This is a genomic window from Allobosea spartocytisi (genome assembly GCF_014764685.1).
GTDB classification, from domain to species: Bacteria; Pseudomonadota; Alphaproteobacteria; order Rhizobiales; family Beijerinckiaceae; genus Allobosea; species Allobosea spartocytisi.
Genome location: NZ_JACXWY010000006.1, coordinates 54,067 through 110,460, shown reverse-complemented (window position 1 = coordinate 110,460; position 56,394 = coordinate 54,067). Strand labels below are relative to the sequence as shown.

Below are 56,394 nucleotides of genomic sequence, written 5' to 3'. Positions count from 1 at the left end.
TTCACGCCAGCCGGGCGACCGGCGGTCGAGATATGCCTCTAGCAGGCGAGCCCCGTCAGGATCCCGCGCCAGGCAATCGCGCATCAGAGCGCCGAGATCCGCCTGGCTCAGGCTGTCGAGATCGCGCCCGGCATAAGCTCCGCTCTTGACCCGGCCCCGCATCGCGCCGCTGTCGTGATCGAGTTCCATCGCAAGCAGGACCGACTGCACCTGCGAGGTCGCGCCCGGCGCCGGTCCGGCGCGATCGGCCCAGGGAAAGCGGATGCCGCCCGGCCCGGTGGCGCTCCAGCCGAGCAGCCAGGCGCCGATGCCACCGAGAAAGACGGCCATGTCCAGCCGTCCGCGCACCATCAGCAGGGCAGCGACACCCAGCGCAGCGACCCCGCCCACGGTCTTGGCAAGCTTGGCGACGATCTTCGGATTGGCGCCGGCGAACAATTTCACCAGCCACCAGACGAGAATGAGAACGGCGACGCCGTAGAGCAGGCTCACCCGCGCCCTCCTTCCATCGCCGCGATCAATCCCTTGACCGCCGGGCTCGCGCCGGCGAGCCGCAGCATCGCCTCGCGCCCGCCCGCGGCATAGGCCGCCGCGCCGCGCAGGAGCTCCAGCAGCGAGGCCGGAGCATTGACGTCGAAGCGCGCATGGGCGCCGCCGGTCAGCCTCGCGATGCCGGCGAAGGCACGGCTCGCCGCCGGCTCGGAACCCTCCTGGAACACGAAGCCACGGATACCGCGCAGGCCGAGCTCGCCGGCCAGCGCCGCGAGCGCATCGGCATCCTCCTCCATCGCATCGCCGACGAAGACGAAGGCCCGGATCGGCACGCTGCGCGCCTCGTCGCGCACATGCCTCAGCACGCGCGCGATCTGCGTCTGCCCACCCTCGCAGGCGATGCGGCCCATCAATCCCTTCAGCCGCTCGGGCTCGCCGACCCAGCCGGACGCCCGGCACTCGCCGAGCCCGCGGAAATAGACGAGCTGGACAGCGAGGCCGCCGCTCTCGGCCGCCACCTCGAACATCCGGCCCTGCAACGAACAGGCGAGATCCCAGCTCGGCTGCCGGCTCATCGTCGCGTCGAGCGCGAAGACGAGGCGGCCCGCCGTTCCCGCCGCGAGCGGCGCCAGACGCTGCGCCGCGCCGAGAAAACGGTCGATCTCGCCCGGCTGCGACCGGCTGGCCGCCGCCGTCCCGGCGGCCTTGCCAACGGCAAGGTCATTCTTCTCGCTCATGACGCGACGGGGACCTTTCTGAATCACTTCCCATCCTGATATTGGCCACAGCGGCCGCATTTGCTACCCGTCCGCCAAACGGAGGACGCGAGAGTGGCTGGGATCACGGTTTTCGAGACGGTCGCCGCGATGCGGGAAGCCGTCGCCGGCTGGCATGCGGCAGGCGAAAAGGTCGCTCTGGTTCCCACCATGGGCGCCCTGCACGAGGGCCATATCGCCCTGGTGAGCGAAGGCCAGCGCCATGCGAAACGGGTCATCGTCTCGATCTTCGTCAACCCGACGCAGTTCGCCCCGCACGAGGACTTCAAGAAATATCCGCGCACCTTCGACGACGATTGCGCCAAGCTCGTCGCCGCCGGGGCCGATGCGGTGTTTTTCCCCTCGGTCGAGGAGATGTATCCGGCCGGCTTCGCGACCCGCGTCCTGCTGCTCGGCCCCGCCGCGGTCGGGCTGGAGGATCGCTTCCGGCCGACGCATTTCGAAGGCGTGGCAACGGTCTGCTGCAAGCTCTTCACCCAGTCGCGCGCCGACTGCGCCGTCTTCGGCGAGAAGGACTACCAGCAGCTCAAGGTCGTCACCCGCATGGCTGGAGATCTCGACCTCGGCATCCAGATCGTGCCGCTGGCGACGATCCGCGAGGCGGACGGCCTCGCCATGTCCTCGCGCAACCGCTACCTCTCGGCCGAGCATCGCGCGCTGGCCCCCACGCTTCATCGCGTCATGCAGGAACTCGCCGCGCGCATCCGCAACGACGATCCGCTCTTCCAGGCGGTGACGGAGGCGCAGAACGCGATCATCACCGCCGGCTTCGAGCTCGACTATCTGGAAGCCCGCCATGCCGAGACGCTGGCGCCGGTCACCGCGCGCACGGACGGCCCCATCCGTCTGATCCTGGCCGCCCGCATTGGCGGCACGCGGCTGATCGACAATATCGCGGTGTAGGCGCTCGCAGCGATCTGCGCCGGCCGGCTCGTTCGCCTTTGCCGCGTCTGCACCGTTTCCTGATGAACTGCGGCCCGTCTCGCATCGGGCGAAGCCGCATGCCTGCGACAGTGCCAAAGCGCGTCGGCCAATTTATCTTGATGATCAAGATAAATTGAAGTAAGCCCGCTCCGAACGCCCTTGGCAAGCGGGCGCAGGACGGGGCAACGGCGGTGGAGCTGATCATCGGAATGGCGATCCTCGCCGCCGCCACGGGGATCGGCGGCGGGCTATACGAGTTCATCGTGATCGATCCGGCCTGGCCGAACCGGCCGTCCCTGGTCCAGCCGAAGCATGGCGGAGTATCCCGCAAGCGCTTCTGGATCCCGCAGCATATCGTCTTCGAGTTTCTGCTCGTTGCGGCGCTGGTCGCGACCTGGACGGCATCCGGCGTTCGGCAGTGGCTGCTGGTCGCCGTCGCGACCCATGCGGCGATGCGCATCTGGTCAGCATTCGACTTCATCCCGAAGGCCCTCGCCTTCGAGCGAGCCGAGGCTGACAGCGTCGCGCCCGAAGCGGCCCGGCGCTGGACCAGGCGCAGCCGCTTCAGAATGCTGCTCGATCTCGCGACGCTGGCCGCCTTGCTCGCCGCATTCCGGGCAGCCGCCCAGAGCGCTGGCCTCTGATCGCCATGTCCGATCGCGACAACGACGCACTCCTGCGCCAGCTTGGCCTCGCCGTGAGGCGGATGGGCGCGCAGGGCGTGCTCAGCAGCGCCGCCATGGCGAGGCGTTTCGGGCTGCATCCGACCGATCTGGAGGTTCTCGACCTCATCTTCCTGCGCGAGACCGTCACGGCCGGCGAGCTCGCCACGGCCACCGGCCTGACCTCGGGCTCGGTGACGGCGCTGGTCGACCGGCTGGCGGCGCGCGGTTACGTCACCCGCCGCCGGGACGAGACCGATCGGAGGCGCATGCTGATCAGCGTCGTGCGGGCCGCGACGGCGCCGATCGAAGCAGCCTTTGAGCCGCGCCGGGTCGCCATGCACGCGCTCTGGTCGAGCTACGACGATGAGACGCTGCGCGCCGTGACCGACTTCCTGACCCGGAGTACAGAGCTGCTCGTCCGCTACACCGAGGACGTTGCCGCGCCGGCTGAAACCGGAACGATCCGTGGAGCGGCCGAGCCGGGCTGAGGCGCGGCACGACCCGCCCTCACTCTACAGCAGCCCGAGCCCCGCCAGCTCCCGCCGCAATTCCTCCGGCATCTCGCCGAGATCGCCGCCATACTCGGAGAGGTCGCGCGGCGCGTCCTTCGCCTGCAGATAGCGCCAGCCCTGGAAGGGCCGGAACGGGCGCGGCTCGACCGGCACCACCACCGGCTCCATGACCAGATGACAGCGCCCGATGCCCTCGCCATCGGTGAAGGGGCGGATGTCGGTGAGACGCTGGCGCGCCGAGATCTGTCCCTTGATCACCCAGTAGAGCGAGCCGCCGTCGAGGATCTCCTCGATCTTCTTGGGGACCATGCGGGTGGTGTGCAACTGCTCAAGCGGCTCGCCGCGGGCACGCCGCTGCGCCTGGCGTTCGGCGATCCAATCCTCAAGATCGCTGATCGATTCGGCGCCGACGCAGAGCTTGAGCAGATGAAGGGACATGGCCGGTAAAATAGGCTCCTCCGCGCCGCCGGGCCAGCCTCCCGCATGCTTCTCCACAGACGCTCCTCAACGGCCATGCGCGAGCACGTTGACCAGCCGCCCGAAGGGATCGCGCAGGAAAAAGCGCCGCACGCCCCAGGGTTCCTCAACCGGCCCATATTCGATCGGGAGGCCCGCGGCCCGAACCTTTCGCAAGACCGCCTCGAGATCGTCGACCTCGATCGAAAGATCGGGTACTGGCGTGCCCGAGCCGCCTTCGCTGGCAAAGCCGAGCTGCGGCCCGGCGGGGTCTCCCTCCGCCGCATAGGTCTGGATCCAGCCGTGATCCATGACGGGGTGCATGTCGAAAATGCTGCCGTAGAAGGGCTTCGCGAGGCCCGGTTCGGCCGTTAGCATATTCGCCACGATACGCTTCACCGTCATTTTCCCCTCCCGCAACTGGCTACGGACGTTTCATCATGCGCGGACTTGCAGGCAAGGCCATCCTCGTCACCGGCTCCTCGACCGGTATCGGCTATGCGATGGCGGAACGCCTCGTCACGGAGGGCGCGAAGGTCCTCATCCACGGTCGCGACAAGGCGGAGGTCGATGCTGCCGTGGCGCAGCTCGGCGACGCTACGAGCGGCACGACGGGCGATCTGGCCGAACCCGAAACCGCGCAAGCCATCGTCGACGCCACGATCGCCGCCTTCGGCCGCATCGACGGGCTGGTGAACAATGCCGGCATCTATCCGCGCGGCATCCTCGGCGAGACCACCGCCGCCTTCTTCGACCATATGTTCGCGATCAACACCCGCGCGCCGCTGCTCTGCGCCGAGGCCGCGATCCGCGCCTTCCGCGCCCAGAAATCGCCGGGCGCCATCGTCACGGTCGGCTCGATCAACGCCTATTGCGGCCTGTCCAACCTCACCGTCTATTCGATGTCGAAGGGCGCGCTGATGACGATGACGCGCAATCTCGGCAACACGCTCGGCCCCGAGCGCATCCGCGCCAACCAGCTCAATGTCGGCTGGACCTTCACCGCCAATGAGGACGCCACCCAGCAGCGCGAGGGGCGCAAGCCCGGCTGGCAGAACCATCTCTCGCTGCGCGAGGCGCCGACCGGCCGTATCATGCAGCCGGAGGAGATCGCCGCCCACACCGCCTTCTGGCTGTCGGAGGACAGCGCGCCGGTTTCCGGCCAGATCTACGAGGCCGAGCAGTACCCGATGATCGGCCGCGGATGAACGACACATCTCCCTCGCCCATTCTTGCGCCCTTCGAGCCCTGGCTGATGCAATGGCGGCTGGTCCCGGACGGCGAGCCGATCAGGACCCACGCCAGCCGCCTGCTGCCGGTCCGGCAGGATGGCGCACCGGCGATGCTGAAGCTGCCTGAGGTGGAGGATGAGCGCCTCGGCTATCGCCCGCTCCAATACTGGGACGGCGATGGTGCCGCCCGCCTGCTCGCACACGCCGACGAAGGCGCTGCCATGCTGATCGAGCGCGCCACTGGCCGGCGCTCGCTCTCCGCCATGGCCCGCAACGGCGAGGACGACGCCGCGACGGCGATCCTCTGCGACGCCGTCGCGGCGCTGCAGAAGCCACGCGGCCCTTTCCCTATCGGGCTGATCCCGCTCGAAATCTGGTTCAAGGACCTGTTCCCGATGGCGGCCGAGCGCGGCGGCTTGCTGGCGCGATCGGCCGCTATCGCGAGCGAATTGCTGCCGGCTCAGCAGGACATCCTCCCGCTCCATGCCGATTGCCACCACGACAACGTCCTCGATTTCGAAGAGCGCGGCTGGCTCGCCATCGATCCGAAGGGCGTCATCGGCGACCGCGCCTTCGAATACACGATCCTGTTCTGCGATCCCGATCTCGGCGATCCCGAACCGCCGGTCGCGATCCTGCCCGGCCGTTTCGAGCACCGTCTGGAAATCGTGCTGGCGAAATCGGGGCTGGAGCGGCGCCGGCTGCTGCGCTGGATCGTCGCCTGGTGCGGGCTCTCGGCCGCCTGGTTCATGGGCGACGACGATCCGCTGGCGGAGGTCAATCTGACGATACTGCGAAAGGCAGCAGCAGCGCTCGGCGAATAGCGCGCCGTCATGCTCGCCCTTGTGGCGAGCATCCACGTCTTGAACACCGCATGGCATCGACTAAGACGTGGATGGTCGGGACAAGCCCGACCATGACGCGCTGAATCGAAACCTCAGCGATCGCCCGCAAGCGACTCCACCGCCTCGACTATTCTCCGATCACCACCACCTTCGCGCCCTCGGCCACCTGCGCCCCCGGCTCGCCGACGACCTCGCTCACCGTGCCGTCGCGCGGAGCGGTCAGCACATGCTCCATCTTCATCGCCTCGACGATGGCAAGGCGCTGACCCTTCACCACCGCCTCGCCCGGCGCCACGAAGAGCGCGACGAGCTTGCCATGCATCGGCGCCTTGACCACGCCGCCGGAACCGGCAGCCGCATCGAGATCGACCGTAAAGGGATCGAACAGCGAAACGGCCGTCTGCCGGCCGCGATGCAGCGCGTACCAGACGCCGCCCTCGCCCTCGGCCAGCGAGACCTCGTGCTCGCCCTCGCCGATCTCATGGCCCGGCAGGCTGACGCGGGCATCCTCGCCCCGCCACTCGATGCGCGCGTCGACGCGCTCGCCATCGACCGTGAGCGGCAGGCCAAGCGGCTGGCGCGGCATCAGCGAGAAGGCATCCGTCACCAGCCAGGGCGAGCGCGCCTCGCCCTCGGCCCGGCCGGCCGCCTCGACGATACCGGCGACCTGCCGCTCCTCCTCGAGCTGCAGGGCGACGGCCGCGACCGCCGCGGCATCGAGCGGCTGCGGCTCGGCGCCGAGCGCCTGGATGTTGCGGTCGATGAAGCCGGTATCGAACGGCCCCTTCCGGAACCCCTCCGCCTCCGTCAGCTTCTTCAGGAAGGCGAGATTGCTGCGCGGACCGGCGACGACCGTCTCGCCCAGCGCCGCGCCCAACCGGTCGAGCGCCTCGTCGCGCGTCGCGCCATGGGCGATGACCTTGGCGATCATCGGGTCGTAGAACGGCGTCACCGTATCGCCGGCCTCGACGCCGGTATCGATGCGGATGCCTTCGCCATGCGGAAAGCTCAGCGCCCAGAGCTTGCCGGTGGAGGGCAGGAAGCCCTTCTCCGGATCCTCGGCATAGAGCCGCGCCTCGACGGCATGGCCCTTCGCCTCGACGTCGTCCTGCGTGAAGCCGAGCGGCTCGCCGGCCGCGACCTTGAGCTGCAATTCGACGAGATCGAGCCCGGTGATCGCCTCCGTCACCGGATGCTCGACCTGGAGGCGCGTATTCATCTCCATGAAATAGAAGCGGTCGGCCTGCAGGCCCTCGCGCCCATCGGCGATGAACTCGACCGTCCCGGCCCCGACATAGCCGACGGCCCTGGCGGCTTCCGTCGCGGCCTTGCCCATGGCGGCGCGCACCTCCGGTGTCATGCCGGGCGCCGGTGCTTCCTCGATCACCTTCTGATGACGCCGCTGCAAGGAGCAGTCGCGTTCATAGAGATGGACGACATTGCCGTGGCTGTCGCCGAAGACCTGGATTTCGACATGGCGCGGCGAGAGAACGTATTTCTCGACCAGCACGCGGGCGTCACCGAAGGCGCTTGCGCCCTCGCGCTGGGCACTGGTCAGCGCGTCGTCGAAATCCTCGGGCCGGTCGACCTTCTTCATGCCCTTGCCGCCGCCGCCGGCGACCGCCTTGATGAGCACGGGATAGCCGATGCGCCGCGCCTCCCCACGGAGGAAATCGGCGCCTTGCTCGGCGCCGTGATAGCCCGGCACCACCGGCACAGCGGCCTTCTCGACCAGAGCCTTGGCGGCGTCCTTCAGCCCCATCGCCCGGATCGCCGAGGCCGGCGGCCCGACGAAGACGATGCCCGCCGCGGCGCAGGCATCGGCGAATTCGGCATTCTCGGAGAGGAAACCGTAGCCCGGATGGATGCAGACCGCGCCCGCCGCCTTTGCCACGGCTAGAATCTTCGCGGCGTCGAGATAGCTCTCTCGGGCCGGCGCGGGGCCGATATGATAGGCTTCGTCGGCCATCTGCACGAAAAGCGCCTCGGCATCGGCATCCGAATAGACGGCGATGGTGCGCAGGCCCAGCCGCTTCGCGGTGCGGATGACGCGGCAGGCGATCTCGCCGCGATTGGCGATCAGGATCGAGGGCAGCTTGGCAGCGATCGTCATGGAAGCGTCCTCGGCAACATCCTTGAAAGGCTTTTCGCCTTTATAGCCCGCCTGCCCCATCTGTCTGCGCCTTGTTGCGCAAACCGGTTTGGGCCGCTTCCGAATCCGCGCTCCGCCGCAACGAGCGCCAGATCGCCCATGTCGCCTGGAAGCAGATCCCGGCGACGACAAGGTCGAACAGATATTCCGGCCAGCGCACCACCGGCAGGGCACGGGCGGCGAGCCCGACCAGAGCGAAACCCGTGGTCGAGATCGCATCGTTGCGGCTCGACAGCCAGGTTGCCTTGATCACCGGATTATCCTCGCGGCGGAAGCGCCAGAGCACGGCAATCACGAGGAGCGCGATCACGATGGCGCTCACCGCGGCGAAGCCGAGCGTCCAGATCTCGATAGGCCTGGGATTCAGAATCTTGTCGTGGAGGTCGTAGAGCGTGTGCAGCCCGGCGACGGCCATCACCGCGCCGATCGCAATCGCAGCCAGCCGTTCGGCCCGGTCGTCGCGACCGAAGACGATGGCGGCGATGCCGTAGAGCGCGACGTCATAGACCCAATCGACGCCGTCCTTGAAAAGCTGGGCATTGCCGATGGCATGCGCCCAGGCGACCGTCGCCGCCGCCTGGACGAAGATGCCGAGCGCGATGCCCCAGATGGTGAGGGTGTAGGCGCGGGCGATGGCGGGATCGGGAGCCGCAGTTCCGCCTCCCTCGCCATGGGCGGGCCTCTCCAGACCATCCATGTCTTGCGCCCCAGCGACCATCCTCACCTCGTCATCCCGGACAAGCCGCGCCAGCGGCGCCGATCCGGGATCCATGCCGGAACGCGAACCGATCAGGTTCAGGCATGGATCCCGGGTCTACGCTTCGCTCCGCCCGGGATGACAAGCAAGCGGGACGGCCAACGGGAAGGAACGCCTCACCCCCGCCCGACGAGCGGGGCCTTGGTCGCCATCACCGTGACGAAGAGGATGTTGGCGTCGAGCGGCAGCCCGGCCATGTGCAGCACGGTGCTCGCGACATGCGCGACATCCATCACCGGCTCGACCTTGATCGAGCCGTCGGCCTGCGGCACGCCGGTCGTCATCTTCTGCGCCATGTCGGTCAGCGCATTGCCAATATCGACCTGGCCGACGGCGATGTCGTATTTGCGCCCGTCGAGCGAGGCGGTCTTGGTCAGGCCCGAGATCGCATGCTTCGTCGCGGTATAAGCCGCCGAATTCGGCCGCGGCACCTGCGCCGAGATCGAGCCGTTATTGATGATGCGACCACCGCGCGGCTCCTGTGCCTTCATCGCCTTGAAAGCGGCCTGCGTGCACAGGAACGGACCGGTCAGGTTGGTGTCGACCACCTTCTGCCAATCCTCCAGCGAAAGGTCCTCCAGCAGCACGCCGCCCGGCGCATTGACGCCGGCATTGTTGAACAGCACGTCGACCCGGCCGAAAGCCGCCTTTGTCCTGGCGAACAGGTTCTCGACCGAGGCCTTGTCGGTGACATCGGTCGGCACGGCGAGGCCCCGGCCCTTGTCGACGCCGGAGAGCGCGATCGTCTCCTCCAGCGCATCCGCCCGGCGCCCGGCCAGAACGGTGCGGTAGCCATCCTTCAGGAAGGCGATGGCGACGGCCCGCCCCACGCCCGAGCCGGCACCGGTGATGATCGCGACCTTGTCGTGCTGAGCCATGCGTTTCCTCGCGCTTTTGGGAATTCAATCGTTTCGCTCCCAAAGCATAAGCGTAGGCGCGCGACAAGGAAGAACGGCCGGCGCAACCCTTGCCGGCGCCGGCCGGGGATCGCGCGCCTCAGGCGACGCCGTAGCGCTTGAACCAGGCGAGCGCCCGCGCCCAGCCATCCTCGGCCTGCGCCTTGCGATAGCTCGGCCGGTAATCGGCGTGGAAACCATGCGGCGTGTCCGGGAAGATCACGATCTCCACGGTCTTGCCGGCGGCCTTCGCAGCATCCCGCTGCTTCTCGACATCCGCGACCGGAATGCCCGTATCCGCCCCGCCATAGAGCCCGAGAACGGGCGCCTTGAGATCGCCGACGACATCGGCCGCCGTCTTCGGCTGGATGTCGGTGCGGCTGCCCCCGAGCGGCCCGTACCAGGCGACGGCGGCCTTCACCTGCGGGTTATGCGCGGCATAAAGCCAGACGGCCCGCCCGCCCCGGCAGAAGCCGGTGACGCCGAGCCGCGCCGCATCGCCCTTCGAATCGGCCGCAGCCCATTTCGCGCTGGCGTCGAGATCGGAGAGCACGGTCGCGTCCGGCGCCTTCGAGATCACGTCGCGCACGATCGCCTGCACATCGGTCATCTTCGAGAGGTCGCCGAGCCGGGCATAGAGCTCCGGCGCCACGGCGCAGTAGCCGAGCTTGGCGAAGCGCCGGCAAATGTCCTTGATGTATTCGTGGACCCCGAAGATCTCCTCGATGACGAGGACGATCGGGAACGGCCCCGCCCCGTCCGGCATGGCGCGATAGCCAGGCAGGTCGCCATCCGCGGTCGGGATCTTCACCTCGCCGGCGACGAGGCCCTTGCTGTCGGTGGTGATGGTCTGGCCGTGGACGACGGTGGTGGCGAGGGTGAAGCCGCTGATCAACCCGGTCATGACGAAGCCGCGACGGGAGAACGGCTCCCTGACCAGCCCGTCCAGTTGCTCGAGCGTGCTTTCTGCTGCGGTCTGCGCCGGCGCCGTCATGTGCATCTCCCGTTGCTGTGGCGGGAGCCTGCCGCGACGCGGGACGGCTTGCCAAGAGGCGTCAGCACGGCTGCGGTCACAGTGGCGTGAGGAAAGCCGCCCTCACATCCGGAACACACCGAATCTCGTCTCGGGAATCTCGGCGTTGAGCGTCGCCGAGAAGGCCAGCGCCAGCACCCGGCGCGTCTCCGAGGGCAGGATGATGCCGTCATCCCAGAGCCGCGCCGTGGCAAAATAGGGCGAGCCTTCTTCCTCGTAATTGCTGCGGATCGGCGCCTTGAAGGCCTCCTCCTCCGCCGCCGACCAACTCTTGCCCTCGGCTTCGATATTGTCGCGGCGCACGGTGGCCAGCACGCTCGCAGCCTGCTCGCCGCCCATCACCGAAATCCGCGAATTCGGCCAGGTGAAGAGGAAGCGCGGCGAATAGGCCCGCCCGCACATGCCGTAGTTGCCGGCGCCGAAGGAGCCGCCGACCAGCACAGTGACCTTCGGCACGCGCGCCGAGGCCACCGCCGTGACGAGCTTCGCGCCGTCCTTGGCGATGCCGCGCGTCTCGACATCGCGCCCGACCATGAAGCCGGTGATGTTCTGCAGGAAGAGCAGTGGGATCCGCCGCTGGCAGCACAGTTCGATGAAATGCGCGCCCTTCAGCGCGCTTTCCGAGAACAGGATGCCGTTATTGGCGATGATTCCGACCGGGATGCCGTGGATGCGGGCGAAGCCCGTCACCAAGGTCGTACCGTAGAGTTTCTTGAACTCGTCGAATTCCGAGCCGTCGACCAGCCGCGCGATCACCTCGCGGATATCGTATTGCTTCTTGAGATCGGTGGGCACGACGGCTTCGAGCTCGGCCGGGTCGTAGAGCGGCTCGACCGGCTCGGCGATGTCGATATCCGGCCGCTTCACGCTGTTGAGGTTGCCGGCGATGCGCCGGGCGATGGCGAGCGCATGGGTGTCGTCGCCGGCATAGTGATCGGCGACGCCCGAGAGCCTTGCATGGACATCGGCGCCGCCGAGATCCTCGGCCGAGACGACCTCGCCGGTCGCGGCCTTCACCAGCGGCGGACCGCCCAGGAAAATAGTGCCCTGTTTCCTGACGATGATCGTCTCGTCCGACATGGCCGGCACATAGGCGCCGCCGGCGGTGCAGGAACCCATCACCACCGCGACCTGCGGGATACCTTCGGCCGAAAGCGTCGCCTGATTGTAGAAGATGCGACCAAAATGCTCGCGATCCGGAAAGACCTCGGTCTGGTGCGGCAGGTTCGCGCCGCCGGAGTCGACGAGATAGATGCAGGGCAAGCGATTCTCGCGCGCGATCTCCTGGGCGCGCAGATGCTTCTTGACCGTCAGCGGATAGTAGGTGCCGCCTTTGATCGTCGCGTCGTTGCAGACGATCATGCATTCGCGGCCGGCGACACGCCCGATTCCCGCGATCATGCCGGCGGCATGGACATCGCCCTCATACATGCCGAAGGCGGCGAGCGAACCGATCTCGAGAAAGGGCGAACCCGGATCGGTCAGCCGCAGCACGCGTTCGCGAGGCAGCAGCTTGCCGCGCGCCGTGTGGCGCTCGCGGGACCGTGCATTGCCGCCGAGCGCGGCGGTAGCGCGGCGCTCCTGCAATTCGTCGCGCAGCCCGGCCCAGGCTTCGGCATTCGCCCGCGTCTCGGCCGCATTCAGGTCGACCTTGCTTTCGATGACCGGCACGGGCGCGCTCCTTGAGACTTCAGCCTTCTCGGGAGCGTTATGGCGCGGCGCCGGGCAAACGCCAACCGGCGCGGACGCACGGACGCGACCATGCAAATCCGCGCCGAAGGATGATCTTACTCGCTGGCCTTGTTGATCGACCCGGTTACGCTGGGCGCCGCGACCGCGCCGATGGCTCCGCCCGCCACGGCGCCGATCGGTCCGCCGACAAGCGCGCCCGCCCCCGCTCCCGCGGCCGCGCCGGCGATGCGCTGGTCGGTGGTGTTGCAGGCCGCGAGCAGCGTCGCAAGGCAGCTTGCGAGAAGAATGGCTCGCATAATTCGTCCCCTTTTGCTCGAGGCATCAGGCCGAAAAGCGAAATCCGCCTGTCTCAGCAGCCCGATGCATCACCGAAAGCCGGGCCGCCAACGCGCCCATGCAGGCGCATCGCGGCCAGGCTCTGACCGGGCCGAGCATGGGTTTGCATGGCTAACGAAAGGTAAATCAGGCCGAGACGGTTGGGCCGAAGACCCGCTCGAAGGCTTCGCGCAGCACCGAATCGGCCTCCGGCATCGTCACCGGCAAGCCGAGATCGACCAGCGAGGTCACGCCGTGTCGGCTGACGCCGCAAGGCACGATGCCGTCGAAATGGGAGAGATCGGGATCGACATTGAACGAGATGCCGTGGAACGAGACCCAGCGGCGCACGCGGATGCCGATGGCGGCGATCTTGTCCTCGACACCCTCGCCCCGTTCCGGCCGGCGCACCCAGACGCCGACGCGATCCTCGCGCCGTTCGCCACGAATGTTGACATCGTCGAGCGCGCCGATCAGCCAGCCCTCCAGCGCAGCGACGAAGCGGCGCAGATCCGGCTGGCGACGCTTCAGGTCGAGCATGACATAGGCCACGCGCTGGCCGGGGCCGTGATAGGTGAACTGCCCGCCCCGCCCCGAGCGGAACACCGGGAATCGCTCCGGCGCGATCAGGTCCTCGTCGCGCGCCGAGGTGCCGGCGGTGTAAAGCGGTGGATGCTCGACCAACCAGACGCGCTCGCGCGCCTGCCCGTCGGCGATCAGCGCCGCGCGCGCCTCCATCTCGGCGACCGCCTCGTCATAGCCCGTCAGCCCTTCGGCCACGACCCATTCCACCGGCTCGGCGCCCGCTTCCGGCAGAAAGGAAACCGCCAGCGCATCCCGCATATTCACCATGGCTTAACCATGTTCCGTCCAAAGTTTACGGGCCGGTTTCTGCCGGCTGACCATGACCGAGCCTCTTGCGCCCAAAAGCCGCCGGCAGGCAAGTTTCGCTGGTCCAATTCTGAAGTAGGGTTCCGGAGGCAGGACTTGAAGACCGATCTCGATCTCGTTCCTGTCGAGCTTACCGTCGTGCTGGGGCAGACCCAGATGCCGATCTACAAGCTGCTGCGACTCGGCCGCGGCGCGATCATCGAGCTCAACGCCAGCGAGATGGACGAGGTCCAGATTCTCGCCAACAACCACCCCTTCGCCAAGGGAATCGTCGTGGTCAGCGGCGCGCGCATCTCCGTCGAGATCACCCAGATGCTGAAGCGCCCCACCGTCTACACACTCCAGAGCGTCGCCGAGGCGGCCTGAACCCTCTTTTTTCAGGAAAATGCGGCGCGCGTCGCTTTTCCACAGCGACGCTCTTGTGGCGGCGGATTCGATTTGCTAGATCGGCGCCGCTCCCTGGTTGCACCGCCCGCAACTGGAACAGAGCTGCGGTCGTGGCGGAACTGGTAGACGCACTACCTTGAGGTGGTAGCGGGGAGACCCGTGGAGGTTCGAGTCCTCTCGACCGCACCAAATTCGGACGATAAGTCCAGCGAACGGCGACCCTCTCGGGTCGCCGTTCGCATTTCCGGCCTCATGCTCGATTCGTCCCAGGCTGACAGGCGTCAGAACTTTGGTAACGTAAATCGGTTATCAACGTGTCTCGTCTGATCCCCGAGAATACCGCTCCCCGCATGTCACGCATCCGCATCCTGCCTCTTCTGGCTGCCGCCGCCGTTGCGGTCCTTGGCGGCTGCGTGGCGCTCGACACCGCCGGTGACCGGCGCCCGCATGCCGGCGTCGTCGAGGCGCACAGCTACCCGATCCACGGCATCGACGTGTCGCGCTGGCAGGGTGACATCGACTGGGCGGCGGTGCGCGCCTCCGGCATCCGCTTCGTCTACATGAAGGCGACGGAGGGCGGCGACCACATCGACCCGGCCTTCCAGCGCAACTGGGACGGCGCGCGGCGCGCCGGCATCGCCCGCGGCGCCTATCATTTCGTCTATTGGTGCCGCCCGGCCCATGAGCAGGCGCTCTGGTTCAAGCAACAGATCCCGAACGATCCCGACGCCTTGCCGCCGGTGCTCGACGTCGAATGGAACGGCCATTCCAAGACCTGCCCGCAGAAGGTCAGCCGCGAGCTAGCGCTGGAGAAGATCCAGCTGATGCTCACCGAGCTGGAGCAGCTCACCGGCAAGAAGCCGGTGATCTACACCGACATCACCTTCCACAAGGAGGTGCTGGAAGGCCAGTTCAACGACTACCCCTACTGGATCCGCTCGACGGCAGCGAAGCCCGAGACCCGTTACCAGAACCGTCCCTGGGCGATCTGGCAGTTCACCACCACGGCCAAGGTCCCGGGCATTCGCGGCGATGTCGACCGCAACGCCTTCTTTGGCAACGAAGGGCAGTTCATCGGCTGGCTGCAGGGCGAATACGACATCGCCACCCGCCGCTGGGAGAAGCGCAAGCCCGTGCCGCCGCAGCCGAGTCCCGGGCCGGATCATCCCGCGGCGCCAACCCCGATGCCCGTGGCGCCCGGCCCGTTCTCTCCCGCTCCCGCCCCGCTTCCGAACGAGGCCCCGGAGGACGTGCCGATGGCGCGCATTCCTGGCGGCGTGCCGCCGATGGCCTCGGCCTTCCAGCCTCTGGGCGACCAGAGCATTTCGGACTGAGGCTGCTGGACGCCGTCAGAGGCGCACCGTCATTCCGGCTTGCCCCATGATGACGTGCCTTTTCCCCAAAAAAACGGCGTACAGCAGCCCTGCCCCGCCGCGCGAATCCCGCCGGTTAACCAAAGCTGAAAAACATCCTGCGATTGCCGGGCAATTCTAACCGCCGCTTAACCACGCTCTCCGCATCTGGACCTGTGATGCAGGAGAAACACATGCCGGCGCGCAAGCTGACCCACGGCAGGATCTATCTCGGAGCCTTCGCCTTTCTGACGGCCCTCACCTGTCTGGCCGAGCCCGTCTTCGCGCTCTATCCGAAGAAGGGCGACAGCGCACCGCATCACGGCGTGCGCGATGCCCGGCGCAAGGTCATCCAGGGCATCGACGTCTCGCGCTGGCAGGGCGAGATCGACTGGGAGAAGGTCAAGGGCGCCGGCACGCGCTTCGCCTTCATCAAGGCGACGGAAGGCGGCGACCATCTCGACCCCAATTTCCGCCGTAACTGGGCCGAGGCGAAGAAGCACGGTGTCCCGCGCAGCGCCTATCACTTCGTCTGGTGGTGTCGCCCGGCCGCCGAACAGGTGCGCTGGATCAAGAAGCACATTCCGCGCGACCCCGACGCATTGCCCCCGGTGCTCGACGTCGAATGGCAGAACGGCTCGCAATGCGCCCGCAGGGTCTCGCGCGAGGATGCGCTCGCGAAGATCGAGATCATGCTCAAGGGGCTGCGCGAGCACACCGGCAAGAAGCCGATCATCTACACCGACATCAATTTCCACGAGGACGTGCTCGAAGGCGCGTTCAACGACCATCCCTACTGGCTGCGCTCGACCGCCGCGCCGCTGGCGAAGCGCTATGCCCGCGACCGCTGGGAATTCTGGCAGTTCACCACCACCGGCCGCGTGCCCGGCATCGCCGGCGATGTCGACCGCAACGCCTTCTTCGGCAGCGAGCGCGAATTCGAGGCCTGGCGGCAGGGGCGCTTCGACATCGGCCTGCGCAAATGGCATGGCGGCGAGCCGAAGGTCGCGGCACGCATGCCGCCTCCGACGCCGGCAGGCCTGCGCGCGCCCAGGGCGGCTGGCGGCGCCACGCTGAAATTCGCCCCGCCCGGCCGCATTCCCTCGCGCACGGCGGATAGCCGCGACGTCGGCACGACGGGTTCGGTCCGGCGCAATTGAAGCAGGCGGCGCCGGCTGTCACGTTCCTGTCACATCGGCGGAGCCCTGTGCCGCGCGCACAAGCCCTGCCCGTGATCGAGACGAACGACGATGCCGACCGATCTGCAATCCCAAACCGGCGTCATCTGGGCTTATCGCTTCGATACCGAGGGCCGGCCCAGCCTGATCGCGCGCGACACCCTGCCCGACCTCGCCCCGGATGAAGGCTTCGTCTGGCTGCATCTCGACCTCGTGCATACCCGCGCACAAAGCTGGATCGGCGAGCAGGAGCTGCCGGACGCGGCGCAGGAAACCCTCCTCTCGCAGGAAACGCATCAGCGGCTCGACCATTCGGCCCAGCTTGCCTGGGGCGTCTCGCATGACCTCATCCGCAGCATCGCCGACAAGTCGGACAGCGTCGGTGCGCTGCGCTGGGTCATCGGCGACAGCTTCCTGCTCACCGGCCGGCGCGAGGCGCTGCACTCGATCCGGATGACGGCGGAGGCGCTGAATCGCGGCGAGCCGGCGGAGAGCCCGAGCGCGCTTTTCGAGCAGATCATCGAATACATCATCGACGACATCACCGACAGCGTCGTGCGCCTCGTCGATGAAACCGACAGCGTCGAGGACCAGATCCTGCTGGACCGGCTGCATGACGGGCCGCAGCGGGTCGGTGCGATCCGCCGCACCGCCGTGCGGCTGCACCGGCAGCTCAGTGGCCTCCATGTCTTGTTCCGGCGCTTCGCCGAGACGCAATCCGGCCGCAGCGCCCCCGATGCCGTCAAGGCGACCGCAGCGCGCCTGCTGCAACGGGTCGACACGCTGCATCACGACGTCCAGTCGGTGCAGGATCGCGCCCGCCTGCTGCAGGACGAGATCGCTGCCCGCTCGGCCAACCGCACCAACCGGCAGCTCTACGTCTTGTCGATCCTGACCGCGCTCTTCCTGCCGGCGACCTTCATCACCGGCCTGTTCGGCATCAATGTGAAGGGGCTGCCCTGGGTCGAGTCCGAGGCCGGCGCAATCTATGTGTCGCTGGCCTGCATGCTCGCCGCGCTGCTGACGCTCATCCTGCTACGTCGCCGCGGCGTGATCGGCGACTGAGCCGCGCTGCCGCGCAAAGGCTTCACATGGCGGCTGGTCGCGTATTCACCTCGACAGTGACATGCGACAACGTCGGCAGGTCGGCAAGCAGCGCCTTGTAGGCCGAGGGTGATTTCGGCTGGCCGGTCACGACCGAGACGATGGCGCTGCGATGCCCGGGCCCGACCTGCCAGAGATGCAGGTCGGCGACCTCCGCGCCCTCGGCGGCGAGCCGCTCGCCGATGCGCTTCGCCAGCGCCTCGTCCGGCACCGTATCGAGCAGCACGGCTCCCGAACGGCGCAGCAGCCCGACGGACCAATGCGCGATCACGCCGGCGCCGACGATCCCGATCAGCGGATCGAGCCAGACCCAGCCATAATACCGCCCGCCGAGCAGCGCCGCGATCGCCAGGACAGAGGTGAAGGCATCCGCGATGACATGCATGTAGGCCGCGCGAAGATTGGTATCGGCGCCATGGCCGCCATGGGAATGATGGCCGTGGTGGTGATCGTCGTGATCATGGTGGTGGTGCCCGTGGCCGTGATGCCCGGTGTCGCCATGGTGATGGTCGTGCCCGTCCCTGAGCAGCCAGGCGCTTGCCAGATTGACCGCGAGCCCAAGCGCCGCGATCGCGGTCGCCTGGGTGAAATCGATCGCAACCGGCGCGTAGAGCCGCAGCGCCGATTCCCCGGCGACCGCGAGCGCGATGAACATCAGCAGCAGGGCGCTGGCGAAGGCGGCGAGATCGCCGAGCTTGCCCGTTCCAAAGCTGAAGCGGCGGTCATGCGCATGCTGCCGCGCGAAGCGATAGGCGAAGGCGGCGATGCCGAGCGCCGCCGCATGGGTCGACATGTGCCAGCCATCGGCGACGAGGGCCATCGAGCCGAAGACCGTACCGGCAACGATTTCAGCAACCATCATCACGGTCGTCAGGCCGACGACGAACCAGGTGCGCCGCTCGTGGCGCTCATGCTCGCTGCCAAGGAAGACGTGCTGGTGCTGGGCGGGAAAGCTGTTCGCGGCCGACATCGGTTCGCTCCGGACGGTCAGAGATATTTGGTGAGGGCCTTGAGCTCATCGAGCGACTTGCGCGCCTCAGGCGTCGCGACCTGAGCGTGGTCGAACAGGTGATGCTCGATATGATCGAAGATCAGCAGTGACTTGACCTTCTCCAGCGCCTTCTCGACCGCCTGGAGCTGCTGCACCACGTCGGGAACCGCCCTGCCCGCCTCGACCATCCCCACGACCGTGCCGAGATGGCCCTGCGCGCGGCGCAGGCGGTTGATGATGTCGGGATCCATGGCGTGGCTCATGGCCCATATCCTATCCCCCTGGATAGGATATGCAATAGCGAAGCCTCCACCGGCGATGGGCTGGGGCGGATGAGGGGTCGCACGCAGCCGGCACGGCATCACGCCAAACCGCGTCGGGCGCGGCTGCGCACTGACGCCCCGCGTCGGTCCGGCTATAACGACGGCAAGGGAGCCTCGCTCCCCACGACCCGCCGGGAGGTTCCGCCATGCTTGCCAACGCGCCGCGCCCCTTCAATTTTGACCTCGGCGAGACCGCCGATGCGATCCGCGACACGGTCCACGCCTTTGCGCAGGAGAAGATCGCACCGCGCGCCGAGGAGATCGACAGGACCAACCAGTTCCCGCGCGATCTATGGCCGGAAATGGGCGCGCTCGGCCTGCACGGCATGACGGTCGATGAGGAGCATGGCGGCTCAGGCCTCGGCTATCTCGAGCACTGCATCGCGGTCGAGGAAGTCAGCCGCGCCTCGGCCTCGGTCGGCCTCTCCTACGGCGCCCACTCGAATCTCTGCGTCAACCAGATCAGCCGCAACGGCAACGAGGCGCAGAAGCGGAAATATCTGCCGAAGCTGATCTCCGGCGAACATGTCGGCGCGCTCGCCATGTCGGAGCCCGGCTCTGGCTCGGACGTCGTCTCGATGCGCACTCGCGCCGACAGGAAGGGCGACGCTTATGTCCTCAACGGCAACAAGATGTGGATCACCAACGGCCCGATCGCCGAGACGCTGGTCGTCTACGCCAAGACCGATCCGGAAGCCGGCCCGCGCGGCATCACCGCCTTCCTGATCGAGAAGGGCATGAAGGGTTTCTCGACCCACCAGAAGCTCGACAAGCTCGGCATGCGCGGCTCCGACACCTGCGAGCTCGTCTTCCAGGATTGCGAGGTGCCCGAAGAAAACGTGCTGGGCCAGGTCGGGCGCGGCGTCAACGTGCTGATGTCCGGCCTCGACTACGAGCGCGTCGTGCTGGCCGCCGGCCCGCTCGGCATCATGCAGGCGGCGCTCGACGTGGTCATGCCCTATGTCCATGAGCGCAAGCAGTTCGGCCAGTCGATCGGCGAGTTCCAGCTTGTCCAGGGCAAGGTCGCCGACATGTATGTCGCGCTGAATTCCTGCCGCGCCTATGTCTATGCCGTGGCCAAGGCCTGCGACCGCGGCGAGACCACCCGCGAGGACGCCGCCGGCGCCATTCTGCTCGCGGCCGAGAAGGCGACGCAGGTCGCGCTCGACGCGATCCAGCTCCTCGGCGGCAATGGCTACATCAACGACTACCCGACCGGCCGCCTGCTGCGCGACGCCAAGCTCTACGAGATCGGCGCCGGGACGAGCGAGATCAGGCGGATGCTGATCGGCCGGGAGCTGTTCAACAAGACGAAGTGAGGCTAGAGGGCTTCATGCCCCTTTACTTCGCCTACGGCCTCAACATGGACCCGGACGGGATGGCGCGGCGCTGCCCGAACGCCCGGCCGCTCGGCCCGGCCCGGCTGCCGCGCCACCGCTTCATCGTCACCCGCGACGGCTATGCCTCGGCGATCCGCGATCCGCGCGAGGAGGTCCATGGCGTGCTGTGGGATTGCTCGCTCAGTGACATCCGCGCGCTCGACAAGTTCGAGGACATCGCCAGCGGTCTCTATGTGAAGATCAATCAGCCGGTGATCGTGCCCGGCGGCGCCAAGCGCGCGCTGATCTATATCGGCCGTTCGGGCGATCCGGGAAAGCCGAAGCCGGGCTACATGGAAGCGGTCATCACTGGGGCGAAACATTTCGCCCTGCCAGAGGCTTACATCGCCGGCTTGAATCGCTTTCTGATCGAAAATCGCCGCGTCGTGCTGCCGCGATTGTAGGAAAAACTCCGCAATTCGCTTTCCCCCGCGCGACCTCGGCCAGGCGTTGGATGTGGTGCCGACAGACCTAGAGCCCTTTGTAGTCGGGCACCCATCCATTCATCCTTTGGCGCGAAACTCCTCTGGTGCGAATATCGCGAGCTCCTGCAGCAGCAGCGGCCAGCTGCGCAGGCCGAGCGCGATTGAATCGAGATGGAAGAACTCGTTGGGGGCGTGAACATCCTCGTCTGGCAGGTTCAGGCCGAACATCAGCGTGTCCATGCCGAGCAACTCCTTGAAGATCGCGGTGATCGGGACTGTCGCGCCGAGACGCACATGGACGGGGTCGCGTTGCCAGACCCGTTGCAGCACCCGCGTCGCCGCCTGGACCAGCGGGTGGTGGCCCGCCAGCGTCGAAGCCGGCGAGCCACCGCCGATGCCGGCGAATGCGATGCGCACGCCGGGGCGAGCGACCGAGCGGATATGATCCTGCAGCGCCTGAATGGCCTGTTCGGGATCCTGTCCGGGTGCCAGCCTGATCGTGACCTTGGCGCGCGCTTCATCGGGGATGACCGTCTTGCTGCCGGCGCCGGTATAGCCGCCCCACATGCCGTTGACGTCGATCGCCGGGCGCAGCGTCAAGCGCTCGCGCAGGCTGTAGCCGGGCTCGCCCGCCGCGATCCCGCCGACATCGGCGACGAAAGCGGCCTCGTCGAACGGCAACGCCGCGGCATCGCGGCGGTCCTGCGCACTCGGTGGCGGCAGCGCCTCCATCAAGGCGGGGACGGCGATCGCCCCGTTGGCGTCGTGCAGCGAGGCGATGATCGCGGCGAGTTCGTGCAGCGCGTTGCGCACGGCTCCGCCATAGCGGCCGGAATGCATCTCCTTCTCCGCGCTGCGCACGATGAGTTCGAGCTTGGCCAGGCCACGCGCCCCGACATTGATCGTCGGTTCCGTCGGGCTCGCACGCCCGCCATCGGCCGAGATCATCGCATCGGCCTGCAGCAGCGTCCCGTAGCGGTGCACGATTTCGCGGAGGCTTGGGCTGCCGGTCTCCTCCTCGCCCTCCAGGAAGAGCTTGATGTTGACGGGGCAGCCTCCGTGCACCGCGAGGAACCCGGCGACGGTCTCGATCGCGATCGTGGTCGAGCCCTTGACGTCGGAAGCGCCGCGCGCATGCAGGCGCCCGCCCTGGATCGTCGGCTCGAAGGGCGGCGTCCGCCACAGGGCGAGCGGATCGGGCGGCTGCACGTCGTAATGACCGTAGACGATGATGGTCGGCGCGCCCGGCGCCCCGAGCCAGGCGCCATAGACCGCCGGATGTCCGCCGCCATCGAGCAGTTGCACATCCGACAGCCCGATCTCCGCCAACCAGTCGAGCAGAAAGGCGCGCGTGGCGGCCATGCCCTCGGCATAAGCAGGATCGGTGCTGACGCTCGGCAGCCTGAGGAAGGCTGTCAGCCTGTCGAGCACGGCGTCATGGCGCTGCAGGAGGTGGTCGACGACCGGCTCGGCATTCATCGGGACTTCCTCGACATGGGTGCCGACGGCGCAAGGCGCCGCCAGAGATGGGCTCTATTCCGGCTGGATGCCGGCGGCCTTCACGATCTCGGCCCATTTGGCGATCTCGGTCCCGACGAAGGCCTTGAGCTCGTCTGGCGTGCTGGTCTCAGGCTCGACGCCGGCCGCGAGCAAACGCTCCTTTGTCGCCGGATCGTTGACGGCGGCAGTCAGCGCCCGATTCAACGTGTCGACGGTGGAGCGCGGCGTCCTGGCCGGGACAAAGGCCGCGAACCAGGCCGCGAGGTCGTAACCCTTGACGCCACCCTCGGCCATGGTCGGCAGATCGGGCGCGAGCACGCTGCGCCTGGCGGTCGAGACCGCGAGGCCGTTGACCGCGCCCGCTTTGATCTGCGGCAAAGTCGTCGAGATGTCGGCGAAAACGATGTTGATCTGCCCGCCGAGCAGATCGGTGATCGCCTGCGGATTGCTGCGATAGGGCACATAGGTGATGTCGAGGCCGGCCAGGGACTTCAGCATCTCGCCGGCGATGCGCGACGAGCTCGACCCGGCACCGAAGGTCAGCTTGCCCGGATTGGCCTTGGCATAGGCGACGAACTCCTGGACGGTTTTGGCCGGCACGGCGGGGTTGGTCGCGAGCGCGAGCGTGATCGTGCCGAGCTTGCCGACGGCCTCGAAGCTGTTGATGGCGTCATAGGGCACATGCTTGAGCAGGCTCTGATTGGCGCCATGCGTGGTGTTGGTGGTGATCAGCACCGTGTGGCCGTCGGGCTCGGCGCGGGCGACGTTCTGCGCGGCGATGACACCGCTCGCCCCGGCCAGGTTCTCGATAACGACCGGTTTCCCGAGGTTCTTCGAGACATGCTCGCCGAGGATGCGGGCCACCGCGTCGGTCGCGCTGCCGGCCGCGAAGGGCACGACGAATTTGAGGGATCTCGACGGGAATTCCTGGGCACTCGCGGTGCCGGTGAGGCCGATGGCCAGCGCACCTGCGGCGAGCATGCGCAAAATCGATGTTCTCATGGATTTTCCTCCGCTTTTGTCGGTCATGTCGGGGCGGCGTCTTGCTGCGCCGTTCGATTGGGATCAGTCGTCCGGAATTTCGATGTCCAGCAGGGCGGAGCTCAGGGACTTGCCGTGGGTGTCGAGGGCGAGCGAGCGCGTCACCCCACCGCCCAGCGCCTGCCGGAGCACGAAATTGAGCGCCCCCAGCGACGCGATCTCGTAGCGGCTGACGCTGCCGCGAAGGAGGCCGGCGAAATGCGTCGCCACCCGCTCCGCCGTGACGTGCCGCACCAGGCGCGGATAATCCGCCTCCTCATAGGCGATCAGCGAGATGCTGGAGGTGTCACCCTTGTCGCCAGCGCGAGCATGGGCGATGGCGCGCAGCTTCATCTCAGCTCTCCAACATATGGATCGAGGGCTGGACCCGCTCGCGCGGCAGCAGCGTCGAGAGCACTCCGAGAACCTCGCGGACCTGCTTGGTGACGCCACCGCCGCCCGCCGGCCCGTTGGTGTAAAGGGTCTCCACCTCGCTGCCGATGCGCACCGCTTCATCCATCGTGGACGCGCGCCCGGCCACGCGCAGCCGCACCTCGTAGGGCTCCGCCCGCTCGCCGCCGCCGGCCGGCAGTCCGAGGCCGTGGAGCGCGTCAATGCCGATCAGATCGAAGCGCAGCTCCTGCGCCGTGAGCCCCGTCAACTCCAGCCGCTCGCGCACGATCTCGGCCGCCAGCTCCGCGCGGTCTCGCGCGCCGCTGCCGGCATAGGAAATCTGGCCTTCGCCCACGAAGCCTTCCGCGACGCCGAGCGAGACCTTCAGCGCTTCGGGCCGCGCGCGGCCGCTCGCTCCGGAGATGCGGACCCGGTCTTGCCCGACTTGCTCGACACGAACCTGCGAGAAGTCCGCGACGACGTCGGGGGTGAAATACGCCGCCGGGTCATGAATCTCGTAGAGAATCTGCTCCTTGCAGGTGGCGGATGTCACGCAGCCGCCCGAGCCCTCTACCTTGGTGATGATGGCCGAGCCGTCCTCGCCGACCTCGGCGAGGGGAAAGCCGAGCCGCGCCAGTCCCGGCACCGTCTTGAAGCCGGGATCCGCGAAATAGCCGCCGGTGACCTGCCCGGCGCATTCCAGCACATGGCCGATCAGCGTCGCCTGGCCGAGCCGCGGCCAATCCTCGAACGACCAGCCGAATTCATGCACCAGCGGCCCGAGGAAAAGCGAAGGATCGGCGGCACGTCCGGTGATCACGAGATCGGCGCCGGCGGCGAGCGCCTGTACGATCGGCTCGGCCCCCAGATAGGCATTGGCCGAGATCAGGCTCGCCCCCAGCGCAGCAGCGGGCCGCCCATCTTCCAAGATACGGCCATGACCATCGCCGACCGAAGCCGCGACGTCGTCGCCCGTCACGGCCGCCACCTTGTAGCCGCGCAAGCCGAGGTCGCGCGCGGTCGCGCAGACAAGCTCGGCCCCCGCCAGCGGGTTGGCCGCCCCCATATTGGTGATGATGGCGGTGCCGGCGCGGCGACAGGCCGGAAGCACCGCGCGCATGCGCGCCGCCAGCAGCGGATCGTAGCCGAGCCCTGGATCACGCCGCCGTGCCTGCTGCGCCAGCGCGATGGTGCGCTCCGCCAGACATTCAAAGACGAGGTAGTCGAGCCGGCCGCGCTCCGCGAGTTCGACCGCAGGCTCGATCCTGTCGCCCGAATAGCCCGCGCCGGCCCCTATTCTCACCTGTCGCATGCATCCTCCAGTTGCCAGAGAATGCCGCCGTAAATTCATAGCACAATTGAAATTATTCTATCTCAGTAATAGGATTTCAGTATGAATTTCGATGTTCGGCAGCTGCGGGCGTTCATTGCGGTGGCGGAGCATGGCAGCTTCACCCGCGCCGCGGCGGCTCTCAATCTCTCTCAGCCCGCCCTGACCGTTCAGGTCCGGGCGCTGGAGGAAGCGCTCGGCCTGCGGCTTTTCGACCGGAACACGCGCAATGTCGCGCTGACGCGCCTGGGCCGCGAGCTCTTGCCGGAACTGCGGCGCGTCCTGCGCGAGCTCGAGGCGCTGCTCGACAAAACCCGGCAGCTCGCGCGCATGGCCGGAGGGATGGTTCGCATCGCGGTCCTGCCCTCGTTCGCCTCGAGCCTGCTGCCGGATGTGATCGCACGCTTCCGCGCGCAACACCCCGAGATCGGCTTTGCGCTGCGTGACGTCATCGCCAGCGGCGTCACGGCGCTGACGCTCGCCGAGGAGGTCGATCTCGGCATCACCGGCGGACCGTTCGAGGATGCGGAGCTGGAGCTGATGCTGAGCAGCGTCGATCGGATGCATGCCGTATTCCCATCGGGTCACGCGCTGGACGATGGCACCTCGCCTTCACTCGCAGCGGTGGCACGCCACCCGCTCGTCCTGATGTCGCGGGCGACCAGCGTGCGGGCCGTGGTCGATGCCGCCATCGCGGCTGAGGGGCTGGTGGCGGAGGTTGCCGCGGAGGCGACCTACATGTCCACGGCCGTCGGCATGGTCCGTGCTGGAATGGGGATCGCGATCCTGCCCGAAACCGCAATGGAGATCAAAGCGCTGCCGATGCTTCGTTCGGCGCCGATCGACGATCCGCGGCTGGCGCGCAGCATCTCGGTGATCAAGCGCAGAGGCCGGACATTGCCACCGGCAAGTGCGGCCTTCCTGGACCATCTTGGCGTTGCGTTCGATGCGCTGGATCGCAGCGCAATGTGAGGCGGGTCCGCCTCTTGCCTTGGTGCGCTCTGCCCGCAGTCGCGGGTCTGCTTCCCGGCCTGAGCCGGACCGCGATCCATCGCGCTAGCGATCGAACAGGCCTTCGAAGACAAGGCGAACATCCTTGGACGGATCGGTCAGGAGTTCGGCGCCGTCGACGCCGAAAACCAGCGTCGCCCGCTTTCGGACATCGTATGGCGGCCAGGCGGCGACGCCGCCGGCATGGATGAAAGCCGTGACCATTTCGTGCATGCCACTATCGCCGGGCCCCTCCGCCGCGCCGTAAGGTCCCGGCTGATTCCAGATGAGGCTGAGATCGGCGACATGGGGTGCCTGGCCGGCGAAAGGCCCGGCCGCGAGCGGCCTGTCGTTGCGATAGACCCAGGTCGGCCGCCCGGCCGCATGATGCGCATCGGCGAGCCGGATCGATGGCAATTCGTATTCTTCCGCCGTCAGCAGCTTCAGGTGCCGCGCGCTTGCTGGCATGCCGGGCCACATCCGCAAGGCACGCTTCTCGGCTTCCGCCATGATCTCAGGCCCCAGATGCGCCAGCAGCCGACCATCCCAGTCCGCCGCCGAATGGCCGTCTCCATGCGTCGCTTCGCCCAGAAAGGGCGCGGCCTCGTCGCGCGCCGTCCCGATCAGAAGCGGCACGGGGTGGCGGGGCAAGAGCCGCTGGGGCGACCGAGGCAGGAATATCCCGTCGGTCACGGGGCGAAAGGGCTGGCGCCGGGTCTCGCTTCCGCTCAATCGCTCTTGCAGGGCAATGAGGCCGGCAGCCGGGATGTCCTGGAGGTCGCGGAGGCAACCGCCGGCGAGGGCCAGCACCCTTTCGGCCACCGCATCCGCCGTCTCCCGGCTATGGACCGTGTCGCCGCCGCCGGAGCTCGAAAACGCCGCATGGAACAGGCCGGCCGCCGAGGGCGCAGCCAGAAGGGCCGCGACGTTCTTTGCCCCGGCCGACTCGCCTCCGATCGTGACGCGGCCGGGATCCCCGCCAAAAGCTCCGATGGCCTGCCGGACCCAGACGAGAGCAGCCACGATGTCCCGCAAGGCATTGTTGCCGCTGCCGCGGAATTCGTCACCGAAGATGCGCCCACCTTCGAGAAAGCCGAGCAGGCCGAGCCGATGGCCGATCGTGACGCACGTGATGCCGGCTCGGGCAAAGACCGCTCCGTCATAGACGGGCCGGCTTGTCCCCCCGACGGACTGGCCGCCGCCATGCAGCCAGACCAGCACCGGATGCGGCCCCGCCTCGGCCGGCGACCAGATGTTGAGATAGAGACAATCCTCGCTCGTCGGCACGGCGGGCATGGCGTCGGGATCGCCGGGATAGAAGCCCGGATCGGCTGGCTGCGGCGCTACCGGCGCGAAGGTCAGTGCCTCGCGCAGGCCGGTCCAGGGCGCAAGCGGCTGCGGCGGACGGAAGCGCAAGGGACCGATCGGCGCGGCGGCATAGGGCACACCCTTGAATGACCGGATCCCGCCGGAGAGCACGCCGCGCAGCCGGCCGAAGGGCGTATCGACGATGAGAGCTTCGCCGGAGAGCGCGCTTGCGGATGGATCGAGTGACATGGGTGCGGATGTGTCGCGGTGCGGCTGCGGCCGAGGGTCATGCCGGGCCTTCACCGGAGTGCCCGCTGCCGGCGATGCGAGGCAGCAGGCACTCCGGGAATTGCGGCAGGGCCGATCGTCGGAGGGCTATTTGCGGGCTATGTTCCAGTAGACCGGCGCCGGCGGGGTCAGGAGCCCGGTCAGATCAGTGCGATAGGCACGGATCTGATATTGGACGCCAATCGGGACATAGGGAACGGTCTGAACCGCGCGCAGCTGGATCTTCTCCGCCAGCGCCTTGCGCTGCGCGCCGTCCGAAAGGTCGGAAAAAGCGGCACGCATCTGTTCGATATCGGCATCGCAGGGCCAGCCGAACCAGGCCTTCTCGCAGTTCGAGCGAAGGCCAAGATGGCTGACCGGCTCCATCATGTCGAGCCCGCCCGGCCCCGAGATGAAGATCGACCAGCCGCCCTTGCCGACCGGCTCCTTGCTGGCTCGGCGGGCGACGACCGTCGCCCAATCCATCGCCTGCACATCGGTCTTGAAGCCGATGCTCTTCAGCAAGGCTTCGGCCACCATGGTGAAAGCGTGGATATTGGCATTCTCGGTGGCGTCGAGCAGCACCACCGGAGTGCCGTCATAGCCGGCTTCCTTCAGGAGGGCCTTGGCCTTGTCGAGATCGACCGCTGGAAAGCCGGCCTCGGTGAAATAGGGAGACGAGCAGACGTAGAAGGAGCGACAAGGCTTGCCGAGGCTCGGATCGTCGATCACCGCGGAGAGGAACTCCGCACCGTCGACGGCATGGAGCAGGGCCTGCCGCAGCTTCGGATTGTCGAATGGCGGCTGGGTCGAGTTGATACGGATCTGCTGGGCGACGCCGATATCGTCCTGGCGCTCGAGAGCGATGTCCTTCGACGCCTTGGCGAGCGGAATGAGATCGCCGGGAATCTCCTCGCTGATATCGAGTTCACCCTTGATCAGGGCGTTGATCGCGGTCTGCTGGTCCGGAATGATCTGCCATTCGACACGATCGACCTTGACCACCTTGCCGCCGGAGAGGCCGGCCGGCGCCTCCGGGCGGGGCTTGTATCCAGCGTTCCTGGTGAACACCAGCCGGGCGCCGGCCAGCCATTCGTCCTTCTTGAAAACGAATGGGCCGGAGCCGGTGTGATCTGTCACCGCCTGATTGGGTGGCGTCGCCGAAGCGACGCGGGCCGGCATGATGAACGGCACGGGCGCGCCTGGCTTGCCGAGGGCGTCCAGCACCATTCCCCAGGGCGAGGTCAGCGTCAGGCGGACCGTCTTCGCATCGACCGCCTGCCAGCTCGCACCACGCTGATTGAGCTGCTGCCCCATGCTGTCGTTGACGCTCCAGCGCTTCAGCGAGGCGATCACGTCGTCAGCCGTCACGGGCTGGCCGTCGCTGAAAGCGAGGCCATCGCGCAGGACGAAGGTCCACACCTTGGCATCGGCAGAGGTGTCCCAGCTTTCGACCATTTGCGGCTTGATCGCCAGCTTGTCGTCCACCGCGAACAGCGTGTCGTAGACCATGTAGCCGAAATTCCGGGCCATGGAATCCGAGCCGAGGAGCGGATCCAGCAGCTTCACGTCTCCGGACGGTTTGACCTTGAGAACGCTCTCGGCGATGGCCGGCCCCGTCAACACGAGCATGGCACCGGCGAAAAGCGCCGCCGTCACTGTTTTCAGACTCATTGTCCTCCCCCCTTTTTATTGTTCGATGAAGTGATGCGCGGCCCTGTTCTCGGCCGCTTCCGCGGGTCGCATCGCGCCCCGTTGCAGATAGGCGTGGGTGGCTAGCGCCAGCCCGGCGGCCGGCTCCCGCCCCAATTCCGCATTCGCGAAGGTGAGGTTCACGGCTGCGGCTCCGCCGAACAGGCTGGCCTCGATGCCGCCGAGCACGCTGGCATGCATCTTTTCGCCCAATTCCGCGGGCCAGCCGGCCACCACCACCCGTCGGATCGGCGTCAGGTTGAGCGCATTGCCGATGGCGTGTCCGAGGCGCGCCAAACGCGCCGCGAGGTCGGCCTGCGCGCGCGCCGACAGTTTGAGCCGGCCGGCCTGCCATTCATCCATCGCCAGCAGGTCCTGCTCACGCAGACCGATGGCCGGCGCGACGGCGGCCGTGGACACATAGGCCTCGAGACAGCCGGAATGGCCGCAGCGGCAGCGGGGCCCGCGGGGATCGAGCACCATATGGCCGATCTCGCAGGCAGCCACCTCCCCGCTCGAAGCGAAGTCATCGACCAGGGCGGCGGCCACGCCATGGCCGACGAAGGTGTAGAAATAGGGGCCGCCGGCAAGATCGACACCGAGCTTCAGCCGATGGGCGACGGCGCGGGTCACGATCGAATTCGCCGCGAGCAGCGGCACCGAAGGCAGTGCGGCCTGGATCTCCCTCAGGAGCTCGGCGGGGTCGAGCGCGATGATCGGATTGGCGCGCAGATCCTCATGATAGCCCGGGATCGACACCGCGAGCTGGCAAAGCCTGATGCCCGCCCGGTGCAGATGATCGGTGAGCTGATGAAGAGCGCGGCGGTAGGTCGACCTCACCGTTTCCGGCTCTGCGCCGTCCGGCAAATCCAGCCATTCGGAAAAGCGGATCTCGCCGGTCAGCGAACCGACGCCGATATGGACACGGCTGCCGGAGAATTCGATCGTGCCGACATAGAGATCGTTACTTAATGTAAGAAAGGAGCTTGGACCGCCCTGGTAAGGCGCGGTGCGCTTCGACTCCTCGATCAGCCTCTCGGATTTCAGCTCGGCGACGATGCGCGAGATGCTCGCATCGGTCAGCCCGACATGATCGGCCAATGCAGGGCGAAACGAGCCGCCGGAGCACCAGAGATAGCGCAGGACAGCCGATCGCGTTTCCCGCCGGCTTCGCGGCTCCCGCATGCATCCTCCCGAGTTTATTTTTACTTTATGTAACGATGCTGCGGTGCGCTGGCGATCTTGTCAATATCGCCATACCGGCTCTCGGAATGGAAACGCCATGCAGGTGGTGGCAAGCGTGGGGCAGACAGGCCGACGCCCTGCTCGGCTCGGGGACCGGACGCCAGGCGAGACAAAAGGCAACCCTGCTTCCGGGCGACGAGCGAGAGGCCGCTGGCGGCTGGGCCCTCCCCGCAAACGTTGCGCAATCCCGATGCCGCATGTGGACGAACGCGCCCTACTGCGCGCAGCGCGTCTGCAAGGAGCCGCCTACGTATCTCGGATGGGTCAGCCGTAACGAGGAGAGCCGCCCGCGGCTCAGATATCGAGAAGCCCGGCCAGGCTTTTCGCCGCTTGCTCGATATCGGCTTGGAGGGATCGTCTGGCCGCCGCGGCATCCTTGCCCAGCAACGCCGCATGGATCGCCTTGTGGTCGCGATTGGCGCTCGTCCAGTTGTCGGTCTCTTTGAGCAGGTTGATGTAGGGCCCGATCTGCAGCCAGAGCGACTCGATGATGGCCATCAGGGCCGGCGAGGCGGCGGCCTTGTAGATGGTGAAGTGGAAGTCCCGATTGGCCGGCACATAGCGGGCGCGGTCCTTCTCGGCCTTCGCGGCGTCCATGATCGCAATCAGCTCTTCGAGATGGCGCAATTGCGCCGGCGTGATCGCCGCAGCGGCCCACTCCGTGGCCATGCCCTCGATCTCGCAGCGGACGCGCCTGAGGTCGTCGAGTCGTTCGGCGCTGAGCGGCGGGATGCCGACGGAGCGGCCAGCCACCACGGTCAGGGCCTTTTCGGCGACGAGCCGGTGCAGCGCCTCCCGCACCGGCATAGCGCTGACGCCAAAGGCCTCGGACAGGCTGCTCACCGTCACCGTACGGCCCGGCTCAATGTCGCCGTTCAGGATCATCTCCCGGATCCGGCCATAGACATGCTCCTGGATCGTCGCGCGGGAGATGGGTGAGTAAGGCAGCTCCTGAGGGCGCACGAGGCTCATCGTCTTGAAATCCAAGGTGTTCGTCGGGGCGACCATAGCGGTCGCGGGCTCGACATCAAATCCGCATTGCATTGATATATGATTTGTGATCTTTGATCAAAAGAAACGAGGCGCCGGTCAAGGTGCCCTGACGATTGAACGCCACCGCGTCGGGGAGGACGCTCATGATGAAAAAGAAGCACTTGATGGCTGCTGCCGCTGCGCTGGCCTTGTCCGCAGCCGGAGTCTCCGCCGCGCAGGCCCAGGCCAAGCACAAGATTTTCCTGTCGATGAGCTATATCGGCAATGATTGGCAGGGTGAGGCCGCCAACATGATCAAGGCCATGGCGGCGTCCAAGACGATGGCCGACAAGGTCGACCTGCAGGTCCAGGTCGCCGGCCCCAACGCCCAGCGCCAGATCCAGCAGATCAACGCCATGGTCCAGGCCGGCGCCAAGGCGATCATCGTCTTCCCGATCTCGCCGACGGCGCTCAACGCCGCGGTGAAGAACGCCTGCGAGAAGGGCGTGACCGTCATCGCCTATGACGGCGAGATCACCGAGCCCTGCGCCTACAATGTCGCGATCGATCAGGAGGAGGCCGGGCGCGTCACCGCCGAATGGCTGGTCAAGAAGCTGAACGGCAAGGGCAACATCGTCTCGATCACCGGCGTGCCCGGCACTTCGGTCGACACGCTGCGCACCAAGGCGGCAAAAGAGGTCTTCGCCAAGCATCCCGACATCAAGATCGTCAACGAGGCGGTCGGCATGTGGAGCCAGGCGGTTGCGCGCACCGAACTGTCGAAGATCCTGGCCACCCGCAAATGGGACCAGATCGACGGTCTCTGGATGCAGGTCGGCTGCTACACCGCCAATACCATGCAGATCGAGGCCGGCATCCCCGAGGACAAGCTGAAGCCCTGTGCAGGCGAAGGCTCCAATGGCGGGCGTGTGCAGATGCTGCCCACCGGCACCGAGGTCGAAGGCGCCAACGGCACCTACAAGCCGATGGCCGCGCCGCGCATCTCCTACGCCTCGCCGCCCTATTCCGGCGCGCTGGCGCTGAAGCTCGCCGTGGCCAAGCTGGAAGGCAAGGACGTGCCGAAGAAGACCGTCCTACCGCTGCCGGTCGTCACCAACGAGACGATCAAGCTCTGCCAGGAAGGCACCTGGGACGAGATGAAGGCGGGCTGCAACGCCTTCAAGCCCTCGATCGTGACCAATCCCGGCTGGTTCGCCTCGATCTTCTCGAGCGAGACGCCCGAGATCGGTCTCAACGCCGCCCTCGTCGGCCAGCCCGAGAACTGATCGCAGAATCCGCCGCGCCCGGTCAGGGCGCGGCAGGAGGATCCTGCTCGTTCCTTCAGCATCGGATTTTTCCGAAAAGTGGCTTCCACTTTTCGGCCCGGTGCTCCAGCGCCCGGCGGCGCCACGTCGCCCGGCATCCCGCTACCGCCAACGCAGGAAGGACGGCCGCCCGTGCTTCAGCGCGAGATTTCCCCTGACGGCGCCCCTGTCGCGATCGCCGCCCGCGACATCCGCAAGGTTTATGGCGCGACTATCGCCGTCAACGATGTCGGCTTCGACATCATGGCCGGCGACACCCATGCGCTGCTCGGCGAGAACGGCGCCGGCAAGTCGACGCTGGTCAAGCTGCTCTCCGGGCTGGTGCGACCCACCACGGGCGGGTTCGACATCTTCGGCGAGCGCGCGGATTTGCATTCGCCGGCCGCCTCGCACCGCTGCGGCATCCGCACCGCCTTCCAGGAACTCAGCCTCGTCCGCGATCTCAGCGTGCTGGACAACATGCTGCTGCCGACCCCGCCTCGCGGGCCGCTCGGCCTGATCCGGCGGGCGGAGGCGCGCCGCACGGTCGAGGAACATCTTGATGCTCTCGGCCTCAGCGCCATCGACCCACGCTCGGAGATCCGCGACCTCGATCTCAACGAGCGGCAGAAGATCGAGATCGCGCGCGCGCTGTTCCGCAAGCCCCGCATCCTGCTGCTCGACGAGCCGACCTCGACATTGTCGGGCAGCGACATCGACTGGCTCGGCACGATCATCGCCAGGGGCAAGGCTCAAGGTGTCACCACCGTCTTCATCTCGCACCGCATGCGCGAGGTCCGCGCCTTCTGCGACCGCGTCACCGTCCTGCGCGGCGGCAAGCATATCGCGACGCGCCCACTATCCGATGTCGGGGACGAGGAGCTAATCGGCCTCATCGCCGGCGGCAGCGGCGGCCATTCCTTTCCACCGCGCCCGCCGCGCAGCAGGCTTTCCGAGGAACCCGTGCTGGCGGCCACCGAGCTTTCGGTCGGCAACCGCCTCGACGGATTGTCCTTCGGGCTGCGACGCGGCGAGATCCTCGGCGTCGCCGGCCTCCAGGGCATGGGCCAGCTGGAATTGTTCTCGGCCCTCTTCGGCACGGCCGAAAGCCGCGGCGAAATCCGCATCGACGGCCGTCCGGTCAGCCTGACCTCGCCGCGCGATGCTCTCGATGCGCGGATCGGGATCGGCCTCGTGCCGGAGGACCGCAAGACCGAGGCGCTCTTCCTCAAGCTCGACGGCCGGCGCAACATCTCCTTGCCGGCAATCGAGCGCTACAGCCGCTTCGGCTTCGTCGACCGAAAGCGCGAGGAAACGGCGGTTGCTCGCGTCATGGCCCGCCTCAACGTGCAGATGCGCGCCCTCTGGACCCCGGTGAAGGCCTTTTCCGGCGGCAACCAGCAGAAGATCGCCGTGGCGAAATGGCTCTTCGCCGAAAGCCGCATCCTGCTGCTGTTCGACCCGACGCGCGGCATCGATGTCGGCACCAAGAACGAGATCTATGCGTTGATGCGCGAATTCGCGGCTGCCGGCGGCTCAATCCTGTTCCACTCGACCGAGACGGCCGAACTCGACCATCTCTGCGACCGCGTGATCGCGCTCTACCGGGGCAAGGCAGCGGCGCGGCTGGAAGGCGACGCGATCACGGAGGATGCGATCCTGCGCGCCATGCTCGGGAGCGAAGCCGGCGCACTTGCCGCGCAACAGGTTTCGACGCTGGAGGCCCTCTCGTGAGCGCGATCGCTGCCACGGCGCCGCAGTCCGCAAGCACCTCCCTCGTCCGCGGCTGGCTCGACCGCCTGCGCGGACCGCTGATCGCGATCGGCGTCTTCCTGCTCTGCCTCGGACTCGTGCGCTGGCTCAGCGGCGGCACGCTCGGCTATTACGAACTCGGCACGCTGGCTGCCGGCGGCGCGACGCTCGCCATCGCAGCGAGCGGCCAAACCATCGTGGTGCTGACCGGCGGCTTCGACCTGTCGGCCGCTGCCGTCATCTCGCTCGTCAACGTCACGCTCGCCGGGCAGATGCAGGACAGCCCCGGCTCGATGCTGCTGTGGACGCTCGCCGGCATCGGTGTCGGCGCGGCGACCGGCGCCTTCAACGGCCTGTTCATCGCGGGCTTGAGGCTCCAGCCCATCGTGGTGACGCTCGCCACCATGTTCATCCTGCAAGGCGTCACCCTCCTCGTGATGGACAAGCCCGGCGGGCAGATTCCCGGCAGCTTCGCGCAGGCCCTGACCGGCGACGCCATCCCCGGCGTGCTGCCGATGCCGGTGCTGCTGCTGGCGGCTCTCATCGGCCTGTGGCTTGCCTTGAAGAACACGCTCTTCGGCAAGGCCCTGCCGGCCCTGGGCTCCGACCGGGAGGCCGCCCGCGCCGCAGGGCTCAGCGTCCGGCTGCACGAGTTCTTCGCCTATGTGCTGGCGGGCGGGCTCTATGGTCTGGCGGGCGTCTTCATTACGGCCCAAACCGGCTCGGGCGATCCGCTCGTCGGCAATCCGATGCTGCTTCAGATGTTCGCGGCCGTGGTGCTGGGCGGCACCGTGCTGGGCGGCGGGCGCGGCGGCATCGTCGGCACGATCTTCGGCGCCTACGTGCTGATGCTCGTCGTCAACATCCTGCTCGTGCTCGACGTGCCCGCCTTCTACTCCTCGGTCGTCGAGGGCCTGATCCTCGTGCTGGCGGTCCTCGCCTCCTCCCTGGCGCGCGATTCCGTGCTGGCCCGCACGCTGCGCCAGGGTCTTGCTCGCGCCGCCGCCCGCCGGGCCGGGCGCCTGCCGCGCCAGCTCGATCTGCCCTCTGCCCGCATCGCCCTGCCGATGCACGATCCGGCGATCGAGCACCCAGCCTGGTGGCGCCGCCATGCCGAAGCGCTGCGCAACGCGGTGCCAGCCTATCTGTGCTTTGTCGCGGTCCTCGTGGTGACGCAGTTCGTGCTCGGCAACACGATTGTCTCCTGGCCCTATTACGACTCGCTGATCGTGCTCGGCTGCTTTCTCGCCGTCCTCGCGCTCGGACAGGGCGCGGTGATCCTGACCGGCGGGCTCGACCTGTCGCTGCCCTGGACCATCGGCCTCTCCGGCATTCTCTGCGCCGGCCTGCTCTCGGGCTCGGATGCCGCGCTGGTCTATGCCGTGCCCGCCGTGCTCGCGCTCGGCGCGCTGATCGGCCTCGTCAACGGGCTCGGCATCGTCGCGCTCGGCCTCTCGCCGATCGTGATGACGCTGGCAATGAACGGCATCCTGCAAGGAGCGGCGCTGGTCTATTCCGGCGGGACGCCAAACGGCTTCGCCTCGCCCGCCTTGCGCTGGTTCATGACCGCGAAAATCTTCGGCGTGACGCCGGTCGTGCCGCTCGTGGTGCTTTTCGCCGCCGGTGCCTCGATCCTGCTCGGACGCACCGTCTTCGGCCGGCGGATCTACGCCATCGGCAATGGCGAGCGCCCGGCGGAGCTTTCCGGCGTTCCGGTCAAGGCGACGCTGGTCAAGGTCTACATGCTCTCGGGCGCCTGCGCCGCGCTGGTCGGCATCATGCTCGCGGGTTTCTCCGGTCAGGCGAGCCTGGGCATGGGCGACGACTACCTGCTGCCCTCGATCGCGGTCGTCGTGGTCGGCGGCGCGCTCATCACCGGCGGGCGCGGTTCCTATCTCGGCATGCTCGGCGGCGTGCTGCTGCTGACCGCGCTCCAGACCCTGCTCGCCGGAACCACCCTGCCCTATGCCACGCGCGCCATCCTCTATGGCGTCGTGGTGCTCGGCGCCGTCGTGGCGCTGCGCGAACGCGCGCATTGAGGAGACGCAAGACGATGCCAGCACTCGCCCTGAAGCCCGGCCTTCGCGTCGTCGTCACGGCCGGCGCCTCCGGCATCGGCCGTGCCATCGCCGATCTGCTGATCGAGAACGGCGCACGCGTCCATATCTGCGACATCGATGAGAGGCATCTCGCCGATTTCCGCGCCGCCCATCCCGGCCACGGCGCGACGACCTGCAATGTCGCGGATGACGACGACGTGGCGCGGCTGTTCGACGAGGCTCAGGCCACGCTCGGCGGGCTCGACGCGCTGATCAACAATGCCGGCATCGCCGGGCCGACCGGCGGCGTCGACGAGATCGACCCGCGCGAGTGGCGGCGCACCATCGACATCTGCCTGACCGGCCAGTTTCTCTGCACGCGGCTTGCCGTGCCGATGCTGAAGGCGGCGGGTGGCGGCGCCATCGTCAACATGTCGTCCTCCGCCGGGCGCTTCGGCTACGCCTTCCGCACCCCCTACTCCGCCGCGAAATGGGGCATCATCGGCCTGACGCAGTCGCTCGCGAAGGAGCTGGGCCCGGCCAATATCCGCGTCAACGCCATCCTGCCCGGCATCATCAAGGGGCCGCGCATGGACGGCGTCATCCAGGCCCGCGCCGACCAGGTCGGCGTATCGTTCGCAGAGATGCGCGAGCAGTATCTCCAGCGCATCTCGCTGCGCCGCATGACCGACGCCGAGGACGTCGCGGCGATGACGCTCTTCCTGCTGACGCCGGCCGGCAACAACCTCTCCGGCCAGTCTTTCCCCGTCGACGGCAATCTGGAGTCGCTATGAGAACGACCATCGTCGGCTCCGGCCTGATCGGCCGCTCCTGGGCGATCAGCTTCGCCCGCGCCGGGCATGACGTCCGGCTCTGGGATCGCGATCCGAAGGCGCCGCGTGCCGCGCTCGAATTCGCGGCATCCGTCCTGCCCGAGCTCGCGGCCAACGGCCTGCTCGACGGCCAGGAGCCGGCCGAGGTGCTGGCGCGGCTGCAACCCGTGGACGCCCTCGACGAGGCGCTCGCCGGCACCGACCATGTGCAGGAAAGCACGGCGGAGATCGTCGAGAGCAAGCGTGCGGTCTTCGCCGATCTCGACCGGCTGGCCCCATCGCACGCCGTGATCGCCAGCTCGACTTCGGCGATCCTGCCCTCGCGCTTCATGGACCATGTCGCAGGCCGCGGCCGCTGCCTCGTCTGCCACCCGATTAACCCGCCCTATCTCGTGCCGGCGGTCGAGGTTTGCCCCTCGCCCTGGACGGCACCGGAAACGGTCGAGAAGGCTGCCGCCTTCATGCGCGGCTGCGGACAGCAGCCGCTGGTGATGAAGCGCGAGATCGACGGCTTCATCATGAACCGGATGCAGGGCGCGCTGCTCGACGAGGCCTTCCGGCTCGTCGCCGACGGCATCGCCGATGTCGAGGATGTCGATATCGGCATCCGCGAGGGGCTCGCGCTGCGCTGGTCCTTCATCGGCCCGTTCGAGACGATCGACCTCAATGCGCCCGGCGGCGTGCGTGACTACGCCCAGCGCTACCAGCACATCTATAGCGGCATCGCCGCTGAGCTCGCCGGCCGCCGCGCCGACTGGAGCGGGCCGCTGATGGACGAGGTCGAAGGCCAGCGCGCTGCGCGCCTCTCCCGCGACGACCTCGCCCAGCGCCAGATCTGGCGAGACCGGCGCCTGATGGCGCTCGCCGCCCATAAGCGCGCCGCCGCGCGCGACATCGGAGAATAGGAGTCCATCATGGCGAAAGCCCGCAAGGTCATCATCTCCTGCGCCGTCACCGGCGCGATCCATACGCCCTCGATGTCGCCCTACCTGCCGGTGACGCCGGAGGAGATCGCGGACGCGGCGATCGGCGCGGCTGAAGCCGGCGCTGCGATCGTCCATCTTCACGCCCGCGATCCGCAGACCGGCGCGCCGGACCAGACTCCAGAGGCCTTCGCCCGCTTCCTGCCGATCATCCGCCAGCGCAGCGATTGCGTCGTCAACATCACCACCGGCGGCGCCCCGACCATGACGATCGAGGAGCGCGTGAAGCCGGCCGCGACCTTCAAGCCGGAGCTGGCCTCGCTCAATCTCGGCTCGATGAATTTCGGCCTCTTCGGCATGCTCGACCGCTTCAAGGACCTGAAGCACGACTGGGAGCGGACCTATCTCGCCAACAAGGAGATCATCTTCCGCAACACCTTCGGGCAGATCGAGCACATCCTGACCACCTGCGCCGGCAGCGGCACGCGCTTCGAATTCGAGTGCTACGACACTGCCCATCTTTACAATCTCAAATACTTCCTCGACCGCGGGCTGGTGCAGGGGCCGCTCTTCATCCAGACGGTGTTCGGGCTGCAGGGCGGCATCGGCAACCACCCCGACGACATCGCGCATATGAAGCGCACAGCCGACCGGCTCTTCGGAGACCAGTATCGCTGGTCCGTGCTCGGGGCCGGTCGCAACCAGATGAATGTCGCCGCCATCGCCGCGGCCCAAGGCGGCCATGTCCGCGTCGGGCTGGAGGACAGCCTCTGGCTCGGGCCGGGGCGCCTCGCCGAGACGAATGCCGATCAGGTTCGCCGCGTGCGGCTGATCCTGGAAGGGCTGGGGCTGGAGATCGCCACACCCGACGAGGCCCGCGAAATGCTGTCGCTCAAGGGCGGCGACAAGGTCGCGTTCTGAACCATCACGGAGCAGGAGACGAACATGCGCATCGAGGTGCTGGTCGACGTCAAGACGACGCTCGGCGAAGGTCCGCTCTGGGACGTCGAGCAGGAGCGGCTCTACTGGATCGATTCCTTCGACGGCCGGGTCTTCCGCGCGACCGTGGACGGGCGTGAGGTCCGGGCCTGGGACGTGCCGCAGAAGATCGGCTCGATGGCGCTGCGCAAGGATGGGCAAGGCGCGGTCGTCTCGCTGCAGCGCGGCTTCCATGCTCTGGATTTCAAATCCGGCGAAGTCACGCTCATTCATGATCCGGAGCCTGATCAGCCTGCCAACCGCCTGAACGACGGCAAGGTCGACAAGCGCGGCCGCTTCGTCGCCGGCTCGATGGACACGCAGGAGGAAGGCGCCAACGGCGCGCTCTACAGCCTCTCGACCGACTTCAAGGTGACGAAGCTCGACACCGGCATCGTCTGCTCGAACGGTCCGTGCTGGAGCCCGGATGGCAAGACCTTCTATTTCCAGGATACCTGGTCCGGCGAGATCTGGGCCTATGACTACGACCTCGACAGCGGCGCCGCCACCAACCGGCGGGTCTTCGCCAAGGTGGATACCTCGAAAGGTGGCGCGGCGGACGGCTCGACCGTCGATGCCGAGGGCTATCTCTGGAACGCGCTGGTCTATGACGGGCGGCTGGTGCGCTACGCGCCGGACGGCAGCGTCGACCGCATCATCGACATGCCGGTCAAGAAGGTGACGAGCGTGATGTTCGGCGGCCCGAAGCTCGACATCCTCTTCGTGACCTCGATGGCCAAGCCCCCGCTGCCGCGCTTCCCTGGGGACGGCGTGCTGCGCGGCAGCCTCTTCGCGATCTACGATCTCGGCATTCGCGGCCTGCCGGAGATGCGGTTCGGGGCATGAAGAATCCCAACATTCGGCCGGGATCAGGCAGTTAGCCTTGGGGTTGCGCAGCCGCTCGAACGGCAGCTCCCGCCCATAGAGGGAGCATGGCCGCGAGCGGACGCATCGAAGTTCAACGGCAGGGCGAGTTCGTCGTCAACGCTTCCCTTGCCTTGTCCACTTCTGGTGTGGCTGGAGCAGCCATGCCATCCTGCCCGCTGCGGCGGAGGACATGCAATGGAGTTGAAGTGGCTGGAAGACATCCTGAGCCTGTCGACGACGCTCAGCTTCTCGCGCTCCGCCGTTGAGCGGAACATCACGCAATCCGCCCTGAGCCGCCGGGTCAAACAGCTGGAGGAATGGCTCGGCCTGCCGCTGTTCGACCGCAGCAGTTATCCGATCCGCCTCACCGAAGCCGGCCGGACCTTCCTTCCGCGTGCCCAGGACATCCTCAGGCAGGTGCAGGACGCGCGTCGGGAGGTCCGCCAGCTGCACGAAGACGAGTCGGAAACGCTGACCTTCGCCACGCTCAACACCCTGTCCCTGACCTATTTCCCCAGCCTGATCCACCGCATCGAAGACAAACTCGGCCCGCTGAAGACGCGATTCTGCGATCAACGCTCATCCTTCGACGGCAATGTCGCACTGCTCAATCATGGCGAATGCGATTTCCTGCTGACCTATGCGCATCCGGCCGTGCCGCCCGAACTGGACGCCGAACACTTCGTCTACCGCCACCTCGGCGCCGAACGAGCGATCCCCGTCTCGATCCCCGACAGCGCTGGCGAGCCGCTCCACGCCTTCCGCTGCGGCGGTGCGCCGGTGCGCCTGCTGAGCTATGGCAACGCCTCCTTCTTCGCGCGCCGGCTTGCCTTGCTCTTCGCCGAGCGGCCGACACCGCTGGTCACCGTCTACGAGAATCCGATGTCGGTTGGCCTCAAGGCCATGGTCCTGGCCGGACATGGCGTCGCCTGGGTGCCCGAGAGCCTTGTCGTCGAGGAATTGCGCAGCGGCCAGCTCGTGCCGGCGGCCGACCCCTCATGGTATATCTCGGCCGAAATCCGGCTCTATCGGGCAAGGCAGCGGAGCCGCCTTCCCGTCGAGCAGTTCTGGGCCGCCATCGCGGATGACGGCCAGCCAGCACGCCCGGACGATCCGCCCCGCCCTGCCTTCAGTCGACGCGGCTATGCGCGCCCGGCTTCCGCGGGTTCCGACAGCAAGCTGTCGAGATCGGCCATGGCGTCGATATCGGCGAGCCGGGCGTAAAGCGCGGCGCCGCCCGGCATCCCGGCGCAACAATCCCGGAACTTCGCTTCCCGGTCGTCATCGTCGAACGGATCGGCGATCGAGCCCTTGGCCTCCAGCCGATCGGCCTTGAGCACGCGCCCGTCCTTGAGGCTGATGGTGACGCGATGCGGCTGGCGCCCCGCCACCTCCTCGCTCTTGTCGTAGGACCGCATCACCGTCAGCGGCAACAGCCGCCGGACCTCCGGGCGCGCGACCGCTTCCGGCGTGAAATCGGCCAGCGACAGCCGGTCCTGCAAGAGCGCGAGCGCGACGCAGTAATGCATCGAGAAGCGGCCCTGCATCTCGTCCTGCGGATCGGGATAGGCGAGATTGCGCGCATTGGCGATGCCGACCAGCGTGTCCACCGCCTCGACATCCGCGGCGGAGAAGCCATTTTTTGCCTTGAGGTCGAGGATCGCATCGACCGCAAGGTGCGTCGAGCCGCAGCAGGGATGGCGCTTCGGGGTCAGTCCGTCGCTTTCGATGACATGCGGCGCTGCCAGCACCATCCGCTCCCAGCCGACGGCGCTGTCGTCGCCGAACAATTCGGCAAAGCCCATCGGGCATTCCAGGATGTCGAGGCGCCCGGTCATCCCCGCTGCCGCGAGTGCAGCCGCATCGACGGCATTGCGCGCCGCGAGCCCGGCATGCAGCGGCTTGGCCGGCGTGCCGAACTGGCCCTTCGGGCCGGCTGCCATGCTGGCGGCAACGCTCATCGCGCGGGCGATGCCCGCCCCGTCGAGCCCCATCAGCCAGGCCGTGCCCGCCGCCGTCCCGATCGCGCCGACCGTCGAGGTCGCGTGCCAGCCGATGGTGTAATGCGCCGGGTTGATGCCGCGCCCGACGGCGGCCTGCGCCTCTAGCCCGACGAGATAGGCGTCGACGAAGGCCCGCCCGCTCGCCCCGCGCCCCTGCGCCACCGCGAGCAGCGCCGGCACCAGCACCGCCGAGGCATGGGTGATGCCCGGCCTGAAATTATCGTCATAATCGAGCGCATGCGCCGCCGTTCCGTTGACCAGCGCGGCGATCGCCTCGGTCGCCCTGCCACCGCCCGCAACCGCCGCAGCGCCCCGCGGGCCGATCCCGGAAGCGAAGGCCTGACGCACGGCCTGCGTCGCCTGATCGCCAACCCCGGCCAGCATGCAGCCCACGGTATCGGTGATGGCGTGATGCGCTCGCAATCGGGCCAGTGGCGAGAAGGCTGGCGCGGAGCGGCTCCACTCCGCGATACGTTCGATGGCGCTCGGCATGATCACTCCCGGTCGGTCTTGCGATGGCAAACGCTGCTCAACTCTGCCGGCGCGCTTCGAGGATCAGGCGCAGCAGGCGGCCGAAGGCGAAACGGCTCACCTCCGTGCCCTTGATATCGGTGTTGACGCGGTGGACGATGACGAGGTCGAGCGACGGAATGACGAGGCAGGTCTGCCCGCCGACGCCCTGGGCGCTGTAGCTGCCGGCCGGCAGCACGACTCCGGGGAAGCCCGTGCCGGAGCGCTCGGTCCACCACATATAGCCGTAGCCGCCGCGCGGCCCGGCATCGGAGAGCGGCAGCACGCTGGTCGCGACCCAGTTGGCCGGGACGACCTGCTCGCTCTGCCAGCGGCCCTGCCGCAGGAACATCAGGCCGAAGCGGGCGAGATCGCGCGTCGACATCCGGAACGGATAGGCGGGATGAACGGAGCAGTCGTCCGGCTCCAGCCAGCCGTCGCGCCGCTCGCCGTCGAGGCGGAAATCCTCCATGCCGAGCGGCCTCGCGATCCGCGCCAGGAAATCGTCATGGATGCCGGCGCCGGTCAGCGCCGTGAAGATCGTGCCGAGCGCGTTGAAATCCCAGTTGTTGTACAGCCAGAAGCTGCCCGGCGGATGGGAATGGCGCGGCGGCTTGATCGACTTCATCCAGGGCGATTCATAGCCGGCCGGATGGAAGATGCCGGAGCGTGCCGTCAGCAGGTCGTAGACCGTCGCGGCCTTCTCCTGGGCGCTGAGGCCTTCCTTGTCGTCGATGCCGAGATCGGCAAGCGTCCGCGACAGGTCGATCCGGCCTTCTTCCTCATGGATGCCGATCAGGGCGCTGAGGAAGCTCTTGCGGACGGAATGGCACTGATAGCGATGAGCGAGATCGCCGCGGCTCGCCACGACGCGCCCACCCTGCACGATCATCAGCGTCGCCGTCGAAATGGTGTCGGCGAAGCGCCAGGCCCGGTCGAGCCCCTCGCGCGACCAGCCCGCTGCCTCCGGCGAGACGGTCTCCCAGTCCTTCGCCGGCCAATGCTCCGCACCCAGGGCTTCGCCCCTCATCACTGTCTCGTCCATCATCTGATCCTCCGCAGCCCGGCCGCTCACGCGATCGGGCGATAACCGACGCTCGCCTCGAGGAACTCGCGCGTATAGGGCTCATGCGCCCGGCCGGCCCTGACATCGGCAGCGCTCATCTCTTCGAGGATGCGGCCCTCGCTCATCATCGCGACGCGCTCGCAGAGATGCGTCACGACCGCGAGATCGTGGCTGACCATGAGATAGGTCAGGTCGCGGTCGCGGCGGAGCTGCTTCAGCAGGTTGAGGATTTCCGCCTGCACGGAGACGTCGAGCGCCGAGGTCGGCTCGTCCAGCAGCAGCAGCTCGGGCTCGATGATGAGCGCACGCGCGATCGCCACGCGCTGGCGCTGCCCGCCCGAGAGCTCATGCGGGAAGCGGTAGCGGAAGGACGGCCCGAGGCCGACGGCGGTCAGGATCTCGTCGATGCGCTCCTGCGGCCGGTCGAAACCGTGGATCTTCAACGGCTCGGCCAGCACGTTCTGCACCATCTTGCGCGGATGCAGCGAGGAATAGGGGTCCTGGAACACCATCTGCACGCGCCGGAAGAAGGCCTTGTCGCGCTTATGCGGCACCTCGCGATCCTGGAAGCTGATCGAACCGCCATACTCGCTGTTGAGCCCGGCGAGCGCGCGCAGCACGGTCGACTTGCCGCAGCCGGATTCGCCGATCAGCCCGAAGGCTTCGCCATGGCCGAGCGTGAAGGAGACATCGTCCACGGCCTTCAGAGCCGAGGTCCCACGGCCGAAGAGGACCGAAAGATGGTTGACCGTCAGCGCAGCCGGGCGGTTAGCCGCCGGAGTCGTGTCGACAGCGCTCATGCCCGGCTCCCGCTCTGCAAGGTCGGCCCGTCCAGCCAGGCCGGGTCGCGGCTCGGCACCTGCAGCATGTCGGCCTGCCGGTCGAGGCGCGGCAGGCTGTCGAGCAGCGCGCGCGTATAGGGATGGCGGGCATTGCGGAGTTCCCGCGCCGGGATGTCCTCCATGATCCGGCCGGCATACATCACCAGCACGCGGTCGCAGAAATCCGCCACGAGATTGAGGTCGTGGCTGATGAAGATCAGCCCGGCGCCGCGCCGCGTCACCAGCTCGTCGAGGATGCTCAGAACCTGCCGCCGGATCGTGACGTCGAGCGCCGAGGTCGGCTCGTCCGCGATGATCAGGTCGGGCTCGGGGATCAGCATCATCGCGATCATGATGCGCTGGCCCATGCCGCCGGAGACCTCGTGCGGGAAGAGCTTGAAGACGCGGGCGGGGTCGCGGATCTTCACCGCCTCCAGCATGGCGAGCGCTTTGGCTTCCGCCTCCTTGCCGCCGACCTTGTGGTGCAGCCGGTAGGCCTCGGTGATCTGCTCGCCGACCCGCATCAGCGGATTGAGCGAGAATTTCGGGTCCTGCAGGATCATCGAGATGCGGTTGCCGCGGATGGTCCGCATCTGGCGTTCACTGGCCGCGAGCAGGTCGATCCCGTCAAAGGAGAGCTTCCTGGCGGAGATGGTCGCCGCCTTCGGCGTCAGCTTCAGGATCGTGCGCCCGGTCAGCGACTTGCCGGAGCCGGATTCGCCGACGATGCCGACCTTCTCGCGGCCGACGCTGAAGGAGATGCCGCGCACCGCCTGGACCGAGCGATGCGCGCCCTTGAAGGTGACGGAGAGGTCCTCGACCTCGAGCAACGGCTTATCCATGACGCGGATCCAGGATATCGCGCAGGCCGTCGCCGAACAGGTTGAAGGCCAGGCTGGTGACGAGGATGGCGAGGCCGGGGATGCCGGCGATCCAGCCATTGGTCAGGATGAACTCGCGGCCCGACGCGAGCATCGCGCCCCATTCCGGGCTCGGCGGCTGCGCACCCAGTCCGAGGAAGCCGAGGCCGGCCGCCGTCAGGATGATCGACGCCATGCTCAGCGTGATGCGCACCACGACGGAGGGAATGCACATCGGCACGACATGGCCGAGGATGATCCGGAGCGGCGACGCGCCCTGGAGCCGCACCGCCGCGATGTAGTCCGACTTGCGGATCGACAGCGTTTCGGCCCGTGCCAATCGCGCGATCGGCGGCCAGGCGGCGAGTGCGATCGCGATGATCGCATGGTCGATGCCGGGCCCGAGCGCCGCGACGAAGGCCAGCGCCAGCACCAGGCTCGGGAAGGCCAGGAAGATATCGACGATGCGCATCAGCACGGTATCGACCCAGCCCCCGAGATAGCCGGAGGTCGTGCCGACGATCAGCCCGAGCGGCGCGGCGATCACAGCCGTCAGCAGGGCGATGTAGAGCGTGATCCGGGCGCCGAAGACCAGCCGGCTGAAGATGTCGCGGCCGAGCTCGTCGGTGCCGAACCAATGCGCAGCCGAAGGCCGTTGCAGGCGCTTGGTCAGGTCCTGCGCGTAGATGTCGTGGGTCGCGACGAGGGGCGCGAACAGCGCCACCAGCACGATCAGAACGATGACAGCGAGGCCGAACATGGCGGCGGGGTTGGCCCTGAGCCGCCACCATTTCAGCGACAATTGCTGCATCCGCGCCTGGAAGGGCGAGGACGGAACGGGCGCCGCGAGCCAGGCCTTGAGGCCCCGCCCGCCGGCCTGGTCGATGGATTGTGGTGTCATGGCCATGCCTCAGCGGGTCCGCGGGTCGAAGACCCGGTAGAGCAGGTCGCACAACAGGTTGAGCGTGACGAAGATGACGCCGACCAGCAGCGTACAGCCCACGACGGCGTTCATGTCGCCGGCGAGCAGCGCATTGGTCAGGTAGCGGCCGAAGCCCGGCCAGGCGAAGACCGTCTCGGTCAGCACCGCGCCTTCGAGCAGGAAGGCGTAGGACAGCGCCACCACCGTCACCACCTGCACGGCGATGTTGCGGAAGGCGTGGCCCCAGACGGTGCGTGCCCAGGACAGGCCTTTCACGCGCGCCGTCACGACGTATTCCTGGCTGAGCTGCTCCATCATGAAGCTGCGGGTCATGCGGCTGATATAGGCGAGCGAGCTGAAGGCCAGGATCGAGGCCGGCAGGATGATGTGCGACACCGCATTGCCGAACATCTCCCAGTTGCCGGCAAGCAGGCTGTCGATCAGCAGGAAGCCGGTGACCGGCTCAAGGTCGAACTCGTAGGTGAAGTCGATGCGACCGGGGCCGCCGACCCAGCCCAGCGTCGCGTAGAACAGCACCAGCCCCATCAGGCCGAGCCAGAAATTCGGCGCGGAATAGCCGATCAGGCCGACGACCCGGACGATCTGGTCGACAAGGGAACCGCGATACATCGCCGAGAGCACACCGAGCGGGATGCCCAGGCTGGTTCCGATGACGATCGCGACGCTGGCGAGCTCGATCGTCGCCGGGAAGACGCGGGCGATATCGGCCATCACCGGCTTGCCGGTGGTCAGCGCCATCCCGAAATCGAGATGCAGCACGCCCCAGATATAGCGGCCGAACTGGACATAAAGCGGCTGGTCGAGGCCGAGCTGCTTGTACATCGCCTGATAGGCTTCCTGGGTCACGTTGTCGCCGAGCACGGCGACGACGGGATCGAGTGGCAGCAGACGGCCGATGAAGAAGGTCAGCGCTGCCAGCCCGAGCAGGGTAACAGTGAAGGATGCGAGGATCCGGCCGGAGATCTTGAGCCAGGACGGAAGAATCCGCACCGGCTCAGAGCTCGGGCCGGATGCCGCGATGGCGGTCCGGGACATCGCGGCGGCCTTACTTGGTCGCCAGCTCGTAATAGGTTCGGAAGCCGTTCCAGGTCCACGACTTCAGGTCCTTGCGCACGCCGGCGACGTTGTTCATCTGGAACATGAAGGCCATCGGGCCCTTGGCCATGACGTCCTTCTGGAGCGCCGCATAGAGCGCGTCGCGCTTGGCCGGATCGGGCTCGAGCAGCGCCTCGTCGACTTTCTTGTTGAGCTCGAGATCCTGATAGGCCGAGCGCCAGCTCGGATACTGGGTCTGCTTCGCTTCGAGCCGGTTGTCGGGGTTGAAGACGAGGCGCGAGGCGTTGCCATGCGCATCCGGCACGTTGGTCTGCCAGGCCAGCATCGCCGACTGGTATTCGCGCCCGCGCACCTTGCTGAAGAGCTGGGCATTGGCCATGCGTTCGAGCGAGAGCTTGACGCCGACCTTGGCCGCATTCTGCTGCACACTCTGGGCGATCGGGTTCGAATGCGGCAGCGTGCCGAAGATCATCGTCGCCTCGAAGCCGTTGGGATAGCCCGCCTCCGCCAGGAGCTGCTTGGCCTTGTCGAGGTCGAGCTTGAAGGGCTGGCCTTCCTTCGCGTCGAGCGCACCGACGGCGCCGAGCTGGGCGAAGCTGGCGCGCGGCACGCCGAGATGGGTCATCACCGTCTTGCCGAGGCCGTCATAGTCGATCAGGTAGCGCATCGCGAGGCGCACCTTCTCCTTGGAGAACGGGCCGTCGGCGACATTGAAGCCCCAATAGAAGAGCTGTGGCCGCAGGACCTTGTTGATCGTGATGTCCTTGGAGGACTCGAGATCCCGCAGGTCCTCCGGGGTCAGGTCGCGCGCCACGTCGACATCGCCCTGGCTCAGCAGCAGGCGCTGGGTGCCAGGCTCCGCGACATGGCGGATCAGCACGCGCTTCAGGCCGGGCGCCTTGCCCCAATAGCCGTCATTGGCCTCCAGCACGATCGACTCGCCGGCATTCCAGCGCGTCAGCTTGTAGGGGCCGACGCAGGCCGTGCGCGTCGCCAGATATTTGTTGCCGAGATCGCCGCCCTGTTCGTTCGCCATCAGGGTCTTCTTGTCCATCACCATGGACACCCGGTTGGCCGCGATCGACTGCAGCACGAGCGTCGTCGGATAGGGCTTGTCGAGCTTAAAGGTGACCGTGTTGTCGCCCGCGACGATGGTCTGCTCGACATTGTCCTTGGTGAAGCCGAACTCGGTCAGCGTCGCCGCGTTGCCGAAGTTCAGCTTGACGACGCGGTGCAGCGACCAGGCGACATCCTCGGCCGTGACGGGATTGCCGGAGGGGAATTTCGCGCCCTTGTGCAGATGGAAGGTGATCTCCTTGCGGTCCGGCGAGACGTCCCAGCGCTCGGCGAAGCTCGGCACGACCTTGCGCTCGTCGGCCGGGTCGAAATCGGCCAGCGTGTCGCAGGTGTTCTGCAGGATCTCGTTGGTGACGACCTCGCCAACCTGGGCGGGGTCGAAGGTGCTGATCGCATCGACGTTCCACGCCATCACCAGCGCGTTCTTCGGCGTCGCAGCAACGGCCACTCCCGCGCCGGCGCAAAGTGCGGCAACTGCCGCGGCGGAAAGCAGCCTGCGTCCGGCGAGGCGTCGCTTGATTACGATCTCGTCGTTTCGGTTGGTCATGATCTCGATCCCGCTCTTTGATTATTGTTTGATTGGAAACGCATATGTCGCCCGGGAGCAGCCTTGCGGTTGCTCCCGAGGTAGCGCCGACTCAGGCGGCAGCAGCAGGCCGCGGCTTGATCGGCGGCTTCACATCGGCCGGGATCGGGCAGACATAGGGCGTCCGCGTCACCCGCTCCTGATGGTCCTTCTTGGCGCGCGCCAGCAGCGTCTCGTCGCTGATCACGTCGACCGCGGTCGCCGCCATGATCTTGGCGGCATGGACCATGCCCTTGTGCGCCGCCGGCGCCTTGCCCTGCGCCGTGATCTGCCAGGAATGGCCGGGCGTGCCGATCGCATGGGTCGCAACCCGCGCCTGGATGGTCGGCACCTTCCAGCTGACATCGGCGACATCGGTCGAGCCGATCATCGGCACGCCGCGCGTGCCCTGCGGCACGACGAAATCGCAGAGCGGCGTGTTCTCGCGCGGCGCGATCCCGGTCTTTCGATAATCGTTGAGGATGTCGGCCGGCCCTAGCGTCGCCTGGATCTTGGCCGCATAGGCCTTGTCCGCCGCGTCGAAGGGCACGGGGCCGAGCCGGTCGATGTTCTTGAACATCGCGTCTTCCAGCGGCGTATTGCCGAGCATGTTGGAGACCGCGCTCATGATCGAGATCGAGACCGCGGTCTCGGTCATCAGCGCCGCGCCCTCGGCGATCTTCTTCACGCGCTCGTTGAGTTCCAGCATGCCGGCGAGATCACGCGCCCGGATGGCGTAGCGCACCTTGGCCGAAGCCTGCACGACGTTCGGCGCGATGCCGCCGGCATCGAGATAGGCATAATGGATGCGGGCATCGGACGGCATGTGCTCGCGCATGTAGTTGACGCCGACATTCATCAGCTCGACCGCATCGAGCGCCGAACGACCGAGATGCGGCGCCGCAGCGGCATGCGAGGCGCGGCCGGTGAACTGGAAATCCATCCGGGTATTGGCCAGCGACATGGCGTCGTCGACCTTGGTCATCGAGGACGGGTGCCAGGATATCGCGACATCGACATCATCGAAGGCACCGGCGCGCACCATGAAGGCCTTGGCGGCGCCGCCCTCTTCCGCCGGACAGCCGAAATAGCGCACGCGCCCTGGCCGGCCGGTCTTCGCAAGCCAGTCCTTCACCGCGGTCGCCGCCAGCAGTGCGGCCGAGCCCAGCATGTTGTGGCCGCAGCCATGGCCGTGGCCGCCGGCCTCGACCGGCTTCGGCTCGGCGATATTGGCCTCCTGGCTCAGGCCGGGCAGCGCGTCGTATTCGCCGAGGATCGCGATGACCGGGCCGCCCTCGCCCCCCTCGCCCATCACCGCGGTCGGAATGCCCGCGACGTTCTCGGTGATGCGGAAGCCCTGCTCCTTGAGCATCGCGATATGCTCGCCGACCGAGCGGTACTCGGTATAGGCGATCTCGGGCATGCCCCAGACGCGGTCGCTCAGCGCCTCGAACGGCTGCCGCTTCGCATCAACCAGCTCCCAGATGATTTCGGAATTCTGCATGGCTTGCGTCCTTTCACAGTCCGGGGGCGCTCAGAGATGCTCTCGCAGGAAACGGGCCACCCCGCCGAAGACGGTGCGCCGGTTCTCGATCCGGGCGAAGCCGTGGCCCTCATGCGGGATGCGCAGATACTCGACCGGCCGGCCGAGGCCGCGCAGCACCGAATAGATCATCTCGCTCTCGCCCGGCGGCACGCGGGGGTCGTCGAGCCCCTGCGCGATGAACAGCGGCGCCCGGATGCGGTCGAGCTTATGGATCGGCGAGAAGCGGATCAGGCTCTCACGGTCGGCGACCGGATCGCCATATTCCACCGCGCGCAGATAGCGCCGCCACGGCCCGGTCGTCTGCAGCAGCGTCAGGAAATTGGCGATGCCGTAGAACTCGATGCCGACCTTCCACAAATCCGGCTGCTCGGTCAGCGCCGCCAGCACCATGAAGCCGCCATAGGAGCGACCATAGACCGCGACGCGGTCATCGTTCACGTCGGATTGCTCGCGCAGCCACAGCCTCACCGCCTTGAGGTCGGCGACGCTGTCCATGCGCAGATGCTTGTCGTCGAGATGATGGTAGCTGCGGCCATAGCCGGTCGAGCCGCGCACGTTCGGCGCGATCACCATGATGCCCTGACTCAGGAAGAACTGCAGGTCGGCCCGGAAGATCGGGGTCCACTGCGCCTCCGGCCCGCCATGGACCACGACGACGGCAGGATAGCCCCCTTCCGGCGCCTTGCCGCGCGGCCGGTAGACGAAGAACGGCACGTCGAGCCCGTCGAAGCTTTTCGTGCTCGCAACGGTCGGCTCGACGAAAACAGCGGGATCGAGCCCGGCCTTCGAGGCATCCGTCAGGCGCTCGACCTGCTGGGTCGCACTATCGAAACGCCAGATATCCGACGACGAGGTCGATCCATCCAGCGGGAAGACGAGCCCCGAACCATCCGGCAGCCAGGTGACGGAGCCGATCGAGCCGGGAGGGAAACCCTCGACCTCGAACTCGGCTCCACCGGCGATCTCGCGCACGAAGATGCGGTTCCAGCCGCGATCATTCGCGACATAGGCCAGACGGTTCTGGTCCGGCGCAAGCGCCACCGCCTCGATATCCTGCCCGTCGCGTTCGACGATCCAGTGCAGCGAACCATCGGCCATCGACCGAAAGCCGACGCTGAGGAACTCGCGCCCCTGGTCGGTGATGGTGAAGAAGCCGCTGCCATCCTTCTTCATCCGGCTGGCGGCATAGCGGGCGCGGCCCTCATGCGGCAACAACGCCTCGCGCGCCCCGCTTTCGAGATCGAGCCGGTAGAGGTCCTGATCGTTCATCGCGTGGGTGGCATCGGCCACCAGGAGCGAGCGCCCATCCGGGAAGAAGGCGACGGCCTCGCGATAGCCGCTGCCCTCGAAGACACGCCGCGCCGCCCGCGTCGCCATGTCCATCACATAGATGTCCATATGCTCGCGGTCGCGCGCGTTCGAGGCGAAGGCGATGCGCTGCCCGTCCGGCGCCCAGCAACCCCAGACATGCACCACCGTCGGATCGTCGGTCAGCGACTGCGGCACGCCGGAGGCGTCCGGTATGAGCCAGAGCTGGTGCCGCTCGTCGCCGCCGCAATCCATGGTGAAGAGCAGGTCGCGGCTCTTCGGGTTGAAGGCGATCGAACCGACCGGCTCCGGCATGTCGGTCAGGCGCCAGGGCGCCCCGCCGGCAAGCGGCCGGAGCCAGATCTGGTGCGTACCGCTCTCGTCGCTGAGATAGGCGAGAAGCTCGCCATCCGGCGCGACGGCCGGGCTCTTGGCGCTGCGGATTTCGAGATAAGGCTCGATACCCAGGCGGATCTGGCTGGCAGCTTCGTACATGGTCTTTCCTTCAGGCCGCGAGGGCCGGCATGGAGTCGCGCAGGCGATCGGTCGCGTCGCGCAGCGCCAGCGACAGGGCCGGGGCGCTCGGCGTCGCCGCGTGGTTGGCCTCGGTCACGATGGTAAAGCGCGCCTCGGGCCAGGCCGTCTTCAGGCGCCAGGCCGTACACATCGGCGTCACGATGTCGTAGCGCCCCTGCACGATCTCCGCCGGCAGATGCCGGATGCGCGAGACGTCGCGCAGCAGCTGGCCAGGTTCGAGGAAGGCGCCGTTGACGCAGTAATGCGTGAAGATGCGGGCGAGCGCGAGCGCAGCATCCGGCTCGGTCAGCGCCGCGACATGCTCGGCATCGGGTAGGAAGGTCTGCGTCTTCCCCGAGAATGTCCTGAGGCTGATCGCAGCCGCGATCTGCTGCTCGCGGTCAGGTCCGGTGAGCCGGCGATAATAGGCGCCGAGCAGGTCGTCGCGCTCCGCTTCCGGCACGAAAGTGGCGAAGGTCTCCCAATGGTCCGGGAAGATCGTGCGCGAGCCGTGGAACCACCAGTCGATCTCGGTACGCTCCGCCATGAAGATGCCGTGCAGGCGGAAGCCGAGGCAGCGCTCCGGGTGGGCCTGTCCATAGGCGAGACCGAGGCAACTGCCCCAGGATCCGCCCGTGACGAGCCAGCGCTCGATGCCGAGATGCTCCCGGATTCGTTCGAGATCGGCGATCAGCGCCTGCGTGGTATTGCCCGCGAGTTCGGCCGAGGGGCTGGAGCGCCCTGCCCCGCGCTGGTCGAAGGTCACGAGGTGGAAGGCCGCCGGATCGAAGGTCCGGCGCTGGGCCGGCTTGGTGCCCGCGCCGGGGCCGCCATGCAGGAAGACGACGGGAATGCCATCGGGATTGCCGCTCAGTTCGACCTGAAGCTCGTGGCCGTCACCGACTGGGAGACGCAGCGAGCGGTAAGGCTCGACCACGGGATAGAGAGCGCTCTCGTCGTCAGGCACATCGGGCTCCGCTGCACGGGAGCGCCGCGACGCTCCCCATGCGACCGGAGGATGGCACGCCCGAACCGTCGCTGGCCAATGCATTTGGAATGCGTTGTTATGACGATCTGGAATAGTTTTACATGAACCGACGGTGGCAAATGCTCCTTTGCTTGAAGGTTCGTGTCACGATCTCAAAGGCTTAACCGCCTGATCCCGTGCCGATCATCCTCGAACCACGTTGCGGCTTCGCCATTCGGCCAACAGCGCGCTCGGGTGAGGTGCGGACACCTGCTGACGGTCGTGTAGAATTTGCGCAGCGGAGAACCGGAAGCGGGAGCGACTTGTGCGCGTCAGAGTGCTTGTCACTGGCGGTAATGGGCGACTGGCACGCGCGTTGGCGCGAACGGGCGGCTCAAACGTTCGCACGCTTTCGAGCGCGGAACTCGACATCACCAATGCCGCTTCCATCCGGTCCACACTTGATCGATTGCGCCCGGATGTTGTGATCAATGCTGCAGCGCTCAGCAGCGTCGAGGCCTCCGATACCGCCCCGGAGCGCGCGCGTTCCGTCAATGCCACCGCGCCGGGGTATATCGCCCAGGCCTGCGCCCGGCTGGGAACGCCTTTGATCCATATCTCGACCGACTATGTGTTCGGGGCCGAAACCCTCCGACCGTGGCGCGAGTCGGATCCGGTCTCGCCCCTCAACAGCTATGGCCGCCTGAAAGCGGAAGGCGAGCGCAATGTCCTGGCCGTCGGCAGCAGGGTTTGTATCGCGCGCGTCGCGTGGCTCTTCGGAGACGGCAAAGACTTCATCGCGAACCTGCTTCGGGCCGATGCCGACACGGTGAAAGTGGCGCATGACCAGACAGGTTCCCCGACCCCGATCCGCCAGCTTGCCAAGAGACTATTGGCGCTGTCTGAGCGCATGAACGCAGGCGAAGCCATTCCGCAGATGCTCCATCTGGCCGGATCGCCGCCGGTGTCGCGCGCCGATTGGGTCGCCTCGGCGTTCGAATCTCTTCGGCAAGCGGGAAGGAAAACGCCAAAATTGCTGCGGGTGCCCATGGCAGAATTCGGTGGCGGCGCCCCCCGTCCACATTACAGCGCCCTCGATTGCAGCCTTGCCGCAGAACTTTTTGGCGAAGAGCTCGACTGGCGTATTTCGACGGCGCAACCCGAGACCTTCACCGAGCAGATCATGCCGGCTTAAGACCGCCAACAGACATCGGCAAGCGCTCACACGGCCGATCTCCGCGAAGAGGTGAGGCCGGCGTCATGCGGCCAGCGCATGGCTGATGCTGTAAACGGGGCTCTTATTCGAATTTGTCGCAGTATAGGTTGGCTGGGCGGCTCGCTACGAAAGCTGAGCCCGCAAGAGAACGGTTGGTAGGCGATGCTCTCCACCAAAACCACGCGGCCCAACCGCCGGCAGTTCCTCTCCTCGACGGCGATCGCCCTGTTTCTCGGCTCGACCGGGCGGGGCCTTGGCGAGACGATCGCGGGCAGCCCACCCTGGAAGCCCTTCGACGCAAGCCCGCCGCAGACGCTGGGCTCAGGCACCTGGTATTTCCTGACGCCCGATGAAGTCCGCATGGTCGGCGCGATCACCGAGCGCCTGATCCCGGCTGACGAATTGAGCATCAGCGGCAAGGATGCCGGTTGCGTCGAGTTCATCGACCGGCAGCTCGCCGGCAGCTATGGCTCCTCCGAGCGGCTCTACATGAAGGGGCCGTTCCAGCCCGGCACGCCCGAACAGGGCGACCAGTTCCCGCTCGACCCGCGTCAGCGCTACCGGCTGGGGCTCGCGGGCCTTCAGGCGCATTGCCGCGAAACCTATCAGAAGGCCTTCGCCGATCTGCCGCCCGAGCAGCGCGACCAGGTCCTGACCCAGCTTCAGACCGGCGCGATCACGCTGAAGGATGTCGATGGCAAGGCCTTCTTCGCGCTCCTCCTGCAGAACACCATGGAAGGCTTTTTCGCCGACCCGATCTATGGCGGCAACAGGGAGATGGTGTCGTGGCGGATGCTCGGCTTTCCCGGCGCGCGCTACGATTACCGCGACTACATCGACAAGCATAACCAGAAGCTCGATTTGCCCCCGCTCAGCATCGCCGGGCGGTCCGAATGGCGCGTGAAGGATTGAGCCATGGCCACGAAACTGCCCGCGACGGATGTGGTGGTGGTCGGCCTCGGCTGGGCGGGATCGATCATCGCCAATGAACTGACGGACCAGGGGCTCTCGGTCGTCGCCTTCGAGCGAGGCCCCTGGCGCGAGACGGCGCGCGACTTCAACATCGCCTCCGCCCCGGATGAGCTGCGCTACAGCCAGCGCCAGGAGCTGATGCTCCAGACCGCGCAGAACACCGTCACCGCGCGCAACAACCCGTCCCAGACGGCGCTGCCGATGCGCAGCTGGGGCTCGTTCCATCCCGGCAACGGCACGGGCGGCGCCGGCAATCACTGGGCCGGCATCACCTTCCGCTTCCAGCCGGAGGAGTTCCGGCTCAAATCCCATCTCACCGAGAAATATGGCGCAGGCGCCATCCCGGCCGAGCTCACCTTGCAGGACTGGGGCACGGATTGGAGCGAGATGGAGCCGTTCTACACGGCGTTCGACCGGCTTGCCGGGCTCTCCGGCCGGGCCGGCAACCTCAAGGGCCAGATCCGCGAGGGCGGCAACCCGTTCGAGGGGCCACGCTCGGAAGAATACCCGACCGGCCCGATGCGCCAGCCCTATGGGCCGACCCTGTTCGCGCAGGCCGCGAAGGAGCTCGGCTACAAGCCCTTCCCTGTTCCCTCGGCGCTGATCTCCGAGGCCTATACGAACCCGCTCGGTGTCACGATGGGGCCCTGCACCTTCTGCGGCTTCTGCACGAATTACGGCTGCGCCAACTATTCCAAGGCAAGCGCGATCACCACCGTCCTGCCGGTGCTGGTGCGAAAATCCAATTTCCGGGCACAGACCAATTCCGAGGTGCTGA

At 67.2% G+C, this 56,394-nt stretch carries 54 protein-coding genes, 1 tRNA gene and 1 pseudogene (2 of these 56 cut by a window edge); 24 read left to right on the top strand and 32 right to left on the bottom strand.

The annotated features are described in order from the left end of the window. Positions 1–492, bottom strand: the 5' portion of a protein-coding gene (locus IED13_RS11985; protein WP_191124296.1) for a DnaJ domain-containing protein. It extends 228 nt beyond the left edge of the window; 492 of the gene's 720 nt are visible here — the first part of the coding sequence; its start codon is at positions 490–492; the stop codon falls past the left edge of the window. Continuing rightward, positions 489–1,229, bottom strand: a complete 741-nt coding sequence (locus IED13_RS11980; RefSeq protein ID WP_248312555.1) for a VWA domain-containing protein — start codon at positions 1,227–1,229, stop codon at positions 489–491. Before IED13_RS11980 ends, IED13_RS11985 begins: the two co-directional genes overlap by 4 nt. 93 nt (positions 1,230–1,322) lie before the next feature. Here IED13_RS11980 and panC point away from each other — a divergent pair, with 93 nt between their 5' ends. The 3 genes from panC (at position 1,323) to IED13_RS11965 (ending at position 3,345) form a co-directional block, all read left to right on the top strand. After that, the gene (gene panC / locus IED13_RS11975; protein ID WP_404801887.1) at positions 1,323–2,171 is read left to right on the top strand and encodes a pantoate--beta-alanine ligase; all 849 of its coding nucleotides are present in this window, start codon (positions 1,323–1,325) and stop codon (positions 2,169–2,171) included. Positions 2,172–2,401: 230 nt separating this feature from the next. After that, a complete protein-coding gene (locus tag IED13_RS11970; protein WP_191124395.1) occupies positions 2,402–2,836 on the top strand; it encodes a hypothetical protein in 435 nt (144 codons plus the stop codon). A gap of 5 nt (positions 2,837–2,841) precedes the next feature. Then, positions 2,842–3,345 (top strand): MarR family winged helix-turn-helix transcriptional regulator, encoded by a 504-nt coding sequence (locus tag IED13_RS11965; RefSeq protein ID WP_191124295.1) that lies wholly within the window; start codon positions 2,842–2,844, stop codon positions 3,343–3,345. A gap of 24 nt (positions 3,346–3,369) precedes the next feature. Here the strand turns inward: IED13_RS11965 and IED13_RS11960 are convergent, their stop codons facing one another. After that, positions 3,370–3,807, bottom strand: coding sequence for a DUF1489 family protein (locus IED13_RS11960; protein WP_191124294.1), 438 nt, complete (start codon positions 3,805–3,807; stop codon positions 3,370–3,372). A gap of 66 nt (positions 3,808–3,873) precedes the next feature. Then, positions 3,874–4,230 carry a VOC family protein gene (locus IED13_RS11955; RefSeq protein ID WP_038365530.1) on the bottom strand — a complete coding sequence of 119 codons (357 nt, stop codon included), beginning with the start codon at positions 4,228–4,230 and terminating at the stop codon, positions 3,874–3,876. Positions 4,231–4,265: 35 nt separating this feature from the next. Between IED13_RS11955 and IED13_RS11950 the strand changes: the two genes are divergently transcribed. After that, positions 4,266–5,033, top strand: a complete 768-nt coding sequence (locus IED13_RS11950; RefSeq protein WP_191124293.1) for an SDR family oxidoreductase — start codon at positions 4,266–4,268, stop codon at positions 5,031–5,033. Beyond that, positions 5,030–5,881 carry an aminoglycoside phosphotransferase family protein gene (locus tag IED13_RS11945; RefSeq protein ID WP_191124292.1) on the top strand — a complete coding sequence of 284 codons (852 nt, stop codon included), beginning with the start codon at positions 5,030–5,032 and terminating at the stop codon, positions 5,879–5,881. Before IED13_RS11950 ends, IED13_RS11945 begins: the two co-directional genes overlap by 4 nt. Before the next feature lie 148 nt (positions 5,882–6,029). On the opposite strand, the gene IED13_RS11940 is transcribed toward IED13_RS11945, so the two are convergent. The 7 genes from IED13_RS11940 to lipB all read right to left on the bottom strand — a co-directional run bounded on the left by IED13_RS11940 (position 6,030) and on the right by lipB (position 13,599). Next, positions 6,030–8,015, bottom strand: a complete 1,986-nt coding sequence (locus IED13_RS11940) for an acetyl-CoA carboxylase biotin carboxylase subunit (RefSeq protein WP_191124291.1) — start codon at positions 8,013–8,015, stop codon at positions 6,030–6,032. A 40-nt stretch (positions 8,016–8,055) separates the two neighbouring features. Continuing rightward, complete coding sequence (locus IED13_RS11935; RefSeq protein ID WP_185748001.1) at positions 8,056–8,751, bottom strand: cation efflux transmembrane domain-containing protein; 696 nt, start codon at positions 8,749–8,751, stop codon at positions 8,056–8,058. A gap of 176 nt (positions 8,752–8,927) precedes the next feature. Beyond that, complete coding sequence (locus IED13_RS11930) at positions 8,928–9,689, bottom strand: SDR family oxidoreductase (protein WP_038365528.1); 762 nt, start codon at positions 9,687–9,689, stop codon at positions 8,928–8,930. Positions 9,690–9,807: 118 nt separating this feature from the next. Next, positions 9,808–10,707: a dienelactone hydrolase family protein gene (locus tag IED13_RS11925; protein WP_210323591.1), complete on the bottom strand. Its 900-nt coding sequence runs from the start codon at positions 10,705–10,707 to the stop codon at positions 9,808–9,810. Between the two features lie 96 nt (positions 10,708–10,803). Continuing rightward, a complete protein-coding gene (locus IED13_RS11920) occupies positions 10,804–12,411 on the bottom strand; it encodes a carboxyl transferase domain-containing protein (RefSeq protein WP_133563578.1) in 1,608 nt (535 codons plus the stop codon). 116 nt (positions 12,412–12,527) lie between these two features. Next, a complete protein-coding gene (locus IED13_RS11915; protein ID WP_038365526.1) occupies positions 12,528–12,728 on the bottom strand; it encodes a hypothetical protein in 201 nt (66 codons plus the stop codon). A gap of 166 nt (positions 12,729–12,894) precedes the next feature. Then, a complete protein-coding gene (gene lipB, locus IED13_RS11910; protein ID WP_191124289.1) occupies positions 12,895–13,599 on the bottom strand; it encodes a lipoyl(octanoyl) transferase LipB in 705 nt (234 codons plus the stop codon). Positions 13,600–13,734: 135 nt separating this feature from the next. Here lipB and IED13_RS11905 point away from each other — a divergent pair, with 135 nt between their 5' ends. From IED13_RS11905 to IED13_RS11885, 5 genes are all read left to right on the top strand, one after another. After that, a complete protein-coding gene (locus IED13_RS11905; RefSeq protein ID WP_248311217.1) occupies positions 13,735–14,004 on the top strand; it encodes a FliM/FliN family flagellar motor switch protein in 270 nt (89 codons plus the stop codon). Between the two features lie 125 nt (positions 14,005–14,129). Beyond that, positions 14,130–14,214: transfer RNA gene (locus IED13_RS11900), tRNA-Leu, on the top strand. Positions 14,215–14,375: 161 nt separating this feature from the next. Further along, entirely contained in the window at positions 14,376–15,359 is a 984-nt protein-coding gene (locus tag IED13_RS11895) for a glycoside hydrolase family 25 protein (RefSeq protein WP_210323590.1), read from the top strand. A gap of 212 nt (positions 15,360–15,571) precedes the next feature. After that, positions 15,572–16,537, top strand: coding sequence for a glycoside hydrolase family 25 protein (locus IED13_RS11890; RefSeq protein WP_191124288.1), 966 nt, complete (start codon positions 15,572–15,574; stop codon positions 16,535–16,537). Between the two features lie 90 nt (positions 16,538–16,627). Next, complete coding sequence (locus tag IED13_RS11885; RefSeq protein WP_191124287.1) at positions 16,628–17,620, top strand: CorA family divalent cation transporter; 993 nt, start codon at positions 16,628–16,630, stop codon at positions 17,618–17,620. A 22-nt stretch (positions 17,621–17,642) separates the two neighbouring features. Here IED13_RS11885 and dmeF read toward each other — a convergent pair whose 3' ends face one another. Further along, positions 17,643–18,629: a CDF family Co(II)/Ni(II) efflux transporter DmeF gene (gene dmeF / locus IED13_RS11880; protein ID WP_191124286.1), complete on the bottom strand. Its 987-nt coding sequence runs from the start codon at positions 18,627–18,629 to the stop codon at positions 17,643–17,645. A gap of 17 nt (positions 18,630–18,646) precedes the next feature. Further along, positions 18,647–18,913, bottom strand: a complete 267-nt coding sequence (locus IED13_RS11875) for a metal-sensing transcriptional repressor (protein WP_112763170.1) — start codon at positions 18,911–18,913, stop codon at positions 18,647–18,649. 206 nt (positions 18,914–19,119) lie between these two features. On the opposite strand from IED13_RS11875, the gene IED13_RS11870 reads away from it, so the two are divergent. Further along, the gene (locus IED13_RS11870; protein WP_142022630.1) at positions 19,120–20,292 is read left to right on the top strand and encodes an isovaleryl-CoA dehydrogenase; all 1,173 of its coding nucleotides are present in this window, start codon (positions 19,120–19,122) and stop codon (positions 20,290–20,292) included. Between the two features lie 14 nt (positions 20,293–20,306). Further along, the gene (locus tag IED13_RS11865) at positions 20,307–20,756 is read left to right on the top strand and encodes a gamma-glutamylcyclotransferase family protein (protein ID WP_191124285.1); all 450 of its coding nucleotides are present in this window, start codon (positions 20,307–20,309) and stop codon (positions 20,754–20,756) included. 99 nt (positions 20,757–20,855) lie between these two features. Here IED13_RS11865 and IED13_RS11860 read toward each other — a convergent pair whose 3' ends face one another. The 4 genes from IED13_RS11860 to IED13_RS11845 form a co-directional block, all read right to left on the bottom strand. Further along, entirely contained in the window at positions 20,856–22,256 is a 1,401-nt protein-coding gene (locus tag IED13_RS11860) for a M20/M25/M40 family metallo-hydrolase (RefSeq protein ID WP_191124284.1), read from the bottom strand. A 54-nt stretch (positions 22,257–22,310) separates the two neighbouring features. Further along, complete coding sequence (locus IED13_RS11855) at positions 22,311–23,279, bottom strand: Bug family tripartite tricarboxylate transporter substrate binding protein (protein ID WP_191124283.1); 969 nt, start codon at positions 23,277–23,279, stop codon at positions 22,311–22,313. Between the two features lie 63 nt (positions 23,280–23,342). Continuing rightward, positions 23,343–23,651: an AtuA-related protein gene (locus IED13_RS11850; protein WP_112763165.1), complete on the bottom strand. Its 309-nt coding sequence runs from the start codon at positions 23,649–23,651 to the stop codon at positions 23,343–23,345. A gap of 1 nt (position 23,652) precedes the next feature. Continuing rightward, a complete protein-coding gene (locus tag IED13_RS11845; protein WP_191124282.1) occupies positions 23,653–25,002 on the bottom strand; it encodes an acyclic terpene utilization AtuA family protein in 1,350 nt (449 codons plus the stop codon). Positions 25,003–25,083: 81 nt separating this feature from the next. Here IED13_RS11845 and IED13_RS11840 point away from each other — a divergent pair, with 81 nt between their 5' ends. Next, positions 25,084–25,992: a LysR family transcriptional regulator gene (locus IED13_RS11840; protein ID WP_191124281.1), complete on the top strand. Its 909-nt coding sequence runs from the start codon at positions 25,084–25,086 to the stop codon at positions 25,990–25,992. Between the two features lie 84 nt (positions 25,993–26,076). Here IED13_RS11840 and IED13_RS11835 read toward each other — a convergent pair whose 3' ends face one another. The 4 genes from IED13_RS11835 to IED13_RS11820 all read right to left on the bottom strand — a co-directional run bounded on the left by IED13_RS11835 (position 26,077) and on the right by IED13_RS11820 (position 31,494). After that, a complete protein-coding gene (locus tag IED13_RS11835; RefSeq protein WP_191124280.1) occupies positions 26,077–27,567 on the bottom strand; it encodes a carboxylesterase/lipase family protein in 1,491 nt (496 codons plus the stop codon). A gap of 126 nt (positions 27,568–27,693) precedes the next feature. Continuing rightward, complete coding sequence (locus IED13_RS11830) at positions 27,694–29,259, bottom strand: ABC transporter substrate-binding protein (protein WP_191124279.1); 1,566 nt, start codon at positions 29,257–29,259, stop codon at positions 27,694–27,696. Between the two features lie 15 nt (positions 29,260–29,274). Then, positions 29,275–30,462 (bottom strand): ROK family transcriptional regulator, encoded by a 1,188-nt coding sequence (locus tag IED13_RS11825; protein ID WP_191124278.1) that lies wholly within the window; start codon positions 30,460–30,462, stop codon positions 29,275–29,277. 354 nt (positions 30,463–30,816) lie between these two features. Then, positions 30,817–31,494, bottom strand: coding sequence for a GntR family transcriptional regulator (locus tag IED13_RS11820; protein WP_112763253.1), 678 nt, complete (start codon positions 31,492–31,494; stop codon positions 30,817–30,819). Positions 31,495–31,679: 185 nt separating this feature from the next. Here IED13_RS11820 and IED13_RS11815 point away from each other — a divergent pair, with 185 nt between their 5' ends. The 8 genes from IED13_RS11815 (at position 31,680) to IED13_RS11780 (ending at position 41,414) form a co-directional block, all read left to right on the top strand. Continuing rightward, positions 31,680–32,780, top strand: coding sequence for a sugar ABC transporter substrate-binding protein (locus IED13_RS11815; RefSeq protein ID WP_248311216.1), 1,101 nt, complete (start codon positions 31,680–31,682; stop codon positions 32,778–32,780). 171 nt (positions 32,781–32,951) lie between these two features. Continuing rightward, positions 32,952–34,532 carry a sugar ABC transporter ATP-binding protein gene (locus tag IED13_RS11810; protein ID WP_260368357.1) on the top strand — a complete coding sequence of 527 codons (1,581 nt, stop codon included), beginning with the start codon at positions 32,952–32,954 and terminating at the stop codon, positions 34,530–34,532. Further along, a complete protein-coding gene (locus IED13_RS11805; protein ID WP_191124277.1) occupies positions 34,529–36,589 on the top strand; it encodes an ABC transporter permease in 2,061 nt (686 codons plus the stop codon). The genes IED13_RS11810 and IED13_RS11805 overlap by 4 nt, the downstream gene beginning before the upstream one ends. Before the next feature lie 14 nt (positions 36,590–36,603). Next, positions 36,604–37,383, top strand: a complete 780-nt coding sequence (locus IED13_RS11800; RefSeq protein ID WP_112763158.1) for an SDR family oxidoreductase — start codon at positions 36,604–36,606, stop codon at positions 37,381–37,383. After that, positions 37,380–38,327, top strand: a complete 948-nt coding sequence (locus IED13_RS11795; protein ID WP_191124276.1) for a 3-hydroxyacyl-CoA dehydrogenase — start codon at positions 37,380–37,382, stop codon at positions 38,325–38,327. The genes IED13_RS11800 and IED13_RS11795 overlap by 4 nt, the downstream gene beginning before the upstream one ends. 9 nt (positions 38,328–38,336) lie before the next feature. Further along, complete coding sequence (gene kce / locus IED13_RS11790; protein WP_112763156.1) at positions 38,337–39,266, top strand: 3,5-dioxohexanoate:acetyl-CoA acetone transferase; 930 nt, start codon at positions 38,337–38,339, stop codon at positions 39,264–39,266. A gap of 24 nt (positions 39,267–39,290) precedes the next feature. After that, positions 39,291–40,169, top strand: coding sequence for an SMP-30/gluconolactonase/LRE family protein (locus IED13_RS11785; protein WP_191124275.1), 879 nt, complete (start codon positions 39,291–39,293; stop codon positions 40,167–40,169). Between the two features lie 216 nt (positions 40,170–40,385). Further along, complete coding sequence (locus tag IED13_RS11780) at positions 40,386–41,414, top strand: LysR family transcriptional regulator (RefSeq protein WP_191124274.1); 1,029 nt, start codon at positions 40,386–40,388, stop codon at positions 41,412–41,414. Here the strand turns inward: IED13_RS11780 and IED13_RS11775 are convergent. The 11 genes and pseudogenes from IED13_RS11775 to pip all read right to left on the bottom strand — a co-directional run bounded on the left by IED13_RS11775 (position 41,333) and on the right by pip (position 53,428). Further along, positions 41,333–42,685 (bottom strand): MmgE/PrpD family protein, encoded by a 1,353-nt coding sequence (locus IED13_RS11775; RefSeq protein WP_191124273.1) that lies wholly within the window; start codon positions 42,683–42,685, stop codon positions 41,333–41,335. The two genes, IED13_RS11780 and IED13_RS11775, sit on opposite strands and share 82 nt — an antisense overlap. Positions 42,686–42,722: 37 nt before the next feature. Continuing rightward, complete coding sequence (locus IED13_RS11770) at positions 42,723–43,751, bottom strand: serine hydrolase domain-containing protein (protein WP_248312554.1); 1,029 nt, start codon at positions 43,749–43,751, stop codon at positions 42,723–42,725. A gap of 23 nt (positions 43,752–43,774) precedes the next feature. Then, the gene (locus IED13_RS11765) at positions 43,775–44,569 is read right to left on the bottom strand and encodes an ABC transporter ATP-binding protein (RefSeq protein ID WP_191124272.1); all 795 of its coding nucleotides are present in this window, start codon (positions 44,567–44,569) and stop codon (positions 43,775–43,777) included. Further along, positions 44,566–44,733 carry an ABC transporter ATP-binding protein gene (locus tag IED13_RS29415; RefSeq protein ID WP_429069189.1) on the bottom strand — a complete coding sequence of 56 codons (168 nt, stop codon included), beginning with the start codon at positions 44,731–44,733 and terminating at the stop codon, positions 44,566–44,568. The genes IED13_RS11765 and IED13_RS29415 overlap by 4 nt, the downstream gene beginning before the upstream one ends. Positions 44,734–44,895: 162 nt before the next feature. Then, positions 44,896–45,354 (bottom strand): annotated as a pseudogene (locus tag IED13_RS29410) (ATP-binding cassette domain-containing protein); the annotation flags it as partial. A 70-nt stretch (positions 45,355–45,424) separates the two neighbouring features. After that, positions 45,425–46,351 carry an ABC transporter permease gene (locus IED13_RS11755; protein ID WP_142022613.1) on the bottom strand — a complete coding sequence of 309 codons (927 nt, stop codon included), beginning with the start codon at positions 46,349–46,351 and terminating at the stop codon, positions 45,425–45,427. A gap of 9 nt (positions 46,352–46,360) precedes the next feature. Beyond that, positions 46,361–47,428: an ABC transporter permease gene (locus IED13_RS11750; RefSeq protein WP_191124271.1), complete on the bottom strand. Its 1,068-nt coding sequence runs from the start codon at positions 47,426–47,428 to the stop codon at positions 46,361–46,363. Positions 47,429–47,438: 10 nt separating this feature from the next. Next, the gene (locus IED13_RS11745; RefSeq protein WP_191124270.1) at positions 47,439–49,073 is read right to left on the bottom strand and encodes an ABC transporter substrate-binding protein; all 1,635 of its coding nucleotides are present in this window, start codon (positions 49,071–49,073) and stop codon (positions 47,439–47,441) included. A 91-nt stretch (positions 49,074–49,164) separates the two neighbouring features. Next, positions 49,165–50,595, bottom strand: a complete 1,431-nt coding sequence (locus IED13_RS11740; RefSeq protein ID WP_191124269.1) for a M20 family metallopeptidase — start codon at positions 50,593–50,595, stop codon at positions 49,165–49,167. 30 nt (positions 50,596–50,625) lie between these two features. Then, positions 50,626–52,440, bottom strand: coding sequence for a S9 family peptidase (locus IED13_RS11735; RefSeq protein WP_191124268.1), 1,815 nt, complete (start codon positions 52,438–52,440; stop codon positions 50,626–50,628). A gap of 10 nt (positions 52,441–52,450) precedes the next feature. Continuing rightward, positions 52,451–53,428, bottom strand: a complete 978-nt coding sequence (gene pip, locus IED13_RS11730) for a prolyl aminopeptidase (protein WP_260368356.1) — start codon at positions 53,426–53,428, stop codon at positions 52,451–52,453. A gap of 325 nt (positions 53,429–53,753) precedes the next feature. Between pip and IED13_RS11725 the strand changes: the two genes are divergently transcribed. From IED13_RS11725 to IED13_RS11715, 3 genes are all read left to right on the top strand, one after another. Continuing rightward, on the top strand, positions 53,754–54,623 hold the full coding sequence (locus IED13_RS11725) for an SDR family oxidoreductase (RefSeq protein ID WP_191124266.1): 870 nt from the start codon (positions 53,754–53,756) through the stop codon (positions 54,621–54,623). Between the two features lie 183 nt (positions 54,624–54,806). Then, complete coding sequence (locus tag IED13_RS11720) at positions 54,807–55,556, top strand: gluconate 2-dehydrogenase subunit 3 family protein (protein ID WP_191124265.1); 750 nt, start codon at positions 54,807–54,809, stop codon at positions 55,554–55,556. 3 nt (positions 55,557–55,559) lie between these two features. Continuing rightward, positions 55,560–56,394 carry the 5' portion of a GMC family oxidoreductase gene (locus IED13_RS11715; RefSeq protein ID WP_191124264.1) on the top strand. Its footprint extends 932 nt past the window's final position, so the window shows 835 of its 1,767 coding nt (coding positions 1–835); the start codon lies at positions 55,560–55,562; its stop codon lies off the right edge, out of view.

Bases quoted from the DNA above. Each gene is read 5' to 3' on its own strand.
- IED13_RS11890 (WP_191124288.1), top strand. From the start codon at position 15,572: ATGCCGGCGCGCAAGCTGACCCACGGCAGGATCTATCTCGGAGCCTTC.
- IED13_RS11735 (WP_191124268.1), bottom strand. From the start codon at position 52,440: ATGTACGAAGCTGCCAGCCAGATCCGCCTGGGTATCGAGCCTTATCTC.
- IED13_RS11870 (WP_142022630.1), top strand. From the start codon at position 19,120: ATGCTTGCCAACGCGCCGCGCCCCTTCAATTTTGACCTCGGCGAGACC.
- IED13_RS11960 (WP_191124294.1), bottom strand. From the start codon at position 3,807: ATGTCCCTTCATCTGCTCAAGCTCTGCGTCGGCGCCGAATCGATCAGC.
- lipB (WP_191124289.1), bottom strand. From the start codon at position 13,599: ATGGTGAATATGCGGGATGCGCTGGCGGTTTCCTTTCTGCCGGAAGCG.
- IED13_RS11955 (WP_038365530.1), bottom strand. From the start codon at position 4,230: ATGACGGTGAAGCGTATCGTGGCGAATATGCTAACGGCCGAACCGGGC.
- IED13_RS11935 (WP_185748001.1), bottom strand. From the start codon at position 8,751: ATGGATGGTCTGGAGAGGCCCGCCCATGGCGAGGGAGGCGGAACTGCG.
- IED13_RS11835 (WP_191124280.1), bottom strand. From the start codon at position 27,567: ATGTCACTCGATCCATCCGCAAGCGCGCTCTCCGGCGAAGCTCTCATC.
- IED13_RS11840 (WP_191124281.1), top strand. From the start codon at position 25,084: ATGAATTTCGATGTTCGGCAGCTGCGGGCGTTCATTGCGGTGGCGGAG.
- IED13_RS11740 (WP_191124269.1), bottom strand. From the start codon at position 50,595: ATGCAGAATTCCGAAATCATCTGGGAGCTGGTTGATGCGAAGCGGCAG.
- IED13_RS11950 (WP_191124293.1), top strand. From the start codon at position 4,266: ATGCGCGGACTTGCAGGCAAGGCCATCCTCGTCACCGGCTCCTCGACC.
- IED13_RS11750 (WP_191124271.1), bottom strand. From the start codon at position 47,428: ATGTCCCGGACCGCCATCGCGGCATCCGGCCCGAGCTCTGAGCCGGTG.
- IED13_RS11945 (WP_191124292.1), top strand. From the start codon at position 5,030: ATGAACGACACATCTCCCTCGCCCATTCTTGCGCCCTTCGAGCCCTGG.
- IED13_RS11885 (WP_191124287.1), top strand. From the start codon at position 16,628: ATGCCGACCGATCTGCAATCCCAAACCGGCGTCATCTGGGCTTATCGC.
- IED13_RS11940 (WP_191124291.1), bottom strand. From the start codon at position 8,015: ATGACGATCGCTGCCAAGCTGCCCTCGATCCTGATCGCCAATCGCGGC.
- IED13_RS11865 (WP_191124285.1), top strand. From the start codon at position 20,307: ATGCCCCTTTACTTCGCCTACGGCCTCAACATGGACCCGGACGGGATG.
- IED13_RS11820 (WP_112763253.1), bottom strand. From the start codon at position 31,494: ATGAGCCTCGTGCGCCCTCAGGAGCTGCCTTACTCACCCATCTCCCGC.
- IED13_RS11765 (WP_191124272.1), bottom strand. From the start codon at position 44,569: ATGAGCGCTGTCGACACGACTCCGGCGGCTAACCGCCCGGCTGCGCTG.
- dmeF (WP_191124286.1), bottom strand. From the start codon at position 18,629: ATGTCGGCCGCGAACAGCTTTCCCGCCCAGCACCAGCACGTCTTCCTT.
- IED13_RS11980 (WP_248312555.1), bottom strand. From the start codon at position 1,229: ATGAGCGAGAAGAATGACCTTGCCGTTGGCAAGGCCGCCGGGACGGCG.
- IED13_RS29415 (WP_429069189.1), bottom strand. From the start codon at position 44,733: ATGGAGGACATCCCGGCGCGGGAACTCCGCAATGCCCGCCATCCCTAT.
- IED13_RS11745 (WP_191124270.1), bottom strand. From the start codon at position 49,073: ATGACCAACCGAAACGACGAGATCGTAATCAAGCGACGCCTCGCCGGA.
- kce (WP_112763156.1), top strand. From the start codon at position 38,337: ATGGCGAAAGCCCGCAAGGTCATCATCTCCTGCGCCGTCACCGGCGCG.
- IED13_RS11845 (WP_191124282.1), bottom strand. From the start codon at position 25,002: ATGCGACAGGTGAGAATAGGGGCCGGCGCGGGCTATTCGGGCGACAGG.
- IED13_RS11815 (WP_248311216.1), top strand. From the start codon at position 31,680: ATGGCTGCTGCCGCTGCGCTGGCCTTGTCCGCAGCCGGAGTCTCCGCC.
- IED13_RS11795 (WP_191124276.1), top strand. From the start codon at position 37,380: ATGAGAACGACCATCGTCGGCTCCGGCCTGATCGGCCGCTCCTGGGCG.
- IED13_RS11830 (WP_191124279.1), bottom strand. From the start codon at position 29,259: ATGAGTCTGAAAACAGTGACGGCGGCGCTTTTCGCCGGTGCCATGCTC.
- IED13_RS11775 (WP_191124273.1), bottom strand. From the start codon at position 42,685: ATGCCGAGCGCCATCGAACGTATCGCGGAGTGGAGCCGCTCCGCGCCA.
- IED13_RS11780 (WP_191124274.1), top strand. From the start codon at position 40,386: ATGGAGTTGAAGTGGCTGGAAGACATCCTGAGCCTGTCGACGACGCTC.
- IED13_RS11800 (WP_112763158.1), top strand. From the start codon at position 36,604: ATGCCAGCACTCGCCCTGAAGCCCGGCCTTCGCGTCGTCGTCACGGCC.
- IED13_RS11930 (WP_038365528.1), bottom strand. From the start codon at position 9,689: ATGGCTCAGCACGACAAGGTCGCGATCATCACCGGTGCCGGCTCGGGC.
- IED13_RS11970 (WP_191124395.1), top strand. From the start codon at position 2,402: ATGGCGATCCTCGCCGCCGCCACGGGGATCGGCGGCGGGCTATACGAG.
- IED13_RS11785 (WP_191124275.1), top strand. From the start codon at position 39,291: ATGCGCATCGAGGTGCTGGTCGACGTCAAGACGACGCTCGGCGAAGGT.
- IED13_RS11770 (WP_248312554.1), bottom strand. From the start codon at position 43,751: ATGATGGACGAGACAGTGATGAGGGGCGAAGCCCTGGGTGCGGAGCAT.
- IED13_RS11850 (WP_112763165.1), bottom strand. From the start codon at position 23,651: ATGAAGCTGCGCGCCATCGCCCATGCTCGCGCTGGCGACAAGGGTGAC.
- IED13_RS11875 (WP_112763170.1), bottom strand. From the start codon at position 18,913: ATGAGCCACGCCATGGATCCCGACATCATCAACCGCCTGCGCCGCGCG.
- IED13_RS11915 (WP_038365526.1), bottom strand. From the start codon at position 12,728: ATGCGAGCCATTCTTCTCGCAAGCTGCCTTGCGACGCTGCTCGCGGCC.
- IED13_RS11965 (WP_191124295.1), top strand. From the start codon at position 2,842: ATGTCCGATCGCGACAACGACGCACTCCTGCGCCAGCTTGGCCTCGCC.
- IED13_RS11855 (WP_191124283.1), bottom strand. From the start codon at position 23,279: ATGAGAACATCGATTTTGCGCATGCTCGCCGCAGGTGCGCTGGCCATC.
- IED13_RS11720 (WP_191124265.1), top strand. From the start codon at position 54,807: ATGCTCTCCACCAAAACCACGCGGCCCAACCGCCGGCAGTTCCTCTCC.
- IED13_RS11925 (WP_210323591.1), bottom strand. From the start codon at position 10,707: ATGCACATGACGGCGCCGGCGCAGACCGCAGCAGAAAGCACGCTCGAG.
- IED13_RS11755 (WP_142022613.1), bottom strand. From the start codon at position 46,351: ATGACACCACAATCCATCGACCAGGCCGGCGGGCGGGGCCTCAAGGCC.
- IED13_RS11825 (WP_191124278.1), bottom strand. From the start codon at position 30,462: ATGCGGGAGCCGCGAAGCCGGCGGGAAACGCGATCGGCTGTCCTGCGC.
- IED13_RS11860 (WP_191124284.1), bottom strand. From the start codon at position 22,256: ATGAATGCCGAGCCGGTCGTCGACCACCTCCTGCAGCGCCATGACGCC.
- IED13_RS11895 (WP_210323590.1), top strand. From the start codon at position 14,376: ATGTCACGCATCCGCATCCTGCCTCTTCTGGCTGCCGCCGCCGTTGCG.